Origin of the sequence: Faecalibacterium sp. 7 (assembly GCF_049562865.1) — a bacterium.
Classification (GTDB): Bacteria; Bacillota; Clostridia; order Oscillospirales; family Ruminococcaceae; genus Faecalibacterium; species Faecalibacterium wellingii.
On sequence record NZ_CP186911.1, the window covers coordinates 909,408 to 967,078 of the forward strand.

The window sequence follows — 57,671 nt, forward strand, 5'->3', positions numbered from 1 at the left end:
AAGCAAAAATGGCAATTCACTGCATTTCACGCTGCGCACCTTGCACTTCACCCCGCCCGGAAAGGTGAGGGTAAGAATCGGTGCGCCCCACCGCCGCCGCCCAGGGGGAGCGCAGGGCCGTCAGGGCCGGTGCAGGGCACAGCGCGCAGATCTCGTGCAGGTGAAAGCCGCGCTGCCGGCGCAGGGTCAGATGCCCGTCCTGCAGCCAGATGCCCTCCCTGCGGTAGCCGACAGCCGCACCTGCAAGCAGGGCCGCAAACACGGCGGTGACCACCAGCAGCGGCACCGTGAGGGCAGGCAGGGTGTAGCGGGATACCGCCGTCAGCAGCAGACACAGCCCGCAGGGGATGCCGGCAGGCAGAAAATACGCCGGGATGCTGCGGCCTGCTGTGTCCACCGGCGCTTTGGGCGGCAGGGCAAAGCCGGGCAGCAGCTCCTGCAGAAAGGGACTGCCCTCCCGCCAGACCAGAAGCGGGATCTCGGGCCGGCAGCTGCCGGCCGTGACGAACACCGGGCAGCAGCCCAGCGCCCGGGTGGCAGGCGAGCGGCGCAGGTCTGCATAGCTCAGGTGCTCCAGCGCAAGGCGCATCTCGTACCGGTGCACAAAGCCGCCCCGGCTGCCAAGATGGCTCTCGGTGCGCCACACGGTGTAGTGGGCTGCATGGGCCGCGCTGCGCGCAAGGCTTGCGCAGAACAGCACGCCGCCCAGCACCAGCAGCCATGCCGTGCCCATGGGCAGCCAGCGTGCCGCCCACGCTGCCAGCTGGTTCAGGTGGGCAAAGGCCGCCGTCTGTGCGTCCGGCACATAGGGCCTGCTCTGCCTGATGGCCAGCGCCAGAAGGGCAAGGGTGGAAAGACCGTTTGCACCCAGCACCGCAAAGGCCAGCTTTTCGCCGCCGCGCGGGGTGTGGGCCACGGCGTCCCGGCGCGGCATCATGCAGTCGGCCAGAAGCTGTGCGTCCTGTGCGTTCAAAAGCAGGGTCAGGGTGCGCTTTTGCCCGGCAGGGTACAGCACCACCCGGCTTGCACCGGCCAGCCGGTAGAGCAGGGGCCGCTCGATGGTGAGCGCCGCCAGCTGCCCGGCCTTCAGGCAGCGGTCCAGCCGCACGCCCAGCCGCCAGCACACCCGCAGGGTCCCGTGCTCATCCACCTGCCAGCGGCTTGTATGGAGCACGGCAGCGCTCACGGCAGCGATCACCGCCAGCAGCACCGCGCCCTGCACCAGAGCCGTGCGCAGTGCCGCCCAGTTGCGGGCAAACAGCACCTGCAAAAGCGGCAGCAGATAGAGCAGGATGGTCTTGCGCAGAAAGTGCAGCACCGCAAACGGGTGAAAGCCGCGTTCGGTCATGGCGTGTCCTCCATCAGCACAGCGGCAAGAGCCTGCGCCTGCAGGGCGTCCACGCCCGGCAGGAACAGCTGTACGCCCGGGCCGCGCACCACCAGCACGCTGCACCCCGCCAGCCACAGAAGCGGCGTGCGCAGGGCCCACACGCCGGTCACAGCCCGGCGGGGCAGCTGCCGCGTGACGGCAAAGGCGATGCCTGCCTGCACAGCCAGATCCTGTGCCGTGAGCAGTGCTGCAAAGCTGCAGGCCCGTGCCCACACAGCGAAGACCAGGCCCGCCCACAGGGCGCAGAAGATGCATCCGGCAAAGCGGCTCTGCCAGAACACGAAGGGCGCGCAGAACACACCGGGCACACTGGCCCAGCTGCACACAACGGCCCGGCCCTTGGGCGGGATGATCAGCGCGGTGCGCAGCAGATCCCCCTCGGTCATTTGCCGGAAAGGCCCCATGCGTCCATCAGCAGGTGCAGGGTGTCATCCTGCGTCAGGCAGAGGATGCGGTCCCATGGCAGCAGGGTGGTGTTGCCGTGGGGGATGATGAACTCCGCATCGCGGGTGATGCACACCAGAATGACGTCGCCCGGCATGGGGATGTCCTTGACCGCCTGCCCTGCAAACTGGAAGTTCTCCGGCAGCAGGATCTCGTTCAGGCTGGCCGTGCCGCCGCCCAGTGAGAGCAGCTGACGGATGGTGTCGGTCTCGATCTCGCGCTCGAGGATGTGGCTCAGGTTGTCGGTGCCGCACACCACGGTATCCACGCCCAGCGTGTGCAGCAGCTCCCGGTTCTTGGGGTTGGAGGCCCGGGCCACGGTGCGGTTCACGCCAAATTCCCGCTTTGCGATCTGGCAGGCAACAAGGTTGTTCTCGTCCGCACCGGTCACGGCCACAAAGGCGTCGCAGCTGGCCACATCGGCCGTGCGCATGGTGTCAAAGCTGATGGCATCGCCGCAGATCACCGGGATATCCAGCGAATCCGCCAGCGTGCGGCAGAGCATCTCCTGCGGCTCGATGATGGTCACTTTGTGGTGGTGGGCCAGCAGGCTCTGGGCCAGATACATGCCCACCTTGCCGCCGCCTGCAATACAAACTTTCATATGCTTCCCTCGCTTTTACTTTGCCAGTGCGCGGAACACCGATTGCTCGGTGAGCACGGTGGGGCAGATGGTGTCGATCTCGTAGGCCTTGTGATACAGCACCTGCAGATGCGGGTCGGACACGCGGCAGATGACCTTTTCCCGGCGGAAGATGCTTTTTGCGATCTGTGCCGCCATCAGGTTCACCGAGTCGTCCTCGCTCACAGCGGCCACGGCGTCGCAGTTGTCGATGCCGCCCTGCCGCAGGGTATCCGGGTCGGTAGGGTCGCCCACCAGTGCCGTGCCGCGGAAGCGGTAGTCGTCGAAAGCATCCAGCCGTTTGAGCTGCTCGGGGTCTTTTTCGATCAGGGAGATATCGTGTCCGATGTGCTCCAGATCACGGACCAGAGAAGCGCCCACCTGATCGCAGCCGATCACCAGAATGTTCATGCAGTTCACCTCATTGTAAAATAACCTGATAAAAATACGAGCAGTGTTTGCTTTCTGCTCGGATCTGCGGATAAAACCGGAGACAAAGGGTCTTTGCATCAGTATATCACATTTTGGGGCGCAGTTACAGCCCGCAGAGCGGCAGAGAGCCTTCCGGTAAAATTTTCGCATTCGGCGTGCGCAGAAAGGCATAGTATGGTATACTGGTACAAAATAAGCGCTGTGCTTTGGCACAAGGAGGGGTTTCTTACGTTTTTTGAGATCATCAAAGCGATCCTGATGGGCATTGTGGAGGGCATTACCGAATGGCTCCCCATCTCGTCCACCGGTCATATGATCCTGCTGGAGCAGGTCATCAAATTCAATGCAAGTGAAGAGTTCATGTCCATGTTCCGGGTGGTCATCCAGCTGGGTGCCATCATGGCGGTGGTGGTGCTGTTCTGGGGCAAGCTGTGGCCCTTTGGCATGAAGCGGGGCCGCGTCATTTCCAAGCCCAGCGTCTGGAGCCTGTGGTTCAAGGTGGTGGCCGCCACCCTGCCGGTGCTTGTCATCAGCCCGCTGGACAACTGGATGGAAGATCACTTTTACAATTACATCACCGTTGCGGCCATGCTGATCCTGTACGGCATCCTGTTCTTCGTGGTGGAGAACCGCCGCATCACGCCCCATGTGACAAAGTTGGAACAGATCACCTACCGCGATGCCCTCATCATCGGCCTGTGGCAGTGTCTGGCCATTATCCCGGGCACCTCCCGCTCCGGTGCCACCATCGTGGGCGGCCTGCTGCTGGGCCTGTCCCGCGCCTGCGTGGCAGAGTTCACCTTCTATCTGGCCATCCCGGTCATGGCGGGCGCATCCCTGCTCAAGGTGGTCAAGTTCGCCGTCAGCGGCTCCGTGATGACCGGCACCGAGGTGGCCGTGCTGGCAGTGGGCTGTGTGGTGGCCTTTGGCGTCAGCCTTGCCGCCATCCGCTTCCTGATGGACTATGTGAAGCGCCACGATTTCAAATTCTTTGGCGTCTACCGCATCGTGCTGGGCATCATCGTGCTGGCAGTGGCGGCTGTGACGGCCATCTTCTGATTTGGAATGCTTCCCGCACAGAGCGTAGTCGCGTGTTTAAGGTTTCATGCCTTTTGCAAGATGCCGCTGCCCGCTACGACTCTTTCCCGTGAAAATTGAAAGCCGGAAATCCGCAGATTTCCGGCTTTCATTCCTTATGAAATAATAGTTCCGCTAAATATGGCCAGAGCGATCAGCGGAGGCCATTCTGATCGTGGGACACAGAGGGGTGCCCGCCGCCTTTATCCCGCTCTTTTTCTTTGAAAAACTTTGTGTTATACTGAAAAGCAAGAGAGTATGCGGCAGCGTGCCGTACAAAGCAAAATGGAGGGAATTGCTATGGAAGCATCCAAGGTCTATTATACAGATTTCCGCTGTCCCGTGGGCACCAGCCTGCTGGACAAGCTGCGCCGCGTGTGCATTGCTGCCGGCATCAAGGACATTGATATGGATGGCAAATTCGTTGCCATCAAGATGCATTTCGGTGAGCTGGGCAATCTGGCATTCCTGCGCCCCAACTATGCCAAGGTGGTGGCCGATCTGTGCAAGGAGCAGGGCGGTCTGCCGTTTCTGACCGACTGCAACACCCTGTATCCGGGCAGCCGCAAGAACGCACTGGAGCACCTCACCTGTGCCCAGCTGAACGGCTTCTGGCCCATGACCACCGGCTGTCAGGTCATCATTGCGGACGGCCTGCGCGGCACCGATGAGGCAGAGGTGCCGGTGCCGAACGGCGAATACTGCAAGACGGCAAAGATCGGCCGCGCCATCATGGATGCGGATATCTTTATCAGCCTGACCCATTTCAAGGGCCACGAATCCACCGGCTTCGGCGGTACTCTCAAGAACATCGGCATGGGCTGCGGCTCCCGCGCGGGCAAGATGATACAGCACGCCGCCGGACACCCGGAGGTGCAGCAGAGCCTGTGCCGCGGCTGCCACCGCTGCGCCAAGGAGTGCGGCTCCGATGCCATCACCTACGATGCAAACAACAAGGCCGTCATTGACCAGACCAAGTGCAAGGGCTGCGGCCGCTGCATCGGTGCCTGCAACTTTGACGCCATCTATTCCCAGTGCGACAGCGCCAATGAGATGCTGGACCGCAAGATGGCCGAGTATGCGGCTGCCGTGTGCGCCGGTCGTCCCTGCTTCCATATTTCTCTGGTGCAGGACATCAGCCCCAACTGCGACTGCCACTGCGAGAACGATGCTCCCATCCTGCCGGATATCGGCATCTTTGCGTCCTTTGACCCGGTGGCGCTGGATCAGGCCTGCGCGGACGCCTGCCTGAATGCACAGCCGCTGCCGAACAGCCAGCTGGGCCAGAACCTTGCAAAGCCCGGCTGGAACTGCCACCATGACAACTTCAAAGATTCCAACCCCAACATCGAGTGGAAGGCCACGCTGGATCAGGCCGAAAAGATCGGCATGGGCACCCGCCAGTATGTGCTGAAGAAGGTTTGATGCCGCAGGCGGCCCCGGCCTTTTCGCAAAAACAAAAAGAAGCTGACCAGTCCGGTCAGCTTCTTTTTATGTTGGGTTTCACTGGCCCACTGCGGGCACGCAGTCGTCCAGCACGGTCTGCAGGGCCTGCCAGTTCTTCAGGGTGCAGCCGGGCAAAGCGTCCGGGTCAAGGCCGGCGTCCTCGATGCGGCCGGTCATGCTCTCCTTGTCGCTCAGCAGACTCAGCGCGTCCGGCTCGATCATCGTCCAGGCCTCGGCAAAGCTCTCCTGCTCGTCGGCGTCCAGGGTGTCGTACCAGTTGTAGAAGGCTTCCTGCACAGCATCCGGCGTGCGGGAGGCAAGACGGGCGTCTTCCGCCCACTGCAGCAGGGATGCCGCTGCGATCACCGATTTCAGCGAGCAGCCGGATACGCCCGGGCCCCAGCCGAGGCAGGGCTCGAAGGCGGCAGAGGTGCCGGTGATGGAGAAGATGGAGTTCTCGTCAAAATCACCGGGGTTCAGCCCGGAGGTGTCGGCCCGGGTGGTGGAATCGGGCAGCACTTCGCTGGAAGCAGCGGAGCTTGCAGAACTGCTGGCAGAGCTGGGCGCTTCGGAGCTGCTGGCAGCAGTGCTGCAGCCGACCAGAATGCTGCAGGCCAGTGCGGCGCACAGCAGAACAGAGAGGATGCGGGTATATCTTGATTTCATAGCAGTGTCCTCCATGAGCAGTGCCTTGGCGCAGAAGCCGCAGCACCTCAAAACGATACACCCTAAGTATACGTTCTGCGGCAGCGGTTGTCAATCGGACGGGGCAGAACGAATTTCAAGCGGGGAATCGGCACCCTGCACAAAGAACGGCGGCATTTTTAGGAGCTTTGCATTCTTGACATTTTCCGCAAAAATCGGTTGACTACAGATAGGACTTTGCCGCATCGGCGGCCGGAAAGGAAGGAAACGCCATGAAACACCGGTTCACGGCCGCACTGGAGCGGTTCTCCCGCGCGATGCTGGCCCCGCTGACCTATCTTTCGGCGGCGGGCCTGCTGCTGGCAGCAGGGGCCCTGCTCACCAGCACCGCGCTGTCCGGGGCGCTGCCGCTGCTGCAGTGGGGGCCGGTGCGGCTGATGGGCAGGATCCTTTACAAATGCCTGTCGGCGGTCATCTCCAACCTCAGTGTGCTGTTCTGCACCGGGCTTGCGGCGTCGCTGGCAAAGCAGGAAAAGCATCAGGCGGCGTTCATTGCGCTGATGAGCTACTTCATCTATCTCACCGCCGGCAATGTCACCCTTGCCGAGCTGGGCCTGCTGGCGCAGCCGGACGGCCTGACCGGCCTGTACGGTGCAGGCCAGACCAGCGTGCTGGGCATCCAGACCGTGGATACCGGCGTATTCGGCGGCGTGCTGCTGGGCCTGCTGACGGCCCATGTGTATGACCGCACCTGTAAAAAAGCCCACAGGGGGTCCTGGGCGGCGTGTTTTCCGGGGAGCGGTGGTCCTTTACCTGCATGGCAGCGCTGGCGGCGGTGCTGGGCTTTGGGGCCTGTTTTGTCTGGCCTCCGGTGCAAAAGGCCATTGCTGCCCTTACCGGCTTCCTTGCGGCGTCCGGCAATATCGGCCTGTTCCTGTACGGCTTTCTGGAGCGGCTGCTCATCCCCACGGGCCTGCACCATCTGGTGTATATGCCCTTCCAGTTCTCGCAGCTGGGTGGTCAGCTCACGGTGGGCAGCGTCACCTATACCGGTGCCTATGTGGTCATGATGACCGAGTACAATCTGAACCTGCCCTTCTCCGATGGCATCGTGTGGATGTACACCGGCTTTACCAAGACGTTCGGCTACTTTGGCATTGCGGCGGCATTCATCTTCTGTGCCCGGCGCGGCAGCCGCCGCAAAACGGCGGCTCAGCTGCTGCCGCTGGCCTTCACGGCGTCACTGGCCTCGGTCACCGAGCCGATGGATTTTCTGTTCTGCTTCTCGGCACCGGTGCTGTGGCTGGCCCATGCGGCCATTTCCGGCGCGTTCATCGTGCTGCTGCACCTGTGCCATGTGACCGCCTTTACCTCCAACCTTCTGGGTTCGCTGGCAATGAACCTCTCTGCCGGTGTAGCCCGCACCCATTATCCGGTGCTCTACCTGCTGGGCCTTGTCCAGATCGCGGTGTACTTTGTGGTCTTCACGGCGCTCATCAAAGCGCTGGACCTGCCCACGCCGGGCCGACGCCCGGAGGAGCCTGTCCGGCCGGAAGCGGCACCGCTGGACGATGCCGGGGTGGAAAAGCTCATCGCAGCCCTCGGCGGGCGGGAGAACATCTGCACGGTGGACAACTGCTTTACCCGCCTGCGGGTCACGGTGCAGGATGCGGCCTTTGTCCGGGAGCAGGCGCTGAGGGCGCTGCCCTGCAGCGGGGTGGTGCAAAACGGCTGCAATGTACAGATCGTTTTCGGCATCCGTGCGCCGCAGGTCCGGCAGGCGGTGGAGCAGCGGCTGGACAGGGTGGTCTGTTGACCTTTGGCGGACGGGCAACTATAATAGGGAAAAAGCGGCTTCCCGCACAGAGCGAAAGGATTTTTTGTGTTCCGCCGGTTTTAAGTCGCTGCGCGACGAAACGTAAGGGCAACAGCATGTTTTCATGCTGACGCGAATGCTCCCGCAGGGAGCCAGCGTCAGCATATGCCGTTTACCGTTACGACCCTTCCCGTGAAAATGCGTTTGGAGCGCTCCGCAGAGCGCGACAAACGCGAATATAATAATATTTCCGCTGATATTGCCAAAGCGAACGCGTCGGCAATTTTAAATCGTCCGGCGGCTGAAAGGATACACATGCAAGAACAAGCAGTTTTTACGCAAAAAACAGAGCCTGTACCGCCAACCGGCCGCTTTGCCCCCAGCCCCAGCGGTCGGCTGCATCTGGGCAATCTGGCCTGCAGCCTGCTGGCGTGGCTCAGCGCCAGAAGCCGGGGTGGACGCATCGTGCTGCGCATTGAGCTACTGGACGCCGAGCGCTGCCCGCGGCTCTACGCCGACCTGCTGGAGCAGGACCTCGACTGGCTGGGCCTTGTCTGGGACGAGGGCGGCAGCACCGGCGGGCCGAACGGCCCCTATTACCAGAGCGAGTGCGCGGAGGTTACGCCTCCAGCTTCCGGAAGCTGGAGGACAGGGGTCTGGTGTACCCGTGCTTTTGCTCCCGCGCCCAGCTGCACGCGGCCAGTGCGCCCCATACCTCAGACGGCAATGTCATTTACCCCGGCACCTGCCGGGGCCTGACCGCCGCCGAAATTGCAGAAAAACGCAAAAAGAAAGCCCCGGCCTACCGCCTGATGGTGCCGGATGAAGAGATCACATTCGTAGATGGCTGCATGGGCCCGCACACCGAGAACCTGCTGCGGGACTGCGGCGATTTCTACCTGCGCCGGGCAGACGGTGTGTTCGCCTATCAGTTGGCCGTGGTGGTGGACGATGCCCGCATGGGCGTCACCGAAGTGGTGCGCGGGTCAGACCTGCTGTCCTCCACGGCACGGCAGCTGTACCTGTACCGCCTGCTGGGCCTGCAGGCACCGGGGTTTGCCCACTGCCCGCTGCTGCTGGCCCCGGATGGGCGGCGGCTGTCCAAGCGGGACGGCGACCAGAGTCTGGAAAATCTGCGCACAAAATACACCGCGCAGGAGATCGTGGGCAAGCTTGCCTACGCCTACGGCCTGCAGCCGGAGCCTGCGCCCCGCACGCCGGAAAGCCTGATCGGGGAGTTTTCCTGGGCAAAGGTGCCAAAGCAGGATGTCTGCCTGCCGGAAGGGCTGTTTTAAAGCAAAAAGAGAGCGCCGTCGTTGGACAGCGCTCTCTTTTTGCGTATCAATTCCACCGCATCTGCGGCACTTCGCTGCGCTCCTCGGAGCGGGTGAACAGGGCATCCAGTGCCAGTGCCAGCAAGGCGCCCAGCGCCACATCGATGCAGCTGTGCTGCTTGAGCAGCACGGTGGAGCACACGATGGAAGTGCACAGCACAGCAGCGGCCGGACGCATCCAGCGGCGGCGCGGCTGCTCAAAAATACGGCAGCGGTAGTACGCCAGCAGCAGTGTCACCGAGTTGAACACATGGATGGACGGGCACACGTTGGTGGGGGTATCGGTGCGGTACAGCGTCCGCACGGTGCGGGCAAAAAAGTCGTTGCCCGGCACGTAATAGGGCCGCAGGGCAAGGCCGGTGGGAAGGATGACATAGCAGGCCAGTGCGATGGTCATGCCGGCAAACAGCGGCAGGCACAGCCGCCAGAAGTCCTCCCGCGGGGCACGCCACAGCAGATAGAACAGTGTGAACGGGATCCACACGAACCATGCAAAATAGGGAATGACGGCATATTTGCAGAAGGGGATCAGGTCGTCCAGCCGGCAGTGCACCAGCACCAGATGGGGCATGGAGATCCGCGTCTCCAGAAAATTGAATGCGGAAAGATAAAACAACAGATAAAGCGCCATGAAACAGATGGGATGGCGCGAAAACCAACTGTGCTTCATTGAAAAAGCCTCCTTTTTGCAGAAGCAAAATCTCTTAGCATTGAGAAATTATACGCCGGGAATGTGACAAAAACAAGAAGGAAAGCGGACAACATTACTGAAAAACAAATGAATTATTTGTGCGTATTGCGTAAAAATTGGGGTGAATCCGCAGCGCAGCTTTGGTTACGGGAATATAAAAGGGACTGCCGCACGAAATCATGTGCAGCAGTCCCTTTGTACAGTTTCAGATAAAAAGCCTATACCCAAAGCAGAAGGCATCCCGATCACCGGGTCCTCAGATCACATTCTGTTCCAGCCACTTGCCGCGCACGAAGCGCACAAAGAAGCACAGGGAGCGGAACGCCCAGTCCAGATACATGCCCATCCAGATGGCCAGCAGGCCGCCGTGGAAGGCCAGCACACACAGGTAGCAGAAGCCCACCCGGAAGGCCCACATGGACACGATGCTCACGGTCATGGTAAAGCGGGCGTCGCCTGCCGCACGCAGGATGTTGGGCATGGTAAAGCTGGAAGGCCAGATGAACAGCGAAACGATGTTGAACCACACCATCACTTCCAGCGCCATGGCGTAGGCCTCGGGCGAGAGGTTGAACAGGCCCAGTGCAAATTTGTTGGCAAACAGGAAGGCCGAAAGGTTCATGACCCATGCGCCGCAGTAGGCAAACAGCATCAGGCGGCGGGAGTAATACACGGCCTGATCCTTTTCGCCTGCGCCAAGGCACTGGCCCACCACGGTCAGTGCGGCCATGCCCACGGCGTTGGCCGGGATGTTCAAAAAGGTGGTGGTGGTGTTTGCCACGGCGTTGGCTGCAATGGCGGCGGTGCCAAGGGTGGAGGTCAGGCTGGAAACGGACAGCTTGCCGATCTGGAACATGCCGTTCTCGATGCCGGCCGGGATGCCCACCCGCAGGATCTGCCGGATGAGCCGTGCTTTGGGGGCCAGTGCACGCAGGCCGTCCACACGCAGCGGGCAGTCGGGCTTCTGCAGCAGGTACAGCACGGCAAAGCAGGCAATGGCGCGGGACACAAGGCTTGCCAGCGCTGCGCCCATGACGCCCATTTTGAAGCCGTAGATCAGCACGGCGTTGCCGCCGATGTTCACCACGTTCATCACCAGACTGGACAGCATGCTGATCTTGCTGTTGCCCTGCGCCCGGAACAGGGCCGCACCGGCGTTGTACAGGCCGATGAAGGGGTAGCTCAGGGCCGAGAGCAGGAAGTAGGTCTCGGCATAGTGCATCACGTCCGCGTCGATGGAGCCAAAGATGCCCTGCAGGATGGCATGGCGGCCCACCACCACAACGGCGGCCACCAGCAGGCTGAAGCTGGACAGGATGAACAGGATCTGCGCGGCGGCGTTCCGGGCGTCACGGGGTTCCTGCCGGCCGATGTACTGGCTGGTGACCACCGCGCCGCCGGTGGCCAGCGCGCTCATGATCTGGATCATCAGGGTGTTGAAGCTGTCCACAAGGCTCACGCCCGACACGGCGGCTTCTCCCACCGAGGACACCATCAGGGTGTCCGCCAGACCGATGGTCACGCTGAGCGCCTGCTCTGCGATCAGCGGCAGCAGCAGGGCAATGAGCTGCTGCCGGGTGAACAGCGGCGGCTTATGGAACGCGGGCGTTTTGGTTGCTGTCATAGGTTCCTCCGTAACGGTGACAAGATGCGCTTGGATACATGACCTATATCATACAGCAGAACGCGCAGAATTACAAGAGATGGATACAACAAAACACGGAAATCAATTTTGGAAGCTTGATCTGGAGCTAAAGCCTTCACCCCTTGGGGACAGATTTCCCCCGCACCGGGGGAAAATGTCGCATAGCGACAAAAGGGGGAGCAGGTGGCGCGTAGCGCCGGATGAGGGGTACTTAGGGTGAAATGCTGCTGTCCTGCGCCCTCATCAGTCACCTGCGGTGACAGCTTCCCCCGACCGGGGGAAGCCTTCATGCGGAAAATGGAGTTCCATGCACCAGCGTTTGTTCCGCTTTACCCGTGCAGGCAATTGTGCTAAAATAAATCTGAGGTGCACCGCGCTGTGCAGGAGCGGGGAGTGCACCATGGTAAATGAGATCAACATAGAAGGTAAACCAGGACCCAAAGGGGGAACAATATGCCCAAAACAGCCCATAAAGTCGTTGTCATCGGACATCGCAATCCGGACACCGACTCCATCTGCTCGGCCATCGCCTATGCAGAGCTGAAAAACAAGACCAGTGATCTGGTCTGCGAACCCCGCCGTGCAGGCAAAATGAATCAGGAGACCGAGTTCGTGCTCAAAAAATTCGGGGTCAGGCCCCCGCGCATGTGCACGGACGTCAACCCCAAGATCCGGGATGTGGACTACCGCGAAATGCCCGGCATCCCCGGCTCCACCAGCCTGCGCAAGGCGTGGGAGATGATGCGCGACCGCAAGATCGACACCCTGCCGGTGACGGCAGCGGACAACGAGCTGGAAGGTCTGATCACGGTGAAGGACATCGCCACCGCCAACATGGACCTGTTCGATACCGGCATCCTTGCCAAGAGCCGCACCAGCTACAAGAACATTCTGGAAACACTGGGGGCCACCATGGCGGTGGGCAGCGAGGACGCGGTGTGCACCACCGGGCACATCCGCATTGGCACCGCCACCCCGGAAATGCTGGAAAACAGCATGGAAAAGGGCGATATCGTCATCCTGACCAACCGCTACGAGAGCCAGCTGTGCGCCATCGAGAAGGAAGCCTCCCTGCTCATCCTGTGCAACAACGCCAAGGTGGGCCGCACCATCCAGCGCATTGCCGAGGAGACCGGCGTTGCCATCATGACCACCCCGGTGGATACCTATGCCGCCGGCAAGCTCATCAGCCAGTGTGCGCCCATCTCCTACTATATGACCCGCAGCGACATCATGAAGTTCACCCTCGTCACGCCGGTGGCCGATGTTACCCGCGTGATGGCCAAGGTGCGCCACCGCTATTTCCCCATTCTGGATGAGGATGGCAAATACTGCGGCATGGTCAGCCGCCGCAACATCATCAATCTGCGCAAGCGCCGCATCATTCTGGTGGACCACAACGAGGCAACGCAGGCGGTGGAGGGCTTCGATCAGGCCGAGATCCTGGAGATCATCGACCACCACCGCATCGGCAGTCTGGAGACCAGCGGCCCGGTGTACTTCCGCAACCAGCCGGTGGGCTGCACCGCCACCATCGTCACCCAGATGTACGACGAGAGCGGGGTGGAGATCCCCAAAAGACCGCCGGTCTGCTGCTGGCGGCTATCCTGTCGGACACGCTGGTGTTCCGCAGCCCCACCTGCACCCCCATGGATGTGGGTGCCGCCAACCGTCTGGCAAAGATCGCCGGGGTGGACATCAACGAGTTTGCCAATGAGATGTTCGAAGCCGGCGAAAAGCTGGACGGCAAGACCGCCGAGGAGGTGTTCCTGCAGGACTTCAAGGTGTTCATGTGCGGTGATATCCGCTTTGGCGTGGCACAGGGCAGCTACATGACCCGCAAAAACCTGCAGGCCGCCGAAGCACTGCTGCAGCCCTATCTGGAAGAGGCCCGCAACAAGCAGAACGTGGAGGATATCTACATGCTGCTCACCGACGTGCCCAAGGAAGAAAGCGTGGTCATCAGCGATGGCCGCTATGCCTCCGAGGTGCTGGCCGACGGCTTTGAGACCCAGCCCGCCGAGGACGGCAGCTTTACGCTGCCCGGTGTGGTGAGCCGCAAAAAGCAGTTCATCCCGGCCCTCATGACCGCGTATCAGGAGCTGTAAAAATGTTTGATTTTCTCAAGCAAAAAGACCGCACGCCGCCTGCTCTGCCGCAGGGAACGGTGCGCCGCCGCTATTCCATCGAAGGGCAGGTGCAGGGGGTGGGCTTCCGCTACCGTGCCCGCTATGCGGCCCAGACACTGGAGCTGACCGGCTGGGTGGAGAACGAGGATGATGGCAGCGTGACGCTGGAAGTGCAGGGCGACCCGGATCAATTCATGCGGCTGTTCGCCATGATCCAGAAAAGCGATTACATCCGGATCACCGGCATCCGCCAGAAGGATCTGCCGCCCGACCCGTGGGAGCGCGGCTTCTCGGTAAGAGGATATTGATGCGAGACCCTCTCAGTCAAAGCCTGTCGAGCAAAGCGAGACTGAGAGGGTTCGGAAAAGAAAGCGAGACCGAGAGGGCCTGCACAAACAAAAAAGCTGACGCAGAAGCGCCAGCTTTTTTGCTTTTCTAATTTTGTCAGCCTGCTGTTTTCAGCGGAGAATTGTCAGTCCAGATGGTGTCGTCCAGCAGCCGGGTCACAGCCAGTGTGCCGTTTGCCGAGACGCGTGCCGGGTCCAGCGCGTAGAAATCGCTTTCCTTCAGGTCTGCAGGGTCTGCATCCGCACGGATGCCCACCACGCAGACCCAGTGGCCATACGCAGCGCTGGTGGCGATATGGGGGTAGTTCACCTCGTTCCAGCCGGAGCCGGTCAGGTGGTATTCATAAGTAGAAGTGCGGTTCGTGTGCCGTTTTACGCCGCTCACCGCAGTGTTTTTCAGATGTACGATCACCGGACGCCCGGCGGAAAGCTCGGTGTAGAGCTTCTGCAGGCACTCGGACAGGCTGCCGGAGTAACCATAGTACCCGCCTGCCGACCAGACCGCCCCGTTCGACCACATGCCGCTGCCGGAGCAGGTTTTTCCGTCCAGAATGGTGCGGGCGTAGCGCAGTGCGTACCAGCTGCATTTGCCGGAGGTCTGGTTGCCGATGGAGAGGATGTGGCTGGTGCTGAACTCCAGCATCCGGATACCGTGTGTCTCCTGCAGGGCAGCTGCATGGGCATGGGGAATGGCCAGAGCCAGCACAAGGCACAGCGCCAGAACTGCCGCCGCCAGCCGCTGTGCCGCGCGGGCGGGACAGTGTTGCATGTGTTCCACATCCTTTTCCTTTTTACGACCTCATTTTACCACGCAAAAATGTTAAAAATGTGTAAACAGGCAAAGTTTTTGGGCGTAATTTTGTAAAATCGAGGGCAGTTGATAAAATTTTGTTGACACAGGCCCCCGGGTATGCTAAAATCAACACGATTTTGGAGAGATGAAGAGCTATCAGGGTCTTTCCAGGAGCATTACACTCGAACCACTCCGTCAGGGAGTCAAGGCCATACGGACAGCCGGGTTCACTGCCGACCGGCGGCGCAAGCTGCCATTATTGATTGAGTTCAAAGCTCAAATTTTATAAGTTGGTTTCTTACAAACCGAACAGCGCCCGCTGCGCTGACTTGTGAAACGGTCAATAAGAGTAGTAAAAGTAGTAAGTGCTATATAGACTCTGACAAAACTTCATCTCGATGTCCTGCCGCAATAGCCTGCTTCTGTTTCCCGCGCAATGCGCCGGGAAATTTGGCGCGCTTTGGGCAGGGGAACATTGGGAACTGCCTTCACGGGTCAGCAGAACGGTCTTTGTGCTGTTCAGCCGGCCCGTGTTTTTTTGTGTGCCGGGTCGTAAAAAAGAGGTGGAATGGATGAACAAAAAACAAAAGCTCAACCAGAACCGCGCCCCCATTTACGAGGCGCTGGAGCGGTTCCGGAAGATGCGGGTGGTGCCCTTTGATGTGCCCGGACACAAGCGGGGCCGCGGCAACCCGGAGCTGACGGCCTTTCTGGGCCAGCAGTGCGTGGGCGTGGACGTGAACAGCATGAAGCCGCTGGATAATCTCTGCCACCCGGTATCGGTCATCCGGGAAGCAGAGGAGCTGGCCGCAGACGCCTTTGGCGCTGCCCACGCGTTCCTCATGGTGGGCGGTACCACCAGCAGCGTGCAGAGCATGGTGCTCACCGCCTGCAAGCGGGGCGATGAGATCATCCTGCCCCGCAACGTGCACCGCAGCGTGCTGAACGCGCTGGTGCTGTGCGGCGCGGTACCGGTGTACGTGAACCCCGAGGTGGACAAGCGCCTTGGCATTTCGCTGGGCATGAAGCGGGAACAGGTGGAAAAGGCCATCCGGGAGCATCCCAATGCGGTGGCCGTGCTGGTGAACAACCCCACCTACTACGGCATCTGCTCTGACCTGCGTGCCATCGTCAAGATGGCCCACGACGCCGGGATGCTCTGCCTTGCGGACGAAGCCCACGGCACCCACTTCTACTTCGGCGGCGGCCTGCCGGTGTCTGCCATGGCGGCGGGCGCGGATATGGCTTCCGTTTCCATGCACAAGAGCGGCGGCAGCCTGACCCAGTCCAGCCTGCTGCTCATCGGCCCCAACGTGCACCCGGGCTATGTGCGCCAGATCATCAACCTGACCCAGACCACCTCCGGCAGCTACCTGCTCATGTCCAGTCTGGATATTTCCCGCCGCAACCTTGCTTTGCGGGGCCGGCAGGTGTTCCACCAGGTGGCAGACATGGCCGAGTATGCCCGGGAGGAGATCAACGCCGTGGGCGGCTACTACGCCTTTGGCAAGGAGCTGTGCAACGGCAACTCCGTCTTTGACTTTGACACCACCAAGCTCAGCGTCCACACGCTGGACATCGGCCTTGCGGGCATCGAGGTCTACGACATCCTGCGGGACGAGTACGACATCCAGATCGAGTTCGGCGATATCGGCAACATCCTTGCCTATCTTTCCATCGGCGACCGCCCGCAGGAGGTGGAGCGTCTGGTCAGCGCACTGGCCGAGATCAAGCGCCGCTACCAGACCGATGGCTCCGGCCTGCTGAGTCAGGAATACATCGACCCCGTTGTGGCCGCCAGCCCGCAGGAGGCTTTCTACGCCCCCAAAAAGAGCCTGCCCCTCCGGGAGACCGAGGGCATGGTGTGCAGCGAGTTCGTCATGTGTTACCCGCCGGGCATCCCCATTCTGGCCCCCGGCGAGCGCATCACAAAGGAGATCCTGAACTACATCGAGTACGCCAAGGCCAAGGGCTGCAGCATGACTGGTCCCGAGGACCCGGACATCGAGCGGCTGAACGTTCTGGCATAAGGAGGGAACGCAGATGGAATTTTGGTTTTCGGAGTTTCACACCCCGGACGTAAAGCACAGCATCCGGGTGAACAAACAGCTCTATTCCCGGCAGAGCGATTACCAGCGCATCGACATCTTTGAGACCCCGGAGTTTGGCCGGGTGCTCACGCTGGACGGCAACGTGATGCTGACCGAGCGGGACGAGTTCATCTACGATGAAATGATCGTGCACGTGCCCATGGCGGTGCACCGGGAGGCCAAGGATATCCTTGTCATCGGTGCCGGCGACGGCGGCGTGGTGCGGGAGCTGACCCGCTACGACCGGGTGGAGCGCATCGACCTTGTGGAGATGGACCCGCAGGTGGTGGAAGCCTGCCGCGCCTACCTGCCCGGCAATGCCTGCCGCATGGATGACCGCCGGGTGCACATCTACTTTGAGAACGCCCTCAAGTACATCCGCCGCTGCGAGGAGGAGTACGACCTCATCATCGTGGACTCCTCCGACCCCTTCGGCCCCTCCGAGGGTCTGTTCACCCGCGAGTTCTACGGCAGCTGCTTCAACGCCCTGAAAGAGGATGGCATCATGGTCAACCAGCAGGGCAGCCCCTTCTACGCCGAGGACGCCAGCGCCATGCAGCGCAGCCACAAGCGCATTGCCAGCACCTTCCCCATCAGCCGGGTGTATCAGGCCCACATCCCCACCTTTGCTGCGGGCTACTGGCTGTTCGGCTTTGCAAGCAAGAAGTATCATCCCATCGATGATCTGGATGCGGCGGCATGGAAGGCCCTGAACATGCGCACCCGCTACTACACCACCAAGCTGCATGTGGGTGCATTTTACCTGCCGGCATTTCTGGAACAGATGCTGGAAGAAGTGGAGTAAGAACCTTTCAGATTCAAAGCGATCCCGATAAAAAATATCGTTCAATAGAAGAATACTTCTCCCTCAAAAAGTAAAAGCTCCCCCCTTTCGGGGGAGCTGGCATCGCGCAGCGATGACGGAGAGGGTCCAAACCAGTAAAGGAGATATCACAATGAGCAAAGTTCTGATCATCGGCTGCGGCGGCGTGGCCTCCGTTGCCATCCACAAGTGCTGTCAGGTGCCCGAGGTGTTCACCGAGATCTGCATCGCCAGCCGTACCAAGTCCAAGTGCGACAAGCTGGCTGCAGAGCTGGCTCCCAAGACCGCCACCAAGATCACCACCGCACAGGTGGACGCCGACAAGGTGGAAGAGGTCATTGCCCTCATCAAGGCGTATCAGCCCGACCTCGTAATGAACATCGCCCTGCCTTATCAGGACCTGACCATCATGGACGCTTGCCTTGCCTGCGGCGTCAACTACATGGATACCGCCAACTACGAGCCGGAGAACACCGACGACCCCCAGTGGCGCGCCATCTACGAGAAGCGCTGCAAGGAAGCCGGTTTCTCTGCCTACTTTGATTACAGCTGGCAGTGGGCCTACGCCAAGAAGTTCGAGGAAGCCGGCCTGACCGCCCTGCTGGGCAGCGGCTTTGACCCGGGCGTGACCCAGGCTTACTGCGCCTACGCCAAGAAGCACGAGTTCGATACCATCGACACCATCGACATTCTGGACTGCAACGGCGGCGACCACGGCTATGCCTTTGCCACCAACTTCAACCCCGAGATCAACCTGCGCGAGGTGTCTGCTCCCGGCAGCTACTGGGAGAACGGCCACTGGGTGGAGATCCCGGCCATGAGCATCAAGCGGGAGTACAACTTCGATCAGGTGGGCGACAAGGATATGTACCTGCTGCACCATGAGGAGATCGAGTCCCTTGCCAAGAACATCCCGGAGGCAAAGCGCATCCGCTTCTTCATGACCTTCGGCCAGAGCTACCTCGACCACATGCGCTGTCTGGAGGATGTGGGCATGCTGTCCACCACCCCGGTCAACTTCAATGGTCAGGAGATCGTGCCCATCCAGTTCCTGAAAGCGCTCCTGCCGGACCCCGCCAGCCTCGGCCCCCGCACCAAGGGCAAGACCAACATCGGCTGCATCTTCACCGGCAAAAAGGACGGCAAGGAAAAGACCTACTACATCTACAACGTCTGTGACCATCAGGAGTGCTACAAGGAGGTGGGCAGTCAGGCCATCAGCTACACCACCGGCGTGCCTGCCATGTGCGGCGCACTGATGCTGCTTACCGGCAAGTGGACCACCAAGGGCGTGCACACCGTGGAAGAGTTTGATCCGGACCCGTATCTGGACGCTCTGGACAAGTACGGCCTGCCCCGCTCCGAGAGCCACAACCCGGCGCTGGTGGACTGATGCAGGTGCACGACAGCCGCCCGCCCTTTGCGGGCCTTGCAAACCTGACAGACAAAGCACTGGCCTCTCTGCCCACGCCCTGCTATCTGCTGGACGAAGCACAGCTGCGCTGCAACGGCGAAATTCTGCTGGGGGTGCAGCAGCGCACCGGCTGCCGCATCCTGCTGGCGCAGAAAGCCTTTTCCAACTTTGATCTCTACCCGGTGCTGGCGCCCTATCTGGCAGGCACCGAAGCCAGCGGCCTGTACGAGAGCCGCCTTGGCCGGGAAGAACTGCCGGAAAAGGAGAACCATGTGTTCTGCGCGGCCTACCGGGCGGACGAGTTCCCGGAGCTGCTGCAGTACGCCGACCACATCGTGTTCAACTCGCCCAGCCAGCTGGCAAAGTTCGGCCCGGCGGCAAAGGCGGCGGGCAAAAGCGTGGGCCTGCGCATCAATCCGCAGCGCTCCACGCAGGACGGCCATGAGATCTACGACCCCTGCGCCCCGGGCAGCCGCCTTGGCACCACCCGCGCCCAGTGGGACGCCGCCCTGCAGCAGCATCCGGAGCTGCCCGCCCTGCTGGACGGCCTGCACTTCCACACCCTGTGCGAGCAGAACGCCGATGCGCTGGCCGAGACGCTCCCGGCGGTGGAAGCCGCCTTCGGCGACCTTCTGCCCCGCATGAAATGGCTCAATTTCGGCGGCGGGCACCACATCACCCGCCCGGATTACGACCTGTCCCTGCTGGAAAAATGCATCACCGGGATGCAGGCAAAATACGGCGTTCAGGTGTATCTGGAACCGGGCGAGGCATGGGCGCTGAACGCGGGCTATCTCGTCACCACGGTGCTGGACACTTTGCAAAACGGTGACACCAGCCTTGCCATTCTGGATCTGTCTGCCGCCTGCCACACGCCGGACGTCATCGAGATGCCCTACCGCCCGCCGCTGCTGGACGCGGGCGAACCGGGGGAGAAGCCCTGCACCGTCCGTCTGGGCGGGCCCACCTGCCTTGCCGGAGATGTGATCGGCGATTACAGCTTTGCCGCCCCCCTCACCGAGGGGCAGCGGCTCATCTTCGGCGATATGGCTATCTATTCCACCTGCAAGAACAACACCTTCAACGGGATGCCCCTGCCGGACATCTGGCAGCTGTGCGCGGACGGGACGCTCCGGCGTCTGGCGCACTTTGGCTACGGGGATTTCAAGTACCGTCTGGGGAGCCGCGGCGGCAGCGCCCAGCCCACAACATCCGTCCAAATTTAAGCGGGCGGTCTCTGCCGCAAAAACAGGGTGACCTCTCCGGCGTCTGGCAGGAAATGTCAGACGGCAAAGATTCTTTGCGAAGTCCGGTATAACAATTACAATACCGCAACAAATAGCACCTGTTTTCGTGCCTTTTTCACGAAGAAGCCTTCCTGTTTTTGGGAAACTTCCCCATTGACAATTCCGACTCCAGTTGGATATAATCAAGGCAAGAGGAGCACCCCGAAAGGGGAACTGCCTTCTGAACTGCGAAACATATCCACAAAATCATCAGACTGGAGGGATACCCTATGAAGAAGCTTTCCAAGATCGTTGCCCTGCTTCTGGCAGGTGCGCTGACCATGCTCCTGTTCACCGCCTGCAGCGGCGGTGGCGGCGGCTCCACAGATGAACAGAAAGAGGCGGCAATGCTGACGGCGCTCACGAGCAGTCCTCAGTGCAGCGAAACCGCTAAAACCAATGATCCGGAGCTTCGCAATATGCTGCTGACGGATCTGAATGCGCAACTTAAAACTGGCAGATTCAAGAGCGACGTTAAGGTGAAGGGTATTAGACCCGACCCAGAAGAGAACATTACAATCACGGTAATGACGGAATACCGGTACGGTGAGCGCTTGCAGGACCTGATCGAGAAGATTACCAACCACATTGGTAGCACATATCCCGGTACGAATGTCGATGTAAATGCGAATGGCTGCTGGACCAAGGTTGCCGTTGTTGTTCAGAGCAATGAGAAGGGCACCTATTTGGCCGTGGCAATCCAGCTCAAGAACCTTGCATACCCCCAAAACTAAAACTCCTCACCTTTTTCCCCCGGAGCGTGGCTGCAAGGCCGCCCTCCGGGGCTTTCTGCGTCCAAGGAACGGACTTATCTGCCCGAAAATAACTGAAAAATATAGGCAGTCTGCACATTGACACGGGGGGGTGTGTTGTAAAATAAACATAGGCCGTCCGGGCGTTTGGGACGCGGAAAAGGCCTGTAGTTTATTTTATTATGGAGGAATCTAACATGAAAAAGATGAAACGTCTTGTGGCTGTTCTTCTGGCCGGCGTGATGGTTCTGGCAATGCTCACCGCGTGCGGCGGTACCGGCAACGATGCAGCCACCGCGAAGTTTGAAGGCAAGGTCGAGCAGGCCTATATGACAAAACTGAATGAGAAGTTTGGTGAGAACTTCGAAAACGATGCCGCCATTAAGAAGTTGGCTGTCGAGTATATTGAAAAAATGGCCAACAAAGAAACTCTGACCAAGGATGAACTTTGGACGAAAGAAGAACCGACTGAAAAGACCCAGAATTGGGTAATGATTTGTTACGATGTCCAGAACACCGGCAAATATGTGATGTCCTCCTATGAGGCGGCTCAGGCAGAAACGATCACGCCGAAGAACATTGATACCTTTTGGAGCTTTGCTCAGATGAAGAGAGCGAATGTTGGTCAGAAAGCCAAGTTTACCGCGCTGGGCGTTGGCGCAAAGACCATCAACGGCAAGACCTATGTTGCTATCGGCTTTAGAGTGGAAGGTTGATCTGCACAGTAATTGAATCACATCCCGCCCCGGAGAGCACCCGCCCTCCGGGGCTTTTTTTCGCCTTTTTGTGACAAACCCCGCCTGCTGTGGTACAATAAAAAGGTATCGAACCAAGACAGAAAGGACGTTTCCATGCAGCTGTTTGAACTGGTGTCCCCGCGGCTGTTCCGCCCGCTGGCGGGGCCGAACCGGGCGTTTTATGCCGAGCTGCTGCTTCTGCTCTGGGAGGAATGCCGCCATACGGCGGACTACAGCATCTCCCGGGCCGAGGCGGTGAGCCGTGCCGAAGATTACTTTGCCGCGCTGGCAAAGCCCCTTGCGCTGGACGCGGACGGTGCAGGCGATGAGGACGAGCAGCCCACCCGCGACCCTCACACGCTGGCGGTGGGCTTTTTGCTGCGGCTGCGCCGCACCGGCTGGCTGGAAGAGACCCCCGGCAGCTACGAGGGCGAAGCGTCCCTTGCCTTTGTGCCGGAGGTGGCCCCGCTGCTGGAAGCGCTGGAAGAGAGTCCTGAACCCCCGCGTAGTCACCTACACCGGCAAGCTGTACAAGGCGTGGCAGCTGCTGGGCGGCATCGGGCAGGAAAAAAGCCCCTACGAGAACGTTCTGCGGGAGGTGGATTCCGACCTTGACGCCCTGAACCGCTCTCTCCGGGCGCTCAACGCCTCCATCGGCCACTACATCGACCGTCTCACCCGCAACCGCACCCCGCAGGAGGTGCTGGAACTGTTCGACCAGTACGAGGAAAAGGTGGTGGCGGCGGCCTACCACCGCTTCAAGACCAGCGACAACCTGTTCAACTACCGCGCCTATCTGGAAGAAGAGCTGGACGACTGCGAGGAAAACCAGCTGCCCCGGCTGGCGCTGGACTACGCCCGGGTGGAGCGCTGCGCCCCGAACGAGGCTGCGCCCCGGGTAAAGGCCCTGCTGCAGAAGCAGCGGGACGCGCTGGAAGAGATGAGTCTGCTCATGCGCCAGATCGATGCCAGCCACATCCGCTACCGCAAGCGGGCCGTGCAGCGGGCACAGTTCCTGCTGCTGAGCGACCGCTCGTCGCAGGGCAGCGTCACCGCCCTGCTGCGCCGCTACGCCGAGGACATCCGCACCCCGGAGCAGCTGTTTGAGCCGGACGACGGCCCGGTGGCAAAGCGACTGCACCTGTACCCGGCGGCAGTGTTCGGGGAAAAATTCCTCTACCCGCCCGCCGCCCAGCGCACCGCCGAGCCGCTGGCCCCCGTGCGTACCGAAGCCTTTGACCCGGAACAGCTGCGCAGAGAACAGCAGCTGCTGCTGGACTACGCCCGCCTTGCCGTCACCGAGGAGAACGTGGCCCTGCTGGCCCGGCAGGCCCTTGCCGCCCGCCCGCAGGTGAACGCATCGGCGCTGGCAGAGGAGTACCCGGGCGATTTTGCCCGCATCATCGGCCTGCACACCTACTCGCAGTCGCCGCACCGGGATTATGACATTCAGCTCACCGGCAATTGGGTGGAGCGCGGCGGCTTCCGCTTTGAGGACTTTGTCCTCACCCGCCGCAGGGAGGAAGAAAATGGCAACCATTAACATGCTGGAAGAAACCGCAAACTACCTGCTGAACCACTGCTTTCTGCTGGGCAGCGTGGAGGATCAGCGGGCAAAATATCTCTATGTGCAGGACCATCTGGATGAAGTCCGTGCCGTGTTCGCGCCGCTGGGCTATTCGGTGCTGCTGTACCCGGCACCCCTGCAGGCGGCGGCGCTGGTCAACGGCCACGAGGGCAGTCAGGCACGGCTGCTGAAATACGAGAGCATCCTGCTGCTGGTGCTGCGGCTTTTGTACCTGCAAAAGCGCGAGAGCCTTGCCGTCAATGCAGACGAGGTGCTGGTGACGGTGGAAGAGGTGCAGACCGAGCTGCAGAAGATGAACCTGCCCCGCCGTCTGGACCAGAAAACGCTGGAAAACCTGATGCGCACCCTGCGCCGGTACAATCTGGCGCGGCCTGTGGGGCGGCTTTCCGGGCTGGACAGCCGCATTGAAGTATTTCCCACTGTGCTGCTGGCCCTGCCGGACGCCGACCTTGCGGACGCCGCCGCCGAGAGCGGCCGCACCCGCACAGAGCTTGGCTTATACGAACGTGCAGACGAAGCAGGGGAGGGTGAAGAATGATCGAACTCAAGCGGCTGAAACTCATCAACTGGCACAATTTTGAAAACGTCACCTTTGACTGCGCCCGCCTGACCTATATGATCGGCGTCAACGCCGTGGGCAAGACCACCATTCTGGACGCCATCCGCTACTGCCTGACCACCAACCGCAATTTCAATGCACTGGGCAATAAAAAGAGCGGACGCACCCTGCAGGGCTCTGTCCACGCCAAGCAGCGCGGCGAGAACGCCTACCGCCGCCCGGGGCACACCGTGGCCTATATCGGGGCCGAGTTCTGGGACAGCGTCAAGCGTACCCCCTTCGTCATCGCGGTGCGGGTGGAGTCCGAAGGCCCCATGCAGGAGCTGCACCCCGGCGACCAGACCTGGTACCTCTCCGAGGACGGCATCACGCTGGAACAGCTGCCCTTCATCGACCCGCGCACCGGCGCACCCAGCGCCAAGGAGGACTTCAAGCCTGAAACAGGCCGCCTTTCCTACACCCGCAGCCCCAGCGAAGCGCGGGACCGCATCTGCCGGGCGCTGGGCATCGGGCGGGCGTCCAGCCCGCTGGGCAAAAAGTTCAACGAGGTGTTCCAGATGGGCACCAGCATGGACGAGATCCCCAACTTCCGGGAGTTTTTGTACCAGTACATCCTGCCCCAGCCGGAGCTGGATCTGGACGCGCTGCAGGGCGACCGGCTGGAGCTGGAAAATCTGCACGCCGTGCTGGCCGAGGCCCAGACCCGCGCCAACGCGCTGGAAGAGATCGTGAATTTTGGCCGCGAAGCTGCCGAAAAGCAGACCCAGACCCTTGTGAACCGGGGCGCGGCGCTGCTGGCCCGCGCCGCTGCCGACGGCAGCGAACAGACGGTCTGGCAGGAGCATCTGGATGCGGGACGCCGCCAGCTGGAACAGCTGAACGCCCGCTATGCGGACGCCAAAAATGCCGAAGCGGAAGCACGCCGGGCCTATCTTTCCGCCCACGGTGCCGCCAGCGCCAGCGGCGAGGGCCGGGCACTGGACGCCCTGACCGAGGAGCTTTCCCGCCGCAAAACGGCGCTGGACGCCGCTGCACGCAAAGCCGAAAAGGCAGAGAGCGCCCTTACCCGCACCCAGAGCCTGCTGGCTGTGCTGCGCCGCAGCGGCTTTGCATCCGGCATCCGGGCCGAAACGCTCACCGCCGAGGAGCTGCCGCAGCTGACGGCGTGGCTCTCCGCGCAGGAAAAGCCGCTGGAAGAAGCCTATTTTGCCGCCCGCCAGAACACCGCCGCCCTGCACCGGGAGCAGACCGGCAAGCGTGCGGAGCTGGACGCCGTGTCCGGCGGCAAGTGGGTCTACCCCCACGACGATGCCGCCACCCGGGTGCGGGATGCGGTCAACACCGAACTGAAGAGCCGGGGCATGCAGCCGGACGCGAAAATTTTCTGCGAGCTGCTGAACGTGGAGGACGAGAGCTGGCAGGACTGCGTGGAAGCCTGCCTTGGGGACCGCCGCTTTGATATCCTTGTGCCGCCCGCTCACTACGAAGCCGCCAAGAGCGCCTTTGTGGCCCTGAAGGACAAGGTGGGGCCTATCAGCCTGCTGGACACCCCGGGCATCCGCAAGGCCAACCGCCGCGCCGACAAATACGGCCCGGACAGCCTTGCCGCGCAGGTGAGCAGCGAAAACCCGCTGGCTGCACAGTATGCCCAGACCATTCTGGGCCGCATCGTCTGCTGCGACACCCCCGATACGCTGGAACAGCATCCCGACAGCGCCACCCGCGACCTTCTGCGCCACCACCCCTTCCGGCTGGAACGGCTGCGCACCCCCCAGCGGTATATCGGTCTGGACGCCCGCCGCGCCCGCGCCGGGGCACTGGCGGCCGAGCTGGAAGCTCTGGGAGAAAGCGCCCGTGCTGCCGCCCAGACAGAACAGAACCTGAAAGCCGCCTATAACCAGTACCAGACCCTGCTGCGGGGCACGGCGCTGGATGAGCTGGCTGCTTTGTGGGACGCCCGTGCCGCCCTGACTGCTGCACAGAATGCTGTGGCCGAGCAGGAAGCAAAGCTCACCGAGTGCCGCGAGAACCCGCTGCTGCAGCAGCTTTACAAGGAGGAAGAAGCCCGCGAAGCCGCGTGGGAGACTGCCCGCGCCGCCGTGGAGCAGGCGGGCGGCGACATCCGCGTGTGCGAAAAGCAGATCGCCTCCTGCGAAGCGGAGCAGAAAAAGGCAGGGGAAACGGCACAGCAGAGCGCCGATGCCGCCCGGAGCTTCTTTGCGGCGCATCCGCTGGTGGAGCCGCTGGCCCGCACCCGGATGCTGGCGCTGGCCCCGGCAGATAAGCCCCGCGCCGCCGCACAGGCTGCGGAAAAGGCGCAGGCCAAGCTGGACGATGCGCTGGCCGTCTATCTGACCGGCACGCTGGAACCGGCCCAGAAGGCCTACAACGAGCACTATGTGTGCGATTATCCGCTGGGCCTTGCAGGGCTGGACCAGTACCGCGCCCAGCACGAGAGCCTTGTGCGCATCGATCTGGAACGCTACGCCGCCCGTCTGGAACAGGCCCAGCGGGACTGCAAGGACCGCTTCCGCAAGGATATCCTGTTCCGCATGAAGGACGATATCTTCAACGCCCGGCGGCAGTTCCGGGAGCTGAACAAGGTGATGGAACAGCTGACCTACGGCGAGGAGGTCTACCGCTTTGAGCTGGAGCCCAGCCGCGACCCGCAGCTGGCGGCCTTCTATCAGGTCATCGTGGACAAGGGCAACCAGCAGATGACCGAGGGCGACTCGCTGGACAACCTTGCCGCCACCGCCGACCCGGCCTACGAGCGTCAGGTGGACGAGCTGATGGAAAAGATCATGGCGGACGTGGACGAGAACACCCGCGCCCGGCAGGAGGGCCGCACCGGCGGCGCCACCCTCTCGGACTATGTGGACTACCGCACCTATCTGGACTACGACATCAAGGTGACCAACCGCGTCACCGGCCAGCAGGCGTACCTGTCCCGGGTCAGCCGCGACTCCTCCGGCGGCGAGAATCAGGCCCCCTTCTATGTGGCCATCTGCGCCAGCCTGCTGCAAATTTATGAGAAGAGCGAGAACAGCATCCGCCTTGTGCTGCTGGACGAAGCCTTCAGCAAGATGACCAGCGACCGCATCCGCCCCATGATGGAGCTGTTCCGCCGCCTGCAGCTGCAGGTGCTGCTCATCTCCACCGTGGAAAAGAGCACCGCCATCCAGCCCTACTGCGACATCACCTACTCCATCGTCCGCCACGGCGATGCGAATGCTATTGCACCGTTTATTCGGATTGAAAAGGATAGAGAGGAGGAAAATGCAGAATGAAGCCAATGCTTTCGACCAAAGAGCTGATTGAGCACATGAAAGAAAAAGGCATCACATTCCGGGAGACTTCTGAAAAAGAAGCAATGGATTTTCTGGAGAATAATAATTATTACATGAAGCTTGCAGCCTACCGCGCAAACTACGAAAAATGCGCAGAAGGCAAGCGGAAGGGAATGTACCAGAATCTGGATTTTGCATATTTGCAGGAGTTGTCTCGACTGGATATGCACTTGCGGCATTTGGTGCTGGAAATGTGTCTGGACATTGAACATGCAATCAAAGTTCGGCTTGTGGACCTTGCAACAAAGGACCCGCAGGAAGATGGATATGATATCGTCCGCCGCTTTCTTGCAGAAGAAGGCGGGATGAGAGTGCTGGAAGGGATACGCAGGCATAAGGCTGGAGAGTACTGCAAGGACCTGATTGCAAAGTATTACCCGTATTTCCCCATCTGGGTGTTTGTGGAGCTGATTTCATTTGGAGACCTGCTGTATTTCTGCTATTTCTGCGAGAAACGATATAACGTAAAAATCGTGAATAGAACATTGATGAACACCGTACGGGATGTCCGCAATGCATCGGCACACAGCAACTGCCTGCTGAATAAGATGACAGAGAGAATCGATGCAACAAAGCAGGTGAACAGCGAAATTTCAAACTTTATTGGAGCTATGCCGGAAATCTCTAAAACATCGCGCGTCAACAATATGAACTGCAAATTTACAAACAGCTTTATTACGCTGTTGTATGTATACGACTGTCTGATGCCGGTCAATTCCAGAAAAAAGCGTTATGAGGAGCTCCAGGAATTTTTGGAAGGAAGAGCTGTACGGCATAAAGAATATTTTAGGACAAATACAAAAATCGTAGGCGTTTATAAATTTCAGGAAAAAGTTATAAAAAACCTATTGACAAACACCTAAACTTCTGATAAAATACCTTCTACAATTGAAAAGCAAAAGCTTTTGTAGAGAGTGGCATATCTTGAAAAAGGTGTTCCACTCTTGATTTTTTTATCCACAGGAAAGGCCCCCTATTACGTAGTAATAGGGGGCCTTTCCTGTGGGAGAATCTGTCCATTATCTCAGCGGCAGCACATCTTCATCTTCGTTGATCTCTTCCATCATCCCGTCCGCAAAGTACCAGCCTTTGCCGTACAGCGCCTCGCTGCCGTCGGCGCACAGGATATACGAGCCGTCCGGCAAAGCGAGAAAATGCCGCTTTTTGCTGTCGGCAAGGGCGATATCCTCCACCTTCTGTCCGTCCAGCACATGATCCCGGATGAACTGGTAGTGGGGCAGGATGCGGGTCTCGGTCAGGCCAAGGCCGTTCATCCAGCGGGAGTAATGGGGGTCGGCGGCTTCGCCCGGTTCCTCGGGTGCGGCGTACACGATGTGGGCGGCGTTCATGCTGCCGGCACTCACGCCCATCACGATGCCGTGGTAGCCGTGGAAAAGCCCCGGCAGGCCCAGCTGAGCAAAAAAGTGGTTCTGGGTGGGCACATGCCCGCCGCACAGCATCACAAAGCCGCTCTGGGACAGAAGAGAACCGATCTCCTCGGCGTTGCGGGCGTCGCAGGGAATGAGCGCCGTCAGGGGCAGGTGGGCATTCGCAAAGCTCTGGGCAAACACCCGGCACATCTCGTCGTTCTGCTCATAGGCTGCGGGGTCTGCCGCAATGGCAAGGCCCAGCACGGCGTGGTCCGGCCAGACGGCCCGCAGGTTTGCCACAAAGTGGTTGCGGGTGTCCAGCACCGGAATATCCGGCCCCGGCTCAAAGGGGCAGCCGCTGGGGCTGCTGGTCAAAAACAATGTCATAATGATCCCTCGTAAAACAGTGAATAAAAAGCTGTGTCCATTCTAACACGATTTGCCCTGCAGCGGCAGAGCCAGAATCACCAAAAAAATCCCCTGCTTTTCGCCGTTTCGCAGAAAGCAGGGGATTTTTAGAAGAAATTAAAGTTCAGTAAACATAGCCTTTGGCGGTATAATCGCTCAGATTGACACGGAAAACTGTCCAGCCATCCGCATTGCGATACATACCGGGTGCAATCTCGGTGTAAGAAGGATCTCTGCCGTTTGCAATCAAAGCCATTTTATTATATTCACTTGCATTGCCGATAACAGTAATAGAGCCAAGTACAGAGTAGGCTTTCTTAACACGAACCTGTTTCAAGTTGAGATTTACGGTAGTGTAGTCCAGCCAGTACTGAATCTTACTGTCATCAGTATAGCTGATAGAAGCAAGTTCATCATCTGTATAGATGCCCTTTACGCAAACGATAACTTCGTTTGTCTGAGTATTGGAATCAAATGTCATTAAAAGTTTTTCAAGGTTGGCGTAGTAGCGCTCAGGTGTTTCCACAATAGAAGCCACTTTTGCCGCACGGGCAGCGTTGACCTGTGTTTTAGTAGTGGAGTACCCTTTGGCGGCATAATCAGAAAGGTCAATGCGGACTTTGTAATTGAGAGAGTCTTTGATAAAGCCGTTTCCTAAAATGCTGATGCCGGAACCACCCGAAAAGTTTTTAACAGCAGCTGTATAGTTGAGTTTGGCAAGACCTTCATTGAAATGTCCGCCAACGGGTAGCAAATCATAGGAATAGCCGGTTTTACTGTGGCCGTTCTGGTCGGTCACAACATACTCGATATAAAGACAAGGACCATATGTAGTACCCTGAGCAACTCTTGCATCAAACTCGCTTTGAACCCAGTAATCTGTGTCACAAAAACCAATGGCACCGGTCAAGGTAACTTCGGCGGCATTGCCGTTATCATTTGCAACATTGCTGAAAAACTGGTTTAGAGAAGAATAATACAGCTGTCCACGTGCAAGAACTTCCGCATCGGTAAATGCATAGGTGGGCTCTTCAGCGAATACGTGTAACGGAAGCATAAGCAGTGCCAGCAGTAACGAGACCAGAAATTTTCTGCGTTTCATATAAAACCTCCTTGCGAACAAAGCCCAAAAACATTATCTTGATTAAGTATAATATGGTCTTATGCGGGCTTCAATGGAGATGATAGACAAAAATAACCGCAGAAATTCGTTTATTTGTCGAATTTCTGCGGTTACGTTTAATGGAAAGAATATAGATGAACTGCTTACACCTTTCGGTAATGGAACACCTTGTCCTTGGTGAGGAGCATGGCGGCGCTCACGGCCAGAGCCGCCAGCTCGGCGGCGGTGACGGCCAGCCAGATGCCGTCGATGCCCAGCAGCATCGGCAGCAGGAGAATGGCGATCACCTGAAACGCCAGCGTGCGCAAAAAGGAGATCAGTGCGCTGGTCACGCCGTCGCCCAGCGCCGTGAAGAAGGAGGACGCATACACGTTGAAGCCCATGATGAGGAAGCTCAGCGCATACAGCCGGAAGGCCCGGCTGGTCAGGGCCAGAAGCTCCGCGTCGTAGCCCACGAAAACGCGCGCTACACAGGGGATGATGAACATGGAAGCCAGCGTCAGGGTCACAGCCACCACGGCGATGAGCCGCAGGCTCTTGCGGTAGAGGTTGTGCACCTCGGCATGGTTGCGGGCACCGTAGTGGAAGCTGACGATGGGCGCACTGCCCACGGCATAGCCCACGAACACCGCCACGAACAGGAAGGCCGCGTACATGATGACGCCGTAGGCGGCCACGCCGTTCTCACCGGCCAGACGCAGCAGCTGGAAGTTATACAGGATATTGACCAGCGACATGGAAAGGTTGGTCATCAGCTCGGAAGAGCCGTTGATGCAGGCGTCCCGCAGCACGCCGCCATAAACTTTCGTCTGGCACAGGTGCAGGCGGCTGGTGTTGCTGCGGTCGATGAAGTAGAACACCGGCAGCACGCCGCCCACCAGCTGGCTGATAAAGGTGGCAATGGCAGCGCCCTCCACGCCCCAGCCCCAGACGCCTACCATCAGCACATCCAGCACCATGTTGGTGCAGCCTGCGCCCACGGTGAACCAGAAGCCGAGGTGCGGCTTTTCGGCGGTGACAAAAAAGCTCTGGAACATATTCTGCAGCGCAAAGGTGGGCAGGGACACCATCAGGATGCGTCCATAGCGCACCGCGTAGTCCAAAAGCTCCCCCTTTGCGCCCAGCAGCACGGCAATGGGCCGCAGGAACACAATGCCCAGCACCGCCAGCACACTGACCGAGACCAGAGCCGCCAGCAGGAACAGGGTGAAATAGCGGTCGGCCTTTTTCTGGTCGCCCTCGCCCAGCGTGATGCCCACGATGGCGCTGCCGCCGGTGCCCAGCATAAAGCCGATGGTGCCCAGCAGCATGGGCAGCGGCATGATGAGGTTGACCGCCGCAAAGGCCGTTTTGCCCACAAAGTTGGAGACACACAGGCCGTCCACGATGCCGTAGATGGAGGTGAACAGCATGGTGCCGATACAGGGCAGCACGAACCGCAAAAGGCGGGAATAGGTAAAGTGATCGGAAAGCTGGATCCGCTGCTTGGACATGGCGTCCTCCTTTCTGCACAAGGTGCAAAAACGGGCCGGATAAATGTCCGCGAGTGCACGCCCTGCCTCGATCTGCTTCGTCACTACGGCAACGAAACCTCCGGCGGGGCGCTGTCTGCACGGCATCTTATCCGGCCCGTTTCAAATTACGTTGAAAACGGTCCTCCGATGAACCAAAAAAGAGCATATCAGAATTTATTTTTGTTGTCAAGGCAGAAAAATCAAAAAAATCGGCATTCGGGGCCAAAATTCATAAACTGTCTCTTCCCAACGTTTATCAAACCTGTTAGAATGATAAAAGTTTTTTTATGGATCCGGAAAGGAGAACTCCTGTTTTGATGAAACGTTTTTATACCGCCATCGTGCGCCGCCGCAGGCTGGTGCTGGCGGTGTTTGCACTGGCGGCTGTGCTGAGCATGGCTGCCACAAGCCGGGTGCAGGTGGATTATGATATCAACGACTATCTGCCGCCGGAATCCCCCTCCACCACCGCCATCGAGGTGATGAACGGTGCTTTCACCGGCGGCATCCCCAACATGCGGGTCATGGTGCGGGATGTGACGGTGCCCCAGGCGCTGGAGTACAAGGAAAAGCTTGCCGCCATCGATGGAGTGTCCTCCGTTGCATGGCTGGACGACAGTCTGGATGTGACGGTGCCTTTGCAGATGCAGGACACCGCCACGGTGGAGAGCTATTATAAGGATGGCTGCGCCCTGTTCACCGTGACGGTGGAGGACGAGAAGCGTCTGGAAGCCGTGGCTGCCGTGCGGGAGCTGATCGGGGAGGGCAACGCGCTGGAGGGCGCGGCGGTCTCCACTGCCGTTGCCACCAACTCCACCGTGACCGAGGTGGCAAAGATCGCCGCCATCGCGGTGGTGTATGTGCTGTTCATCCTGATCCTGACCACCGATTCCTGGGCGGAGCCGCTGCTGGTGCTGACGGGTCTGGGGGCGGCCATCCTGCTCAACAACGGCACGAACCTCATCTTCGGCACCATCTCCTTTGTCACCAATGCGGCGGGCAGCATCCTGCAGCTGGCGGTGTCGCTGGACTACTCGGTGTTCCTGATCCACCGCTTTGCGGAGTGCCGGGCCGAAACCCCCGGCGCCAGCCCGGAGGAGTGCATGGTGGACGCCCTGTGCAGATCCACCGGCTCCATCCTGTCCAGCGGCCTGACCACCGTCATCGGCTTTCTGGCACTGGTGCTCATGCAGTTCCAGATCGGCCCGGACCTGGGCCTTTCGCTGGCAAAGGGCGTGGTGCTGAGCCTTGTCACCGTGTTCACCTTTATGCCCGCGCTCACGCTGGCAGCGTATCAGTGGATGGATAAGACCCACCACAGGCCCCTGCTGCCCAGCTTTGACAAGTTCGGCCGCTTTGTGGCCCGCATCATGCTGCCCATGGCACTGGTGCTGGTCGTCCTGATGGTGCCCAGCTATCTGGCCTCCAACTCGAACCAGTATTACTACGGTGCCGCCCACATGTTTGGCGAGAACACCCGTCTGGGTGCGGACACCGCCGCCATCGAGGAGACCTTTGGCCGCAGCGACACCTACGTTGTACTGGTGCCGGAGGGCGACACCGCCACGCAGCAAAAGCTTTCGGATGCACTGCACGACATCCCGGAGGTGACCGGCATCCTTTCCTATGTGGACAACGCAGGCGCGTCCATCCCGCCGGAGTTTGTGCCCGGGGATACGCTGGGGCTGCTGGTCTCCGGCGGCTACACCCGCATGGTGCTGACCGTGGACGCCGACACCGAGGGCGATGGGGCCTTTGCGCTGGTGGAGCGGGTGCGCGCCACGGTGCAGCAATATTACCCGGACAATTATTATCTGGCCGGTCAGGGCGTGAGCACCTATGACCTGATGGACACCATCACGGCCGACATGGTCAAGGTGAACCTGCTGGCCATCGGCGCGGTGTTCCTGATCCTGCTCCTCATGAAGCGCCAGCTGCTTTTGCCCATCATTCTGGTGCTCAGCATCGAGACCGCCATCTGGATCAATCTGGCCATCCCGTACTTCCGGGGCCAGTATGTGTTCTACATTGCCTACCTCATCATCAGCTCGGTGCAGCTGGGCGCTACGGTGGATTACGCCATCCTCTTCTCCGACCGCTATCAGGAGTTCCGGGAGACGCTGGGCCGCAAAGAAGCCGTTGCGGCCACGGTGTCCGCCGTGACCACCTCGGTCAGCACCACCGGCAGCGCCATGGCGGTGGTGGGCTTTTTGATGGGAGCCATTTCCACAAACCAGCTGCTGGGCCAGCTGGGCAATTTTCTGGGCGTGGGCAGTCTGGTGTCGCTGGCCATCGTGCTTTCGGCACTGCCGGGCTTTTTGTATCTGGCCGACCCGCTCATTATAAAAAAGAAAAAACAGCCGAAGGAGGCTTGACCGAGATGAAACATCGATTTGTGCGCCGGGTGTCGGCGCTGGCGCTGGCAGGCTGCCTGCTGGCGGGCAGCAGTCTGCCGGCTTTTGCAGCAGCCTCCGCTGCCAAGGAAGAGGTCATTTATGCAAACCTTACGGCCTCCGGTGCTGTGACCGGCGTGTACGCCGTGAACAGCTTTTCCGTGCAGGCGGGGGACACCGTTGCGGACCACGGCAGCTACACTGCCGTGCGCAACATGACCACGAGCGATGCCGTGGAGCAGAGCGGTGATACGGTCACGGTGCATGTGACGGAGGACGGCAAACTCTATTATGAGGGCACCATGGACGCCGCCACGGCCCTGCCGTGGGTGGTAAAGCTGACCTATACGCTGGACGGGGCAGAGATCAGCCCCGACGAGCTGGGCGGCAAAAGCGGTGCGCTTTCCATCCGGCTGCAGGTGAGCCGCAACCCGGACTGCACCGGCAGCTTTTTTGACGACTACGCGCTGCAGGTGACCATGAGTCTGGACACCGGCCTTGCCCGGAACATCAGCGCGCCGGGCGCTACGGTGGCGAACGTGGGCAGCAAAAAGCAGCTCTCCTACATCCTGCTGCCGGGCGCGGACAGCGACGTGACCGTCACCGCCGATGTGACGGATTTTGCCATGGACGCCGTTTCCCTGAACGGCGTGCGGCTGAACCTGAACCTCGACCTCGGGGATATGGACCTGACCGGGATGCTGGAACAGCTGCAGAGCGGTTCCGTGCAGCTGGACGATGGTGCCAACGCGCTGGCAGACGGCATTGCGCAGGTGCAGGCGGGCATCGACACCCTGAACGGCAATTCTGCCGCTCTGACCGGCGGCTCAGCCCGGGTGCGTGGGGCCCTTACCCAGATGCAGACCGCGCTGAACGGCATCTCGGCCTCCACCGACGAGCTGAACACCCTGCTGGATGCCTCCACCCAGATCCGGGACGGCATTGCCCGGCTGGATGAGGGCGCGGCACAGCTGGAGCAGCAGGTGAGCTTTGAAGCCTACAAGGCCATCCTCAAAGAAAACGGCCTTGATCTGGATGTGGTGAAGGAGGGCAACGCCAAGGCCATCCAGCAGCTGCAGGGCATGGTGTGGATGATGCCCCAGCTCAAGGATGTGATCCTGCTTTTGCAGGGCTCCACCGCCAACATCGACGCCATGCAGACCTATCTGGACACGGTGAACGGCGGCATCGCCCAGCTGCACGAGGGCAGCAGCACCCTGAACGGCAGCTACGGCGAGTTTGACGCCGGTGTGCGTCAGCTGGCCGGTGTGCTGACCGGGATGCTGGGCAATCTCTCGGTGCTCACCGACGGCGTGAACCAGCTGGCGTCCCAGTATGTCCAGCTGGACAACGGCCTGAACGCCTACACCGACGGCGTAGCCCAGCTGAAAGCGGGCGTTGCGCAGCTGGCTGAGGGGGCGTCTCAGCTGACCGGCGGCACCGGCGAGCTGCGCAGCAGCGTTTCCGGCATCGACATGGGTGCCCAGCTGGACAGCCTGCTGAACAGTCTTTCCGGCGGCGGGGAGGTGCAGAGCTTCACCTCGGCAGAGAACACCGAGGTGAGCGCGGTGCAGTTTGCGCTGCAGACCACTGCCATCACAGCCCCGGCCCCGGCAGCCCAGCCGGAACCGGCGGCTGTGACCCTGACCTTCTGGCAGAAGCTGCTCAAGCTGTTTGGGCTGTATAAAGGATAAGACATAAAAAGAAAGAATCTGCAATTGTGATGCCCGAAGTTCAGGCTGACAGTTGCAGATTCTTTTTTGTTAACGGGCTCGCCCTCTCAGTCTCACATTTGTTCGACAGCTCTCCCAAAGGGAGAGCCCTTGGCAGAACCAGAAAGTTGACCGTAATGCCAAAGCCTCTCACTTTGGGAGAGGTGGCACGCCGCAAGGCGTGACGGAGAGGGCGAGCCCGTGCAAGATTTTGAAGAAACTTTATTCAAAATGATATTCCACCAGTTCGCAGTTTTTGATGCCCGCGGCTGCGTATTCCTCGTTGGTCATGTCGTAGAAATAGGACTGCACTACCCGGGCGATGCCGTTGTGGGCCACCAGCAGATAGGTCTTGCCGGTGTCAGCCTTCAGCTCGTCCAGCAGGTTGTAGATGCGCTGCGCCAGCTGCAACATACTCTCGCCGCCGTCGTAGCGGTCAGCAAAATAAGTCTTGGAGAGGTGAAATTTTGCGCCGTTGCGGGGCGTGCCCTCGTATTTGCCGAAGCACTGCTCCCGCAGGCGCGGCTCACACCGGGCGGGCAGGCCGGTGGCCTCGGCAATGGCCATGGCGGTGTCGGCGGCGCGGGACAGGGGAGAGTACAGGATCTCATCGATGTGCACCCCGCTGGCCTTGACGGCTTCGCCCAGCTCCTGGGCCTGCTGGCGGCCCCGCTCGGTGAGGGGGCTGTCGGTCATGCCGCAGATCTTGTTTTCAACGTTCCACACGGTCTCGCCGTGGCGGGTAAAATACAGCTTGTGCATGGCAGCTCCTTACTCGGACTCTTCGTCGGTGCGCAGTTCGTCCCGGATCGTATCGCAGAGGTCCGTGATGTCACTTGTCAGATGGTCAGTGGTCAGCCGGTCCAGAAAGTCGTAAACGCGCTCGTCACCAAAAGCATGTCGCTCGTGGTTTTCGTTGAGAATATCGCCCCAGTCGCTGCCCAGAACGGTGCGGAATGTTTCCAGAGGGGAACAATGGACCAAAAGGAACACGTTCCGCATGGCAAGGTGGAATACAAAGCTGGCGCTCAGACCGGTGCCGAGCAGCTTTTTTGCGCAGCCGGATGGGAGACACTCCATGGCTTCGTCTGCAAAAGCCCGCTCCAGAAGGGCGGGGTCATAGGCGTTGGCCTCTTCCAGAAGAGCGGGGATCTCATCTTCCGGAAAGCCAAGAAAACGCAGAGCGTGATTCAGGTCCATAAAGTCCTCCTTACTTGCAGTAGCCCGCTTCGATCTCGCGGATGCGGGTGTAGAAAAAGTCGTTGGCAGGGGTAGGCATCCCGTACTTCTTGGCCCGCTGGCGCACCACACCGGCAAACTCCTCCACCTCGGTGGGGCGCTTTGCCAGCACATCCTGCCGCATGCTGGGCATGCCTTCGGGGTTGAAGGTGGGCATCATGGCGTCGATGAACCTCACATCGTTGTCCGGCGGCAGGGGCACGCCCTCAAGGTTCGCCAGCCGGATGACCTCCTGCATGGCCGCGCGCATCATGTCCTGTGCCTCGCCGGGCTGGCGCAGGCCGCCGTAGGGCTGGTCAAAGGCGGCTGCGGCCTGATTCAGGCCGTCATTCACCATCAGCTTGTTCCACTGCTTGTAAAGGATATCCCCACAGGGCTCGTTGGCAATGCCGCACTCGTCCAGATAGTCGGCCACGGCCTGCACGCGGTCGGTCATTTCGCCGCTGCGCTCACCGAACTGGATCTTGCCCGCCTGATTGAACACCAGCGTGCGCCCGGTGCGGGTGGCGTCCATGCCGATGGCAACGCTCCACAGGGTGTGGCCGGGATAGGCTGCGTCAATGTGCTCCTCGCTGGTGATGCCGTTCAGCACGCTGAGGATGACGGTGTCCGGCCCTACGAACTTTGCAATGTCCTGAATGGCCTGCTCCAGCACCGTGGCCTTGACGGCCACCAGAAGCAGGTCTACCGGCCTGCCCTCGGCGGGGGTGACGTAAGAGAACTTGCATTCTTCGCCGTTACAGACGACCGGTTCGGCAGAGTAGCGGGCAATGCGGTCCTCGTCGGCAATGATCTGCACGCCGGGCATTTTGCGGCCGAACAGGATGCCCAGTGCGCCCAGACCGATCAGGGCAGAGGTTTTGATCTTTTTCATGTGTTCCTCCTGTGTTTATGCCTTTTTCAGCGTTCCGTCTGCGGTCAGGACGACCGTGCTGCCCTCGTCGATGCCAAGGCGGGTGAGCTCTTTGTCCGGGTAGGGCAGGGTGCGCCGCTCCCCGGCGGGATCGGCCAGCGTGACATCGCACAGCACCGGCTGACCGGCGGGCAGCTCCTCACAGCCGTACAGCTGTTCGTCAATGCGCAGAACGCGGTAGGTAGTCTCCATAGCAGCTAAACTCCTTTTTGTAAATACAGCATTTTTATTATAAAGCTCTGCGCGGGGCGCGTCAACCGCATTTGGCTTGACAGCCGGCCGCCCGGCTTGATAAAATAGGAATGATTTTTGGAACAGGGGGCAGTCACATGAATATTACGGAACTGCGTTATCTGGTGGCCATCCGCAAGTGGGGCTCGGTGAGCGCGGCGGCAAAGCAGCTGTATGCGGCCCAGCCCAATGTGAGCAAGGCGCTCAAGAATCTGGAAGAGGAATACGGCATCCGCATCTTTGAGCGCTCGTCCACCGGCATGATCCCCACCGAACAGGGACGGCATTTTATCCGGCAGGCAGAGCGGGTGCTGGACGAGGTGGACCGGCTGGATCTGGACGCCCGCAGCCGACAGAGCAGCTGTGCGGAGCTGCGGGTGGTGCTGCCCCACGCCACCTACGCTTCCTACGCGACGGTGGATTTTTTGCAGCAGATGGCAGAAAGCCAGCAGCTGCGGGTGCATATCCGGGAATCCGGCTCCATGGAAGCACTGGATCATGTGCTGCGGCGGGGCTATCATCTGGCCCTGCTGCGCTACGCGGAGGAGGATGAGGATTATTACCGCCGCTACTGCGACCGTCACGGCCTGCACCGGGAGCCGGTGATGGAGTTTGAATACCGGCTGCTGACCAACCGCGAAGGCCCGCTGGCAAAGTGCGAGGTGACCGATATCACCCAGCTGAACAGCTATATGGAAGTCCTGCACGGTGATTTCCAGCTGCCCGGCGGCGAGGACAGCGGCCTGCGCTGGCATACGAACCCGAACCGCCGCATCCATGTGTACGAGCGGTGCAGCCAGTTCTCCATCCTGCAGAACCTGCCCAATGCCTATATGTGGGCGTCGCCCATGCCAAAGCGGGCGCTGGAACAATACCATCTGGTGCTCAGGAAGTGTCCGGCCCAGCGCCAGCGCATGAAGGATGTTCTGGTCTATCCGGACAGGGGGACCCTGCGCCCGGAGGAGCAGACCTTTGTGCAGCTGCTGCACAAGCAGGCGGCGCTGACCGTGAAATGACCGCCGAAACCGGTTAAGAATTGGTAAAACATCAGAATGCAGAAAAACCGGAAAGCAAAGGAATTTGGCCGACAGCCGCGGCGCTTTATGCGCTGCGGCTGTCTTTTTGTTGATGAACCGCACGAAAAAGAAACGAAGCATCAGCTAAAAATCTTTGCTGGTATATGGCCTTTGATATGCCCCTATACCAGAAGCATATTATCACTTTTATGAAAAATATGTTAACATAGACCCAGAAAGCTGGCCGGGATGGATGGAAAATGTGGAAAATGTTTCCATCCTTCCGGCACAAAGAAAAAGGAGGTTTCTGGTATGATCAGTTTCTTACTCTGTCTGGCGATCCTGATCGTGGGCTACTTTGTCTATGGTAAGATCGTGGACAACACCTTCGGCCCGGACGACCGTGAAACGCCTGCTGTGCGCATCAATGACGGTGTGGACTACGTTGTGATGCCCCAGTGGAAGCTGTTCCTCGTTCAGCTGCTGAACATCGCCGGTCTTGGCCCCATTTTTGGTGCCATGCAGGGCGCATTGTGGGGCCCGGTGGTCTTTTTGTGGATCACCTTCGGCACCATCTTTGCAGGCGGTGTGCACGACTACTTCTCCGGCATGATGAGTGAGCGCAACGACGGCGCTTCCATCGCTGAGATCACCGGCAAATACTTAGGCCCTGTGATGCAGAACGTCATGCGCGTGTTCTCGGTGGTGCTGCTCATCATGGTGGGCACCGTGTTCGCGGTGGGCCCCGCCGGCCTGATCGTGGAGCTGTGCAGCCAGAGCGGTGCTTCCGGCGTGCTCACCTCGCTGCTGTTCTGGCTCATCATCATTCTGGTGTACTACTTTATCGCGACCTTTATCTCCATCGACGCGGTCATCGGCAAGATCTACCCCATCTTCGGCATCTGCCTGATCATCATGGCCATCGGCGTCATCTTCGGCATCTTCACCAACCCTGCCTACACCATCCCGGAGATCTGGGATCACTTCGGCAGCATGCATCCGTCGGGCACCCCCATCTGGAGCTTCATGTTCATCACGGTGGCCTGCGGTGCGATCTCCGGCTTCCACTCCACCCAGTCGCCTCTGATGGCCCGCTGCATGAAGAGTGAGAAGCAGGGCCACTTCGTGTTCTACGGCGCAATGGTCTGCGAGGGCGTCATCGCTCTGATCTGGGCCGCTGCAGGCTGCAGTCTGTACGAAGTTACCGGCGGATTGAACACCGGTCTGGCACAGGCGCTGGCCATGGGCCAGTCCAAGGCCATTTATGATGTCTGCTCCAAGACCATGGGCGGTGTGGGCATCGCGCTGGCAATGGTCGGCGTTGTGGTGTGCCCCATCACCTCCGGCGATACCGCATTCCGCTCCGCACGTCTGACTCTGGCCGACTGGTTCAAGATCGATCAGGACAGCTACGCAAACCGCCTGAAGCTCTGCATCCCGGTTCTGGGCGTGGGCGCTTTCCTGGGCATCGGCAACGCACTGGGCTTCATCAACTACACTGTGATCTGGCGCTACTTCAGCTGGACCAACCAGACGCTGGCCATGATCGTTCTGTGGGCTGCATCCATGTACCTCTTTAAGGAAAAGAAGAACTACTGGATCACCGCTGTGCCTGCCACCTTCATGAGCGCGGTCTCTTCCACCTACTTCATTCTGGCTCCCGAATGCCTGGGCAGCCTGCTGAACAGCAAGACCGCAGAGGGCGCCACCATTTACAACACCGCAGTGGCATACCCCATCGGTGTCATCTTTGCCATTGCAATGCTGGCGGTCTTCCTCCACGCAACGAAGAAGGCAGCCCAGAAGGCATGACGCGATATATACAAACATATATACAAATGATCTGCTGAATAAGGCACCCTCAGCTGAAACGGCTCGGCGGAGGGTGCCTTGTATTTTACGGCGATTCAGGCAGAAAAATCACGATTTGCGGAAAAAATCGAAAACGATTGAGCAACTTGCACAAAAACAGGCCGGAAAGTTTGGCAGCAGCGGCTTTGACCGGTTCCGGGAAAAGGTCTTTGCCGGGGAGTTAAGAAAATTTGCCGTAAATGCGATAAAAATTCTTTGCAGGTATTCCGCGGAAGCATCTTGCTATATACTTTTTGATATGGGAACCATACCAGAAAAATATTAACTGCTTTATGAAAAAAGTGTTAACATGAAGCCAGAGATTGGTCAGAGCCGCGGCTGGGCACGCAAAATGCTGGCTGCGGTTTGAATCAAAAAGGAGGTTTCTGGTATGATTAGTTTCTTACTCTGTCTGGCGCTCTTGATCATCGGCTACTTTGTCTATGGCAAGATCGTTGACAACACGTTCGGACCGGACGACCGCGAAACTCCTGCTGTGCGCATCAACGACGGCGTTGACTACGTTGTGATGCCCCAGTGGAAGCTGTTCCTCGTCCAGCTGCTGAACATTGCAGGTCTGGGCCCCATCTTTGGTGCACTGCAGGGTGCTCTGTGGGGTCCCGTGGTGTTCCTGTGGATCACCTTCGGCACCATCTTTGCAGGTGGTGTGCATGACTACTTCTCCGGTATGATGAGCGAGCGCAACGATGGCGCATCCATCGCTGAGGTCACCGGCAGATACCTTGGACCTGTCATGCAGAACATCATGCGTGTGTTCTCTGTTGTGCTGCTGATCATGGTCGGTACCGTGTTCGCAGTGGGCCCCGCCGGCCTGATCGTTACCCTGTGCAAGAACAGCGGCATGTCCGGTCTGCTGACCACCACCCTGTTCTGGCTGATCATCATTCTGGTGTATTACTTCATCGCCACCTTTATCTCCATCGATGCCATCATCGGTAAGATCTACCCCGTGTTCGGCATCTGCCTGATCATCATGGCTGTGGGCGTTATCTTCGGCATCTTTACCAACCCCGCCTACACCATCCCCGAGATCTGGGCAAACTTCAACAACATGCATCCGTCGGGCACTCCCATCTGGAGCTTCATGTTCATCACCGTTGCCTGCGGCGCTATCTCCGGCTTCCACTCCACCCAGTCGCCTTTGATGGCTCGCTGCATGAAGAGTGAGAAGCAGGGCCACTTCGTGTTCTACGGCGCAATGGTCTGCGAGGGCGTCATCGCTCTGATCTGGGCCGCTGCCGGCTGCGCACTGTACACCATCACCGACGGTAAGATGGCTGGTCTGGCCGAGGCTCTGGCTGCTGGTCAGTCTGCTGCCATCTACGATGTGTGTGCAAAGACCATGGGCGGCGTTGGCATTGCTCTGGCAATGATCGGCGTTGTCATCTGCCCCATCACCTCTGGTGATACCGCGTTCCGTTCCGCTCGTCTGACTCTGGCCGACTGGCTCAAGATCGATCAGGACAGCTACGCAAACCGCCTGAAGCTCTGTGTCCCCGTTCTGGGCGTTGGTGCTTTCCTGGGCATCGGCAACGCACTGGGCTTCATCAACTACACTGTGATCTGGCGCTACTTCAGCTGGACCAACCAGACGCTGGCTATGATCGTTCTGTGGGCTGCATCCATGTACCTGTTCAAGGAAAAGAAGAACTACTGGATCACCGCTGTGCCCGCTACCTTCATGAGCGCTGTGTCCTGCACCTACTTCGTGCTGGCACCTGAGTGCCTGGGCAAGATGATCAATACTTATGCAGACGGCAAGCTGGTCGCTTACAACACCGCCGTTGCATACCCCATCGGCATCATCTTTGCAATCGCAATGCTGGCACTCTTCATCCATGCCACCAAGAAGCACACCGCTTCCCAGAAGGCATAAGGACGTCTGCCGCATCGCATAAGCCTTAAATTCTAACACCCCCGCCGCTGTGCCTGCAGTGACGGGGGTGTTTTGACATAACAGACAAACCTTTTGTGCAAATCTTAGCAGCCGGAGGGGTTGCATTTTAAGGGCTGCGGTGCGAAAATAGAACCGGTGATCTTATTTGGAATGGCTGCAGCATCTGCGGCCGGACCGGAAACTAACAGTAAAGAAGGGAACTTCCATGATCTTCAAACCTGCACAGCTGGGTATGGCAAAGCTTGATCAACAGGAGCTGGTGGAGGACAAAAAGTCCTGCAAAAAGATCGGCCCCTGCGGCGTTGGCAAAAAGGCGCTGTACCTCAACAGCTTTTACATCGACCGCCGCTATTATCTGCCCTACGGCAGCATCAGCCGCGTGTTCAAGCGGGTGGCTATGAGCTCCGGCGGCTTTACCGGCAAGGGCATGTTTGCCTCCATGGCCTACCTTGTGGTGGAGTACGACGGCGGCAAGCAGAAGCAGTGCAACTTCAAGGATGAGCGCGACGTGGACAAGCTGCTGGAGGTGCTGGCCAAAGAGCAGCCGCAGATCCATCTGCTCAGCGCAGCCGGTGAGCAGATGCTGCAGAAGAAGGAAGCCGAAAAGGCCTCCCGCAAGCTGCCGGAAAGCGAACTGACCGACGAAGCCCGCCACAGCATCACGGTGCTGCGCAGGGCAAAGGAATATCTGGAAGCAAAGCCTGCCCTCTCCGATGAGCTCAGCGCAGCCGAGCGCCGCAAGCGTGCCCAGCTGCAGAGCAAGCCAGTGTACCGCTATGTGGCGCTGGCCATCTTTATCATGGGCATCGTCTCTGCAGCCTATGGCCTGTATGCCGTCACCACCCATACCGGCGGCTATGGCATCTACTTTGCGCTGTTCGGCTTTGCAGCCATCTTCCTGTTCTCCAGCTACAACATGCTGCCCACCGCCCACAACAACCACAGCGCTATCATGAAGCGGGCCGAGAAGGCCGAAGCTGCCATGGCAGAGTACGTGAAGCACTACCCCAGCGGTGCGTTCCCGGTGCCCAGCCGGTATGCCCATCCCATCGTGCTCAAGCAGATGAGCGATGCCATTGAAGAGGGCCGCGCCGTCACGGTGCCGGAAGCCCTTGCTGCTGTGGAAAGCCGCCTGAAATCCCTGAACGCAGATGTGCAGGTGGAACAGGAGGAGTACGACGAGGTGGTGGTCATCAAGGCCATGTTCCTCAACCATGATTATCAGTAAAGATCCTCATAAAACAACAAGAACCGGCAGCCCGCAGGCTGCCGATTCTTGTGTTACAGAGCATCTGGAAGCTGCTCCGCTTTGGGGTGATGGAAGATCTTCATGGCTTCCCGGTAGCAGTGCGCGTAGTACACGATCTCTGCGGCGGCGGTCAGCGCCCAGCTGCAGGGGTACAGCGCATACAGCGAGGGAATGGTGTGGAAATGGGCAAAGATGGTGTAGACCCAGATGACCCGGAACACGCAGGAGCCCATCACTACGATGATGGTAGGCACGATCGTCTTGCCCAGTCCGCGGGACGCGGCAATGGTGCAGTCCATAAAGGCGGAGATGCAGTAGGCAAGGCCCATCACGCGCACACGCTTCATGCCTGCGTCAATGACGGCGCTCTCGGTGGTGAACAGGGCAAGGAAGCTGCGTCCGAAGAAGAACAGGCTCCCGCCCAGGATCAGGCCGACACCAAAGGAGTAAGCCAGACTGATGAAGAAGCTTTTTTTCACGCGGTCCGGCTTGCCGGCACCGTAGTTCTGGCTCATAAAGCTTGCACAGGCCATGTAGAACGCGGCCATGCAGTCGTAGATCATGGCGTCCGCATTGGCGGCGGCGCTGTTGCCCTTGACCATGAGGGAGTCGAAGGAATTGACGCCTGCCTGAATGAACAGGTTCGCAATGGCAAAGATGGCGTTCTGGAACCCAGCAGGCAGGCCAAGCCCCAGAATGCTCCGGGTCAGGTCAGGGTCAAGGTGCAGCTTGTGGGTGTCCAGCACGTAGCAGTCCTGCACCCGGGTCAGGGCGCGCAGGATGAGCCCGGCCGAAACACACTGGGAGATGGCACTGGCCAGCGCCACGCCCACCACGCTCAGCTGGCACACGATGACGAAAAACAGGTTCAGCAGGATGTTCAGCGCGCCTGCAATGGAAAGGTAAATCAGCGGCTTTTTGGTATCGCCGATGGCACTGAACACGGCGTTGCCAAAGTTGTACAGGGCCAGAGCAGGCATGCCCAGAAAGTACACCCGCAGATACAGAATGGCACCGGGAAGCAGGTCCTCTTTGGTGTTCAGCAGCCGCAGCATGAAGGGGGAGCCCAGCAGGCCCACGAACAGCAGCACCACACCCGCGATCAGGCTGACGATGGCTGCTGAGTGCACCGTCTTTTCCACATCGCCGGCATGGCGTGCGCCGTAAAAACGGGCCACCAGCACGTTGATGCCGCCGCTCAGGCCGATTAGGAAGCCGGTGAACAAGCTGACAAGGATGCTGGTGGAACCCACGGCACCCAGCGCTGTAGAACCTGCAAACCGGCCTACCACGGCCACGTCCGACATGTTGAACAGCACCTGCAGCAGGTTGGAGAATGCCAGCGGCAGGCTGACCAGAAGGATCTGCTTTGCCAGAGGCCCTTCGGTCAGCGTTTTGGTATTCGAACTCATACTCTCTTTTTTTCCTTTATCCTAAACAAAACCGTGCCCGCGCACACCGGGGCACATCTCTATTATATGGACCGGTGCATCTTTTGCAAGATGGCTTCGACATTTCAGGTTTGATTTTTTTGTGCGGCTGTGCTATACTACATTACACCGACAGGTCAATGTATGCGATCGTAGCTCAGCTGGATAGAGCGTTCGGCTCCGACCCGGAAGGCCAGAGGTTCGAATCCTCCCGGTCGCACCAAGAAAAACCAGAACACATCCGTGTTCTGGTTTTTCTTTTTTGGTGCGCCGGAGAGGATTCGAACAGGGCGGCGGCGCGCAGTGCCGCAAGCAAAGCCACAGTGCGGCTTTGCTTAGCCCGCGGTTCCCAACCCGTAGGAATGTCTAACAACAGGCTGCGATTTACAGTGCGCCGGGAGGATTCGAACAGCAACGACGACGACCGCAGCCAGCGGCTGAAACAGGGAGGAGTTGTTGGGGCCGCGTTCTGGTTTTTCAAAGCCCTGCCAAGGAGCTGCAGAAAAATCAGCAAACGCAACCCGTCAGGCCCTGCGCAGCAGGGCAAGCAAAGCCACAGTGCGGCTTTGCTTAGCCCGCGGTTCCCAACCCGTAGGAATGTCTAACAACAGGCTGCGATTTACAGTGCGCCGGGAGGATTCGAACAGCAACGACGACGACCGCAGCCAGCGGCTGAAACAGGGAGGAGTTGTTGGGGCCGCGTTCTGGTTTTTCAAAGCCCTGCCAAGGAGCTGCAGAAAAATCAGCAAACGCAACCCGTCAGGCCCTGCGTAGCAGGGCAAGCAATCAGCCCAGCGGGCGGTTGCTTAGCCCGCGGTTCCTAACCCGTAGGAATGTCTAACAAGAGGCCTGCCGTTCATCCGGGCGAAATGGAGCTATCCCTTTTTGTTTTTTATCCAGATGCGGTACAATCCGTCTGTGATAAGGGTCTCCCGGTATAGAATGGGGGTGCGGCAGGCTTCCCGGATGGCGGCGGGCAGGCTGCCGGTGGCGTAGAAGGCGGTCTGCGGGCCAAGCTCAGCACAGAAACGCTCAGCCAGACCATCCAGCAGGCTGGCGGTGCCCAGCACAAAGCCGTTCTGCAGGCAGGAAGAGGTGCTCTTGCCCAGAATGGACGCAGGAGCCTTTGCGGCAAGGTCGATCTGCGGCAGCTGGGCGGTGTTCTTTACCAGTGCGCTCAGTGAAAGCTGCGGCCCGGGCAGGATCACTCCACCCACAAGCTCCTGCTTTGCATTGACAGCCATCATGGAAATGGCAGTATCGGCAGAGATTACTACCAGCGGCCCGGAACACTCTGACAGCGCGGCAACGGCACCGCACAAAAGTTCGGCACCCAGCTGGGCGGGATTGTCCAGCCGCAGTTTGATGCCGCTTTTCAGGCCCGGCCCTACTGTCAGGATGCGGGCTTTGCACAGGATATGCAGCGCCGAAAGCACCCGCCCGCTCAGCACCGGGACAACGCTGCCCAGAATGCCGCCCTCGATCTGGTCGGGGGTGGCACCATGCAGTGAGAGAAGATTCACCAGACGAATGGCGTATTCATCCACCGTTGCATCCATATCAGAATGCAGCCGCCCACAGAATCGGAGCGTGTCCTGTTCATAGCCGCCCACAGTGATATGGGTGTTGCCGATGTTAACGGTGAGTATCATAAACAAAGCCCTCCTCCACGGCACAATATAATGTATTATAATATATAATAGCGCACCCGCCGCCGATACGCAAGTGTGTGCAGCGATGACAGAGAAGGGGCGTTCCGATTGAGGGACTTTCTCTCCTCCAAAAGAAATCGCAAAGAAATTGGAAAAAATCTGTCAAAAAGTGTTGACAAGGAGGCGGGGGTGTGGTATTATACTTGAGCGCCAAGCGCTGAGGCAAAAGAATGACTTCCGGAGCCACAGCAGGAAGCCCTTGAAAAGAACCAATAGACGCTGAAAAAGTTCCAGTTTGTTCTGAGAAACTTCTTGAGTGCCCAAGTTCAGAAAGTTCAAAAGCTTCTAAAAAATAAGGCTTGACAAAAAACCACTTCGGTGGTACAATAAGCAGGTCGTCAGCCGCAAGGCTGAGGCGCTACAGGACCTTGAAAATTGAACAATATCGAAAAACTTGTAAGGAACCTTTATGTGTTTGGAAAAACACTTAAAACAATTCCAAAAGTAATTCACACAGGACGCAAGCGATTGCGTGCTGAGCGAACAAGATTTAACACTTTTAAGTGATAAATATCATTTATAAAGAGTTTGATCCTGGCTCAGGACGAACGCTGGCGGCGCGCCTAACACATGCAAGTCGAACGAGCGAGAGAGAGCTTGCTTTCTCGAGCGAGTGGCGAACGGGTGAGTAACGCGTGAGGAATCTGCCTCAAAGAGGGGGACAACAGTTGGAAACGACTGCTAATACCGCATAAGCCCACGGCTCGGCATCGAGCAGAGGGAAAAGGAGCAATCCGCTTTGAGATGGCCTCGCGTCCGATTAGCTAGTTGGTGAGGTAACGGCCCACCAAGGCGACGATCGGTAGCCGGACTGAGAGGTTGAACGGCCACATTGGGACTGAGACACGGCCCAGACTCCTACGGGAGGCAGCAGTGGGGAATATTGCACAATGGGGGAAACCCTGATGCAGCGACGCCGCGTGGAGGAAGAAGGTCTTCGGATTGTAAACTCCTGTTGTTGGGGAAGATAATGACGGTACCCAACAAGGAAGTGACGGCTAACTACGTGCCAGCAGCCGCGGTAAAACGTAGGTCACAAGCGTTGTCCGGAATTACTGGGTGTAAAGGGAGCGCAGGCGGGAAGACAAGTTGGAAGTGAAATCTATGGGCTCAACCCATAAACTGCTTTCAAAACTGTTTTTCTTGAGTAGTGCAGAGGTAGGCGGAATTCCCGGTGTAGCGGTGGAATGCGTAGATATCGGGAGGAACACCAGTGGCGAAGGCGGCCTACTGGGCACCAACTGACGCTGAGGCTCGAAAGTGTGGGTAGCAAACAGGATTAGATACCCTGGTAGTCCACACCGTAAACGATGATTACTAGGTGTTGGAGGATTGACCCCTTCAGTGCCGCAGTTAACACAATAAGTAATCCACCTGGGGAGTACGACCGCAAGGTTGAAACTCAAAGGAATTGACGGGGGCCCGCACAAGCAGTGGAGTATGTGGTTTAATTCGACGCAACGCGAAGAACCTTACCAAGTCTTGACATCCCTTGACAGGCATAGAAATATGTTTTCTCTTCGGAGCAAGGAGACAGGTGGTGCATGGTTGTCGTCAGCTCGTGTCGTGAGATGTTGGGTTAAGTCCCGCAACGAGCGCAACCCTTATGGTCAGTTACTACGCAAGAGGACTCTGGCCAGACTGCCGTTGACAAAACGGAGGAAGGTGGGGATGACGTCAAATCATCATGCCCTTTATGACTTGGGCTACACACGTACTACAATGGCGTTAAACAAAGAGAAGCAAGACCGCGAGGTGGAGCAAAACTCAGAAACAACGTCCCAGTTCGGACTGCAGGCTGCAACTCGCCTGCACGAAGTCGGAATTGCTAGTAATCGTGATCAGCATGCCACGGTGAATACGTTCCCGGGCCTTGTACACACCGCCCGTCACACCATGAGAGCCGGGGGGACCCGAAGTCGGTAGTCTAACCGCAAGGAGGACGCCGCCGAAGGTAAAACTGGTGATTGGGGTGAAGTCGTAACAAGGTAGCCGTAGGAGAACCTGCGGCTGGATCACCTCCTTTCTAAGGAGTCAGGCAAGGACAGGACATCAAAAGATGGACAGTCCTTGGACAGGTTTAAACGAGTAGAGTAGATATTGTTCGATTTTGAGGGCCCTGAAGAGCGAAAGCTCGAAAGAACCTTCAAAGACGTACCTTGAAAACTGAATAATAACTGCGAAACAAAGATTATAGTAAGTTCTTTTTAAGAAATATTACAATTTCAAAAGGAAGGGTAACAATAATCTTCGTTGGCAAGAGAGAATCAAGAGGATACCAAATGTTCCAAGAGAACGTTTGAAAGGTCAAGCGAACAAGGGCGCAGGGCGAATGCCTTGGCACTGGGAGCCGATGAAAGACGTGATAAGCTGCGATAAGCTTCGGGGAGCTGCAAATAAGCATTGATCCGGAGATTTCTGAATGAGGAAACTCACCTGGGTTCATACTCAGGTACGTTATACTGAACTTTAAAATAGGTATATCGAGGGAACCGCCTGAACTGAAACATCTAAGTAGGGCGAGGAAGAGACATCAAACGAGATTCCGTAAGTAGTGGCGAGCGAACGCGGAAGAGGGCAAACCGAGAGTAGAAATACTTTCGGGGTACGGAGCGCATTTAGGACTTAAGTTGTTAACCGAACGGCATGGGAAGGCCGGTCAGAGAGTGTGAGAACCACGTAGGTGAAAACGACAAGAGCCGAGCGAATTCCAGAGTACGGCCAGACACGTGAAACCTGGTCGGAATACGGGGGGACCACCCTCCAACCCTAAATACTACCCAGTGACCGATAGCGTATAGTACTGTGAAGGAAAGGTGAAAAGCACCCCGGGAGGGGAGTGAAAGAGAACCTGAAACCCTGTGCCTACAAGCACCTAGAGCGCGTCAATGCGTGATAGGGTACTTTTTGTAGAACGGTCCGGCGAGCGATTGTATGCAGCAAGGTTAAGGACTTAAGGTCTGGAGCCGAAGCGAAAGCGAGTTTGAAAAGGGCGTTAAGTTGCATATAATGGGCCCGAAACCGGGTGACCTACCCATGGTCAGGTTGAAGTGGAAGTAAAATTCCATGGAGGACCGAACCGACCTCCGTTGAAAAGGCGGCGGATGAACTGTGGGTAGCGGAGAAATTCCAATCGAACCCGGAGATAGCTGGTTCTCCCCGAAATAGTTTTAGGACTAGCCTCAAGTTAGATACCTGGAGGTAAAGCACTGAATAGCCTAGCGGCCGAGAGGTTAGCGAAGCTTATCAAACTCAGAATGCCAGAGTATTGATGCTTGGGAGTCAGACAGTGTCAGATAAATGTCATTGTCAAAAGGGAAACAGCCCAGATCTACAGCTAAGGTCCCAAAGTCAGGTTAAGTGGAAAACGATGTGAAGATACGCAGACAACCAGGATGTTGGCTCAGAAGCAGCCACTCATTCAAAGAGTGCGTAATAGCTCACTGGTCGAGCGTCTTTGCGCGGAGAATTTAACGGGGCTAAACCTGACACCGAAGCTTAGGCAATACAGCAATGTATTGGGTAGGGGAGCGTTGTATACGCGGTGAAACAGTAGCGTAAGCGGCTGTGGAGTGTATAGAAGTGAGAATGCCGGAATGAGTAGCGCGAATGCAGTGAGAATCTGCATGGCCGAAAGCCTCAGGTTTCTGGAGGAAGGTTCGTCCGCTCCAGGTCAGTCGGGAGCTAAGGTGAGGCCTAACGGCGTAGCCGATGCACAGACGGTAGAGATTCCGTCACCACCAAAAGAGTTAAACACAGGGACACATATGAAGTCTCGGAGCCGGGTGTTGGTTCCGGTAGCGATCGAGGGAAGTTAGTACCGAAGTCCGAGATGGAAGATGGCGAGAAAAGCTGTGTGTATTTCTGCGGTGCCCGTACCGCAAACCGACACAGGTAGGTAGGAAGAAGATTCTAAGGCCAACGGGAGAAGGGTTGTTAAGGAACTCGGCAAATTGACCCCGTAACTTCGGGAGAAGGGGTGCTGCAGCAATGCAGCCGCAGAGAATCGGCCCAAGCAACTGTTTACCAAAAACACAGGTTTGTGCTAAATCGAAAGATGACGTATACGAGCTGACGCCTGCCCGGTGCTGGAAGGTTAAGAGGAGATGTGCAAGCATTGAATCGAAGCCCCAGTGAACGGCGGCCGTAACTATAACGGTCCTAAGGTAGCGAAATTCCTTGTCAGGTAAGTTCTGACCCGCATGAAAGGCGTAATGATTTGGGCACTGTCTCAACAGCCCGCCCGGCGAAATTGTAGTACCGGTGAAGATGCCGGTTACCCGCGACAAGACGGAAAGACCCCATGGAGCTTTACTGTAGCCTAATATTGGGTTTCGATGTTGCATGCACAGGATAGATGGGACTCTGGGAAGCAGGTGCTTTGGCGCTTGTGGAGAGGCCGTTGGGATACCATCCTTGCGATATTGGAATTCTAACCTGCGCCTTTGAATCAAGGCGGGGGACATTGTTAGGTGGGCAGTTTGACTGGGGCGGTCGCCTCCTAAAGAGTAACGGAGGCGTTCAAAGGTTCGCTCAGCTTGAACGGAAATCAAGCAAAAGAGTGCAAACGCAGAAGCGAGCCTAACTGCGAGACTGACGGGTCGAGCAGTAACGAAAGTTGGAGTTAGTGATCCGGTGGTATGTGAGTGGAAATGCCATCGCTCAACGGATAAAAGTTACCCTGGGGATAACAGGCTGATCTCCCCCAAGAGTCCACATCGACGGGGAGGTTTGGCACCTCGATGTCGGCTCATCGCATCCTGGGGCTGTATTCGGTCCCAAGGGTTTGGCTGTTCGCCAATTAAAGCGGTACGCGAGCTGGGTTCAGAACGTCGTGAGACAGTTCGGTCCCTATCTGTCGTGGGCGCAGGATATTTGATGGGAGCTGTTCCTAGTACGAGAGGACCGGAGCGGACGTACCTGGCGCACCAGTTGTTCTGCCAAGAGCATAGCTGGGCAACTATGTACGGATCGGATAAACGCTGAAAGCATCTAAGCGTGAAGCCGACCCAAAGATAAGATATCCCATTGTTTCAAACAAGTAAGACCCCTTGAAGACTACAAGGTTGATAGGCACGATGTGTAAGTGGAGCGATCCATTCAGCAAGCGTGTACTAATAGGTCGAGGGCTTGACCACAATTCGCTTGAGACTCTCAAGAGTCAACGAAAAAATGTAAGCAGTGATTATTCAGTTTTGAAGGCACGTCCTTCTAAGAAACACTGGACAAAGTAGACCAGTTATGGTATACTAGGCCAGTCAGATCGGTCGGTGTCAATGACGGTGAGGTTCCACCTGTTCCCATTCCGAACACAGAAGTTAAGCTCACTTGTGCCGAAGATAGTTCGCTGGAAACGGCGCGTGAAAATAGGTAGTCGCCGACTTGAGTTATCAGAATGAAGAAACCGCATTCTGATAATATGCACCTCTAGCTCAGTTGGTAGAGCAACTGACTCTTAATCAGTGGGCCCAGGGTTCGAGTCCCTGGAGGTGCACCACATCAACAAAATCCGAACTTTTTTCCAATAGGAGAAGGGTTCGGATTTTTTGTATTCTTCGGAAAACAGAACGAATCCCTTGCTTCCATCGAAAAACGTCCTAGACCTTATCACAAAAAAAGCGCGACAGACCACGGTAAGAGTGCCGTAAGGTAGAAAGGACACGAGTATGAAGTACGATGAAAGAACCTGCAAATTCAACATGGACACCGGCTGCGTGGAGCTGCTGCTCCGGGATGGGAGAATGATCTCCATTGACTGCACTGGGGTCGAGGATGAATTGGACGTGACCATGGCGCAGAGGACGGAACTGGACTACCTCATCTACAATGACCCGCTTGGCTATGCTGATTTGATTCTGAATGGCGATCCGGAAGAATATTTGAAGAATGTGGCCGGGAGCCATGGGTTAGAAGATTAAGGGCAAAACAAAAAACAGGGTGCGCCCTGCGGACGCACCCTGCCAAAGACCACATACGATAGCGATATGTACAACAGGGCGTTCCCCGTCGGGAACGCTCTGTTTCTCTTTGCTGGTAGTGTGATGAGCCTGTTCCGCCTGCCATGCGGCAAACTCCCGCTGGCCTTCCTCGCTGTTCCAGCAGGCAAGGATGGCCGGGTAGAACGCCCGTGCTAGACGGTCAATGACTTCATCGGGGTAGGGGGAAGTGTTTGTGGACTTTTTCTTTTTGTTCAAACGCACGCTCCTTTGATCGTCCCACCGTGGCAAAGTCGGGCGAGAAAATCAAAGTTCCAATTTTTATCAGGCGCAAGGGCGCGGAAGTTTTCCACCCTGCACTTGCGGCTGGTGGCTCATTGATGGCTTACAAGTGCCTGTCGTTATGCGGTCTTTTCAGTTTCTTCAAGGGTTTCAGCGAGAATCTGTTCCATGCAGGCTTCCAGCTCATTCAGATAGAGGGCAGGACGCTGCATCGCAAAACGGAGAACTTTCTGCTTTTCCGGGTCGGAGAGATAGCTCTGATTGTTCTTGAGCACTCGCTTCCATGTGTTCTTCATCATTTCAGTGGCTGTGCTCAAGGTTTTGTAGACCCGCATGAACTCGTCCGGGACTTGATAAGTCTTGAACTGTTCCGGGTCGGCTGTGGGCATCGGAACCGGAGTGTCGGCGTTGGGTTCTGCGTCAGCAGCTTCCATCGCTTTCGTGATCTCCGGGTGCATGATCTCGGCGAACACGTCCTGCCGCTTGTCGGGACTGCTCTGCACAAGTTTGGACATTTCATCGTTGGTGAACTTCACCTCACCGGAAAAGACTTTCTGCTTGATGCCGGGAGAGAGATTATCTGCGATGTCGATGCCTCGTGTATAGTGGCTGGCACGAAGAACGGAGGCACGGCTGACACCGTTTTCCTCTGCAATCCGGTCGCAGGTTTTCTTGCCGGAGTGGTGGGTATCATCGTGAGACCCACCACTTTTCTTTGCTAAAGTGTACTGATTGCCGTGAAAGATTTTCTCGGCTTTCTTTTCAGATTCGTACTGCTTCCCCAGCAGGTAACGCTTTTGTTCGGGGGAAAGATTGCGCCGCCCCAGCTGATTCTTGCAAATCCAGGCGAGTGCTTCCTCACGATTTGCAAAGCGGAGCGGCATGGTAGAAAAGCAGATTTCGGGGTGCTTCTGAAGAATCGCATAACGGTTGTGTCCATCAACAAGGGTGTTGTTCCACACGATCAAAGGAGAGAGCAGCTTGCCCTCTTTGAGGATATTTTCTTCAAGCTGCTTGAATTCATCATCGGTCAGAGGGGGAATCTGGGACTGGAACTCCGGGTCGATTTTCAGATTGATCATACGCACACTCCTTTATCTCTCCTGCTGCGCCGGTTTTTCCTCCCGGAAAAAGGACGCAACATTCTGCTTTGCGGTTTTCAGTTTGAGCAGTTCTTCCTTAGCTTCCTTGTACTGCTCGTAGAACTTTGCCTTTTCGGATGCCAGCTGCGCATACTCGGCTTCCAACTCTTTCGGGCTGGGCAGCTTGGTGATGTTGCTTGCCTTGAAATAGGCTGCTGCCACCCGGTATGCTGTCAGCTCTGCACGGTGCTGCTCCTCAAAGGCTGCGGGTCGTTTGGCGGTCTTTAGCTGCTGTGCGACGCTCTTAGTGCTGGCGTAGGCTGCGACCTGATAGCGCAGCTCATTGTTGGCTTTCATGCGACCTTCAAGGTCTTTCACCACCGCCAGTGCGTCGTGATACTTGGTTTCCAGTTCAGCGATGCGCTGGTTTAGAGCGTCCTCGTCGGTCAAGCCCTTTTCCTGCAGAAGATTTACGGTCTGTGCCATAACTTTGAGATTGTGTTTCGTGAGCCAACGCTTATAGCCGGTGCCTTTGCCATCGGTCATCCTCGACTGGATGTCGATCAGTTTCCCGATGGTATCCTGCTTGAACTGCGCCTTGGGTTTGCGCTCGGTGTTTGCCTGCAACGTGGCAAGCACTGCTGCCTTATCGAACTTGTCACCGAGATGTCTTGCCCGGATGAACTTTGTTCTGCCAGCAGGCAGATAGCTAAGCTGTCCACGGCTTTCCTTGACCGTGATGCCGTACTGCTGCATGAGCTTCGCCGAAAAATCTTCAAAGCTCATTGCGGTGTCCAGCACATCCGAGATCTGTCTCCGCAAGGTTTTCTTTGAGGTTTCAAACTTCGTTTGTGTTGTCTGCTGTCCGGCTGCGGTAAGGGCTGCGTTTTCACGGTCAAGTTTCAACTGGCCACGCCTGCGCGCCCAATATTCGGCCTCGCTGACACGCTCCTTCGAGCCGTTGAGCAGGTCAATCTGGTACAGTCCGGCACCCTCGCACAGCTCCATGACCTCGACACGCAAGTGCCGCATGGTCTGGGCTGTGCTGGAGTGCTTCATACCCTCGCGCCAGTCGCGGGGCTTCTGCATATAGGGCTTGCGTTCCACCTCGCGCATTCGGACGCTGCCGATCACGATGTGGACATGGATGTTTCCCGAATGGTTGTGCCCATCCGGGTGGGTGCAGACGATGGCGGGATGACCGGGGAAGTTTTCTTCGCAGAATTTCAGGCCAAGTGCCTGTGCCTTTTCCATGGTCAAGCCGTTGTCGGCTGCATCGCGTGGGTCAAAGCTGATGATATACTGGTGGCTTTTGATATCACCATGCTGGGTGTTCTTGCAATACTTGCGGTTTGCCAGCAGACAGGCCATTGCAAATGAGAAATCGCCGCACTCAAGGGTATCGAGGATGTACGATTCTCGCAGCTTCGGTCTGCCTTGTTCATCCAGAAGTTGCTTTCCAGTGAACGCATCGTGCTGGTAAACGAGGTACGCTTCGATGGCGGTGTAGTCCGAGTTTTTAGAGGCGATATGCTTGAGCGTTGCCATACTAAAAATGAAAAAAGACAATATTCAAAGTGTTTTATGCCATGTGGAGACACCGGAATAAATGTCTTCCGGAATGATAACGTCGGGCTCGTCGGCACTGGCGGTCTGGATCCGGGCGATATGCGCACGGCACACCTCCTCAGCGATGTTGCGGGTCGTCCGGGCATTGGAGAATTGCGGAATCTTAGTGATACCGGCGAGAAGCTCCCGAGCTGCGTCCAGACAGCTCTCTGCGAGGGGAATGTTTTTCTGTTTCAGTTGCAGCAGGAGGATCTGTGCACATTCTTCATCGCTGAAACTGCGGAAATGCACCTTCGTGAAGCGGTCGTGCAGGCCGACGTTGCTTTCCATGAACCGGTTCATGTCAGCATCATACCCGGCCAGAATCATCACTGTATCCTTGCGGCTTTCCTCAGCAAATGTCAGCAAGTACTCTACGGCCTCTTTTTTGTAAGAATCGCCGGGGCTGTTAGCATCATAGGCAAGGGCGTAGGCTTCGTCGATGAAGATGACGCCGCCGCGCCCGCGGGCCAATGCATCCTTTGTTTTGAGCGCAGTCTGCCCTATAAAGCCGGCGATGAGATTGTTGGCCTTATAGCTGCAGAAACGGGAGCTGGGGACAAGCCCTAGGGCGTAAAATGCCTTACCTAAAATCTTGGCAGCAGATGTTTTGCCAGTTCCGGGTGCACCCACAAAAACAGGATGTTCTAGTAAGAAGGAAAAGTCCGGATTGCGTTCTTTTTTATATTGGACGGAGCGATAAATAGCTTTGATCCAGTTGCGGATCTCGCTCATGCCGTACAAGTTGTCGAATTCCTGCATGGCTTCCTCAAAGGTGATTTGATGGCTCTGGGAGGCAATCAGCTGGGAGTAAGCTTCCGGGATATCTTGCGGCTCGAGCCAATGGACACTTTCTTGGGTGAACTGCTCTTCACAACAGCGGCCATAATAAGCGTTTTCCATTTCGGTACAAAGCCGCACCACTGCGCGGGCGTTGGAAAAGTCCGGTGTGGACTCTCTGGTATCGTACCAGTTCTTGAAGAGGATACGCAATGCAGCTTCGGTGTTGCTTTTGCAGACATAACTGGCTGCGTCTGCCTTGCTCTTGAAAATAGCCATCATCTGGTCGGTGGTATAATCCGGCAGATAATGGACGATACAACGCTCTTTCAGGCTGGAATCCATTTTCCAAAAGTTTTCCTCTTGACTGCGCTGGACGGCAAACACGCAGGTGAGCCGATGATCTTCGGTCATGGGATTGAGCAGGGCAGCAATGCTCTGCGCGCTGCACCGGTGGGCTTCGTCGATGAACAGAAGAGTGTTCTGCCGGACGG

The 57,671-nt window shown here is 58.1% G+C and carries 43 protein-coding genes, 2 tRNA genes, 3 rRNA genes and 3 pseudogenes (1 of these 51 only partly in view); 30 read left to right on the top strand and 21 right to left on the bottom strand.

Annotation, left to right across the window (positions count from 1 at the left end; all coding sequences use genetic code 11):
* Positions 1-16: 16 nt before the first annotated feature.
* The 4 genes from ACKXF7_RS04555 to ACKXF7_RS04570 are packed head-to-tail and all read right to left on the bottom strand — an operon-like array spanning position 17 to position 2,867.
* Positions 17-1,348, bottom strand: coding sequence for a PH domain-containing protein (locus tag ACKXF7_RS04555; RefSeq protein ID WP_423742262.1), 1,332 nt, complete (start codon positions 1,346-1,348; stop codon positions 17-19).
* The gene (locus ACKXF7_RS04560) at positions 1,345-1,776 is read right to left on the bottom strand and encodes a hypothetical protein (RefSeq protein WP_423742263.1); all 432 of its coding nucleotides are present in this window, start codon (positions 1,774-1,776) and stop codon (positions 1,345-1,347) included. The genes ACKXF7_RS04555 and ACKXF7_RS04560 overlap by 4 nt, the downstream gene beginning before the upstream one ends.
* Positions 1,773-2,438 (bottom strand): potassium channel family protein, encoded by a 666-nt coding sequence (locus ACKXF7_RS04565; RefSeq protein WP_249237622.1) that lies wholly within the window; start codon positions 2,436-2,438, stop codon positions 1,773-1,775. The genes ACKXF7_RS04560 and ACKXF7_RS04565 overlap by 4 nt, the downstream gene beginning before the upstream one ends.
* Positions 2,439-2,453: 15 nt before the next feature.
* Complete coding sequence (locus ACKXF7_RS04570; protein WP_249237621.1) at positions 2,454-2,867, bottom strand: potassium channel family protein; 414 nt, start codon at positions 2,865-2,867, stop codon at positions 2,454-2,456.
* A gap of 195 nt (positions 2,868-3,062) precedes the next feature.
* On the opposite strand from ACKXF7_RS04570, the gene ACKXF7_RS04575 reads away from it, so the two are divergent.
* Entirely contained in the window at positions 3,063-3,947 is an 885-nt protein-coding gene (locus tag ACKXF7_RS04575; protein WP_423742264.1) for an undecaprenyl-diphosphate phosphatase, read from the top strand.
* Positions 3,948-4,265: 318 nt separating this feature from the next.
* Positions 4,266-5,390, top strand: a complete 1,125-nt coding sequence (locus ACKXF7_RS04580) for a DUF362 domain-containing protein (RefSeq protein WP_044953149.1) — start codon at positions 4,266-4,268, stop codon at positions 5,388-5,390.
* A gap of 78 nt (positions 5,391-5,468) precedes the next feature.
* Here the strand turns inward: ACKXF7_RS04580 and ACKXF7_RS04585 are convergent, their stop codons facing one another.
* Positions 5,469-6,077, bottom strand: coding sequence for a hypothetical protein (locus ACKXF7_RS04585; protein WP_423742265.1), 609 nt, complete (start codon positions 6,075-6,077; stop codon positions 5,469-5,471).
* Between the two features lie 296 nt (positions 6,078-6,373).
* On the opposite strand from ACKXF7_RS04585, the pseudogene ACKXF7_RS04590 reads away from it, so the two are divergent.
* From ACKXF7_RS04590 to gluQRS, 3 genes and pseudogenes are all read left to right on the top strand, one after another.
* Positions 6,374-6,754: pseudogene (locus ACKXF7_RS04590) on the top strand (PTS transporter subunit EIIC); the annotation flags it as partial.
* 119 nt (positions 6,755-6,873) lie between these two features.
* Complete coding sequence (locus ACKXF7_RS04595) at positions 6,874-7,872, top strand: PTS transporter subunit EIIC (RefSeq protein WP_423742266.1); 999 nt, start codon at positions 6,874-6,876, stop codon at positions 7,870-7,872.
* 315 nt (positions 7,873-8,187) lie between these two features.
* Positions 8,188-9,167: pseudogene (gluQRS, locus tag ACKXF7_RS04600) on the top strand (tRNA glutamyl-Q(34) synthetase GluQRS).
* 46 nt (positions 9,168-9,213) lie between these two features.
* On the opposite strand, the gene ACKXF7_RS04605 reads toward gluQRS, so the two are convergent.
* Positions 9,214-9,876, bottom strand: coding sequence for a phosphatase PAP2 family protein (locus ACKXF7_RS04605; RefSeq protein ID WP_339394421.1), 663 nt, complete (start codon positions 9,874-9,876; stop codon positions 9,214-9,216).
* 277 nt (positions 9,877-10,153) lie between these two features.
* Positions 10,154-11,521, bottom strand: coding sequence for an MATE family efflux transporter (locus ACKXF7_RS04610; RefSeq protein ID WP_423742267.1), 1,368 nt, complete (start codon positions 11,519-11,521; stop codon positions 10,154-10,156).
* A 474-nt stretch (positions 11,522-11,995) separates the two neighbouring features.
* Here ACKXF7_RS04610 and ACKXF7_RS04615 point away from each other — a divergent pair.
* Together ACKXF7_RS04615 and ACKXF7_RS04620 are read left to right on the top strand one after the other, a co-directional pair.
* Positions 11,996-13,650, top strand: a pseudogene (locus tag ACKXF7_RS04615) (putative manganese-dependent inorganic diphosphatase).
* Positions 13,651-13,652: 2 nt separating this feature from the next.
* Positions 13,653-13,979: an acylphosphatase gene (locus ACKXF7_RS04620; RefSeq protein ID WP_339394418.1), complete on the top strand. Its 327-nt coding sequence runs from the start codon at positions 13,653-13,655 to the stop codon at positions 13,977-13,979.
* 136 nt (positions 13,980-14,115) lie between these two features.
* On the opposite strand, the gene ACKXF7_RS04625 is transcribed toward ACKXF7_RS04620, so the two are convergent.
* Positions 14,116-14,787 (bottom strand): hypothetical protein, encoded by a 672-nt coding sequence (locus ACKXF7_RS04625; RefSeq protein ID WP_423742268.1) that lies wholly within the window; start codon positions 14,785-14,787, stop codon positions 14,116-14,118.
* 596 nt (positions 14,788-15,383) lie between these two features.
* On the opposite strand from ACKXF7_RS04625, the gene ACKXF7_RS04630 reads away from it, so the two are divergent.
* From ACKXF7_RS04630 to ACKXF7_RS04680, 11 genes are all read left to right on the top strand, one after another.
* Positions 15,384-16,841, top strand: coding sequence for an aminotransferase class I/II-fold pyridoxal phosphate-dependent enzyme (locus tag ACKXF7_RS04630; RefSeq protein ID WP_249237610.1), 1,458 nt, complete (start codon positions 15,384-15,386; stop codon positions 16,839-16,841).
* A gap of 13 nt (positions 16,842-16,854) precedes the next feature.
* On the top strand, positions 16,855-17,706 hold the full coding sequence (gene speE / locus ACKXF7_RS04635) for a polyamine aminopropyltransferase (RefSeq protein ID WP_423742269.1): 852 nt from the start codon (positions 16,855-16,857) through the stop codon (positions 17,704-17,706).
* A gap of 151 nt (positions 17,707-17,857) precedes the next feature.
* Positions 17,858-19,117, top strand: a complete 1,260-nt coding sequence (locus ACKXF7_RS04640; RefSeq protein ID WP_423742270.1) for a saccharopine dehydrogenase C-terminal domain-containing protein — start codon at positions 17,858-17,860, stop codon at positions 19,115-19,117.
* Positions 19,117-20,364, top strand: a complete 1,248-nt coding sequence (locus ACKXF7_RS04645) for a carboxynorspermidine decarboxylase (protein WP_423742271.1) — start codon at positions 19,117-19,119, stop codon at positions 20,362-20,364. Before ACKXF7_RS04640 ends, ACKXF7_RS04645 begins: the two co-directional genes overlap by 1 nt.
* 290 nt (positions 20,365-20,654) lie before the next feature.
* Positions 20,655-21,158: a hypothetical protein gene (locus ACKXF7_RS04650; RefSeq protein WP_423742272.1), complete on the top strand. Its 504-nt coding sequence runs from the start codon at positions 20,655-20,657 to the stop codon at positions 21,156-21,158.
* Positions 21,159-21,373: 215 nt separating this feature from the next.
* Positions 21,374-21,892 (top strand): hypothetical protein, encoded by a 519-nt coding sequence (locus tag ACKXF7_RS04655; RefSeq protein ID WP_423742273.1) that lies wholly within the window; start codon positions 21,374-21,376, stop codon positions 21,890-21,892.
* Positions 21,893-22,027: 135 nt separating this feature from the next.
* Entirely contained in the window at positions 22,028-22,528 is a 501-nt protein-coding gene (locus ACKXF7_RS04660; RefSeq protein WP_423742274.1) for a Wadjet anti-phage system protein JetA family protein, read from the top strand.
* On the top strand, positions 22,470-23,456 hold the full coding sequence (locus ACKXF7_RS04665; protein ID WP_423742612.1) for a Wadjet anti-phage system protein JetA family protein: 987 nt from the start codon (positions 22,470-22,472) through the stop codon (positions 23,454-23,456). Before ACKXF7_RS04660 ends, ACKXF7_RS04665 begins: the two co-directional genes overlap by 59 nt.
* Positions 23,443-24,039, top strand: coding sequence for a DUF4194 domain-containing protein (locus ACKXF7_RS04670; protein WP_339394409.1), 597 nt, complete (start codon positions 23,443-23,445; stop codon positions 24,037-24,039). The genes ACKXF7_RS04665 and ACKXF7_RS04670 overlap by 14 nt, the downstream gene beginning before the upstream one ends.
* On the top strand, positions 24,036-27,350 hold the full coding sequence (locus tag ACKXF7_RS04675; RefSeq protein ID WP_423742275.1) for an ATP-binding protein: 3,315 nt from the start codon (positions 24,036-24,038) through the stop codon (positions 27,348-27,350). The genes ACKXF7_RS04670 and ACKXF7_RS04675 overlap by 4 nt, the downstream gene beginning before the upstream one ends.
* The gene (locus ACKXF7_RS04680) at positions 27,347-28,273 is read left to right on the top strand and encodes an Abi family protein (protein WP_423742276.1); all 927 of its coding nucleotides are present in this window, start codon (positions 27,347-27,349) and stop codon (positions 28,271-28,273) included. The genes ACKXF7_RS04675 and ACKXF7_RS04680 overlap by 4 nt, the downstream gene beginning before the upstream one ends.
* A gap of 156 nt (positions 28,274-28,429) precedes the next feature.
* Here ACKXF7_RS04680 and ACKXF7_RS04685 read toward each other — a convergent pair whose 3' ends face one another.
* From ACKXF7_RS04685 to ACKXF7_RS04695, 3 genes are all read right to left on the bottom strand, one after another.
* Positions 28,430-29,167 (bottom strand): Type 1 glutamine amidotransferase-like domain-containing protein, encoded by a 738-nt coding sequence (locus ACKXF7_RS04685; RefSeq protein WP_339394407.1) that lies wholly within the window; start codon positions 29,165-29,167, stop codon positions 28,430-28,432.
* 145 nt (positions 29,168-29,312) lie between these two features.
* Positions 29,313-30,290, bottom strand: coding sequence for a hypothetical protein (locus ACKXF7_RS04690; RefSeq protein WP_423742277.1), 978 nt, complete (start codon positions 30,288-30,290; stop codon positions 29,313-29,315).
* Between the two features lie 164 nt (positions 30,291-30,454).
* Positions 30,455-31,804, bottom strand: coding sequence for an MATE family efflux transporter (locus tag ACKXF7_RS04695; protein ID WP_423742278.1), 1,350 nt, complete (start codon positions 31,802-31,804; stop codon positions 30,455-30,457).
* A 338-nt stretch (positions 31,805-32,142) separates the two neighbouring features.
* Here ACKXF7_RS04695 and ACKXF7_RS04700 point away from each other — a divergent pair, with 338 nt between their 5' ends.
* Positions 32,143-34,200 (top strand): efflux RND transporter permease subunit, encoded by a 2,058-nt coding sequence (locus ACKXF7_RS04700; protein ID WP_423742279.1) that lies wholly within the window; start codon positions 32,143-32,145, stop codon positions 34,198-34,200.
* A gap of 5 nt (positions 34,201-34,205) precedes the next feature.
* Entirely contained in the window at positions 34,206-35,912 is a 1,707-nt protein-coding gene (locus ACKXF7_RS04705; RefSeq protein WP_423742280.1) for a hypothetical protein, read from the top strand.
* A 240-nt stretch (positions 35,913-36,152) separates the two neighbouring features.
* Here the strand turns inward: ACKXF7_RS04705 and ACKXF7_RS04710 are convergent, their stop codons facing one another.
* From ACKXF7_RS04710 to ACKXF7_RS04725, 4 genes are read right to left on the bottom strand one after another with little or no spacing between them, the layout of a single operon-like run.
* Positions 36,153-36,692 (bottom strand): histidine phosphatase family protein, encoded by a 540-nt coding sequence (locus tag ACKXF7_RS04710; protein WP_423742281.1) that lies wholly within the window; start codon positions 36,690-36,692, stop codon positions 36,153-36,155.
* A 9-nt stretch (positions 36,693-36,701) separates the two neighbouring features.
* On the bottom strand, positions 36,702-37,130 hold the full coding sequence (locus tag ACKXF7_RS04715; RefSeq protein ID WP_423742282.1) for a hypothetical protein: 429 nt from the start codon (positions 37,128-37,130) through the stop codon (positions 36,702-36,704).
* 10 nt (positions 37,131-37,140) lie between these two features.
* A complete protein-coding gene (locus tag ACKXF7_RS04720; RefSeq protein ID WP_423742283.1) occupies positions 37,141-38,043 on the bottom strand; it encodes a ketopantoate reductase family protein in 903 nt (300 codons plus the stop codon).
* Positions 38,044-38,058: 15 nt separating this feature from the next.
* Positions 38,059-38,274: a hypothetical protein gene (locus tag ACKXF7_RS04725; RefSeq protein ID WP_423742284.1), complete on the bottom strand. Its 216-nt coding sequence runs from the start codon at positions 38,272-38,274 to the stop codon at positions 38,059-38,061.
* Positions 38,275-38,411: 137 nt separating this feature from the next.
* Here ACKXF7_RS04725 and ACKXF7_RS04730 point away from each other — a divergent pair, with 137 nt between their 5' ends.
* The 4 genes from ACKXF7_RS04730 (at position 38,412) to ACKXF7_RS04745 (ending at position 44,326) form a co-directional block, all read left to right on the top strand.
* Entirely contained in the window at positions 38,412-39,329 is a 918-nt protein-coding gene (locus ACKXF7_RS04730) for a LysR family transcriptional regulator (RefSeq protein ID WP_249237591.1), read from the top strand.
* A 312-nt stretch (positions 39,330-39,641) separates the two neighbouring features.
* Entirely contained in the window at positions 39,642-41,141 is a 1,500-nt protein-coding gene (locus ACKXF7_RS04735; RefSeq protein WP_423742285.1) for a carbon starvation CstA family protein, read from the top strand.
* Positions 41,142-41,571: 430 nt separating this feature from the next.
* Entirely contained in the window at positions 41,572-43,077 is a 1,506-nt protein-coding gene (locus ACKXF7_RS04740) for a carbon starvation CstA family protein (RefSeq protein ID WP_348584073.1), read from the top strand.
* A 226-nt stretch (positions 43,078-43,303) separates the two neighbouring features.
* Positions 43,304-44,326, top strand: coding sequence for an ATPase P (locus ACKXF7_RS04745; protein WP_348584072.1), 1,023 nt, complete (start codon positions 43,304-43,306; stop codon positions 44,324-44,326).
* 53 nt (positions 44,327-44,379) lie between these two features.
* Here ACKXF7_RS04745 and ACKXF7_RS04750 read toward each other — a convergent pair whose 3' ends face one another.
* Positions 44,380-45,759, bottom strand: coding sequence for an MATE family efflux transporter (locus ACKXF7_RS04750; protein WP_423742286.1), 1,380 nt, complete (start codon positions 45,757-45,759; stop codon positions 44,380-44,382).
* 164 nt (positions 45,760-45,923) lie between these two features.
* On the opposite strand from ACKXF7_RS04750, the gene ACKXF7_RS04755 reads away from it, so the two are divergent.
* Positions 45,924-46,000: transfer RNA gene (locus ACKXF7_RS04755), tRNA-Arg, on the top strand.
* 652 nt (positions 46,001-46,652) lie between these two features.
* On the opposite strand, the gene ACKXF7_RS04760 is transcribed toward ACKXF7_RS04755, so the two are convergent.
* Positions 46,653-47,429 carry a type III pantothenate kinase gene (locus ACKXF7_RS04760; protein WP_423742287.1) on the bottom strand — a complete coding sequence of 259 codons (777 nt, stop codon included), beginning with the start codon at positions 47,427-47,429 and terminating at the stop codon, positions 46,653-46,655.
* Positions 47,430-48,005: 576 nt separating this feature from the next.
* Here ACKXF7_RS04760 and ACKXF7_RS04765 point away from each other — a divergent pair.
* From ACKXF7_RS04765 to ACKXF7_RS04785, 5 genes are all read left to right on the top strand, one after another.
* Positions 48,006-49,515 (top strand): 16S ribosomal RNA (locus tag ACKXF7_RS04765).
* A 279-nt stretch (positions 49,516-49,794) separates the two neighbouring features.
* Positions 49,795-52,627, top strand: a 23S ribosomal RNA gene (locus ACKXF7_RS04770).
* Between the two features lie 128 nt (positions 52,628-52,755).
* Positions 52,756-52,872, top strand: a 5S ribosomal RNA gene (gene rrf / locus ACKXF7_RS04775).
* Together the 16S, 23S and 5S rRNA genes with 1 tRNA gene alongside form the textbook arrangement of a ribosomal RNA operon.
* Positions 52,873-52,910: 38 nt before the next feature.
* A tRNA-Lys gene (locus ACKXF7_RS04780) sits at positions 52,911-52,986 on the top strand.
* A 169-nt stretch (positions 52,987-53,155) separates the two neighbouring features.
* Positions 53,156-53,407 carry a DUF6061 family protein gene (locus ACKXF7_RS04785; RefSeq protein WP_423742288.1) on the top strand — a complete coding sequence of 84 codons (252 nt, stop codon included), beginning with the start codon at positions 53,156-53,158 and terminating at the stop codon, positions 53,405-53,407.
* Here ACKXF7_RS04785 and ACKXF7_RS04790 read toward each other — a convergent pair.
* From ACKXF7_RS04790 to ACKXF7_RS04805, 4 genes are all read right to left on the bottom strand, one after another.
* On the bottom strand, positions 53,396-53,689 hold the full coding sequence (locus ACKXF7_RS04790; protein ID WP_418265150.1) for a transposase: 294 nt from the start codon (positions 53,687-53,689) through the stop codon (positions 53,396-53,398). The two genes, ACKXF7_RS04785 and ACKXF7_RS04790, sit on opposite strands and share 12 nt — an antisense overlap.
* 137 nt (positions 53,690-53,826) lie before the next feature.
* On the bottom strand, positions 53,827-54,789 hold the full coding sequence (locus ACKXF7_RS04795; RefSeq protein WP_423742289.1) for a hypothetical protein: 963 nt from the start codon (positions 54,787-54,789) through the stop codon (positions 53,827-53,829).
* Positions 54,790-54,801: 12 nt separating this feature from the next.
* The gene (locus tag ACKXF7_RS04800; RefSeq protein ID WP_423742290.1) at positions 54,802-56,337 is read right to left on the bottom strand and encodes a relaxase/mobilization nuclease domain-containing protein; all 1,536 of its coding nucleotides are present in this window, start codon (positions 56,335-56,337) and stop codon (positions 54,802-54,804) included.
* Between the two features lie 24 nt (positions 56,338-56,361).
* A protein-coding gene (locus ACKXF7_RS04805) for an AAA family ATPase (RefSeq protein ID WP_423742291.1) crosses the window boundary here: on the bottom strand, positions 56,362-57,671 show its end. It continues 2,143 nt past the right edge of the window; the window shows 1,310 of its 3,453 coding nt (coding positions 2,144-3,453); its start codon lies off the right edge, out of view — the gene reads right to left on this strand; it ends in the stop codon at positions 56,362-56,364.

Coding starts and splice junctions, on each gene's coding strand:
- ACKXF7_RS04555 (WP_423742262.1), bottom strand. CDS start 1,348: ATGACCGAACGCGGCTTTCACCCGTTTGCGGTGCTGCACTTTCTGCGC.
- ACKXF7_RS04560 (WP_423742263.1), bottom strand. CDS start 1,776: ATGACCGAGGGGGATCTGCTGCGCACCGCGCTGATCATCCCGCCCAAG.
- ACKXF7_RS04565 (WP_249237622.1), bottom strand. CDS start 2,438: ATGAAAGTTTGTATTGCAGGCGGCGGCAAGGTGGGCATGTATCTGGCC.
- ACKXF7_RS04570 (WP_249237621.1), bottom strand. CDS start 2,867: ATGAACATTCTGGTGATCGGCTGCGATCAGGTGGGCGCTTCTCTGGTC.
- ACKXF7_RS04575 (WP_423742264.1), top strand. CDS start 3,063: ATGGTATACTGGTACAAAATAAGCGCTGTGCTTTGGCACAAGGAGGGG.
- ACKXF7_RS04580 (WP_044953149.1), top strand. CDS start 4,266: ATGGAAGCATCCAAGGTCTATTATACAGATTTCCGCTGTCCCGTGGGC.
- ACKXF7_RS04585 (WP_423742265.1), bottom strand. CDS start 6,077: ATGAAATCAAGATATACCCGCATCCTCTCTGTTCTGCTGTGCGCCGCA.
- ACKXF7_RS04595 (WP_423742266.1), top strand. CDS start 6,874: ATGGCAGCGCTGGCGGCGGTGCTGGGCTTTGGGGCCTGTTTTGTCTGG.
- ACKXF7_RS04605 (WP_339394421.1), bottom strand. CDS start 9,876: ATGAAGCACAGTTGGTTTTCGCGCCATCCCATCTGTTTCATGGCGCTT.
- ACKXF7_RS04610 (WP_423742267.1), bottom strand. CDS start 11,521: ATGACAGCAACCAAAACGCCCGCGTTCCATAAGCCGCCGCTGTTCACC.
- ACKXF7_RS04620 (WP_339394418.1), top strand. CDS start 13,653: ATGTTTGATTTTCTCAAGCAAAAAGACCGCACGCCGCCTGCTCTGCCG.
- ACKXF7_RS04625 (WP_423742268.1), bottom strand. CDS start 14,787: ATGCAACACTGTCCCGCCCGCGCGGCACAGCGGCTGGCGGCGGCAGTT.
- ACKXF7_RS04630 (WP_249237610.1), top strand. CDS start 15,384: ATGAACAAAAAACAAAAGCTCAACCAGAACCGCGCCCCCATTTACGAG.
- speE (WP_423742269.1), top strand. CDS start 16,855: ATGGAATTTTGGTTTTCGGAGTTTCACACCCCGGACGTAAAGCACAGC.
- ACKXF7_RS04640 (WP_423742270.1), top strand. CDS start 17,858: ATGAGCAAAGTTCTGATCATCGGCTGCGGCGGCGTGGCCTCCGTTGCC.
- ACKXF7_RS04645 (WP_423742271.1), top strand. CDS start 19,117: ATGCAGGTGCACGACAGCCGCCCGCCCTTTGCGGGCCTTGCAAACCTG.
- ACKXF7_RS04650 (WP_423742272.1), top strand. CDS start 20,655: ATGAAGAAGCTTTCCAAGATCGTTGCCCTGCTTCTGGCAGGTGCGCTG.
- ACKXF7_RS04655 (WP_423742273.1), top strand. CDS start 21,374: ATGAAAAAGATGAAACGTCTTGTGGCTGTTCTTCTGGCCGGCGTGATG.
- ACKXF7_RS04660 (WP_423742274.1), top strand. CDS start 22,028: ATGCAGCTGTTTGAACTGGTGTCCCCGCGGCTGTTCCGCCCGCTGGCG.
- ACKXF7_RS04670 (WP_339394409.1), top strand. CDS start 23,443: ATGGCAACCATTAACATGCTGGAAGAAACCGCAAACTACCTGCTGAAC.
- ACKXF7_RS04675 (WP_423742275.1), top strand. CDS start 24,036: ATGATCGAACTCAAGCGGCTGAAACTCATCAACTGGCACAATTTTGAA.
- ACKXF7_RS04680 (WP_423742276.1), top strand. CDS start 27,347: ATGAAGCCAATGCTTTCGACCAAAGAGCTGATTGAGCACATGAAAGAA.
- ACKXF7_RS04685 (WP_339394407.1), bottom strand. CDS start 29,167: ATGACATTGTTTTTGACCAGCAGCCCCAGCGGCTGCCCCTTTGAGCCG.
- ACKXF7_RS04690 (WP_423742277.1), bottom strand. CDS start 30,290: ATGAAACGCAGAAAATTTCTGGTCTCGTTACTGCTGGCACTGCTTATG.
- ACKXF7_RS04695 (WP_423742278.1), bottom strand. CDS start 31,804: ATGTCCAAGCAGCGGATCCAGCTTTCCGATCACTTTACCTATTCCCGC.
- ACKXF7_RS04700 (WP_423742279.1), top strand. CDS start 32,143: ATGAAACGTTTTTATACCGCCATCGTGCGCCGCCGCAGGCTGGTGCTG.
- ACKXF7_RS04705 (WP_423742280.1), top strand. CDS start 34,206: ATGAAACATCGATTTGTGCGCCGGGTGTCGGCGCTGGCGCTGGCAGGC.
- ACKXF7_RS04710 (WP_423742281.1), bottom strand. CDS start 36,692: ATGCACAAGCTGTATTTTACCCGCCACGGCGAGACCGTGTGGAACGTT.
- ACKXF7_RS04715 (WP_423742282.1), bottom strand. CDS start 37,130: ATGGACCTGAATCACGCTCTGCGTTTTCTTGGCTTTCCGGAAGATGAG.
- ACKXF7_RS04720 (WP_423742283.1), bottom strand. CDS start 38,043: ATGAAAAAGATCAAAACCTCTGCCCTGATCGGTCTGGGCGCACTGGGC.
- ACKXF7_RS04725 (WP_423742284.1), bottom strand. CDS start 38,274: ATGGAGACTACCTACCGCGTTCTGCGCATTGACGAACAGCTGTACGGC.
- ACKXF7_RS04730 (WP_249237591.1), top strand. CDS start 38,412: ATGAATATTACGGAACTGCGTTATCTGGTGGCCATCCGCAAGTGGGGC.
- ACKXF7_RS04735 (WP_423742285.1), top strand. CDS start 39,642: ATGATCAGTTTCTTACTCTGTCTGGCGATCCTGATCGTGGGCTACTTT.
- ACKXF7_RS04740 (WP_348584073.1), top strand. CDS start 41,572: ATGATTAGTTTCTTACTCTGTCTGGCGCTCTTGATCATCGGCTACTTT.
- ACKXF7_RS04745 (WP_348584072.1), top strand. CDS start 43,304: ATGATCTTCAAACCTGCACAGCTGGGTATGGCAAAGCTTGATCAACAG.
- ACKXF7_RS04750 (WP_423742286.1), bottom strand. CDS start 45,759: ATGAGTTCGAATACCAAAACGCTGACCGAAGGGCCTCTGGCAAAGCAG.
- ACKXF7_RS04760 (WP_423742287.1), bottom strand. CDS start 47,429: ATGATACTCACCGTTAACATCGGCAACACCCATATCACTGTGGGCGGC.
- ACKXF7_RS04785 (WP_423742288.1), top strand. CDS start 53,156: ATGAAGTACGATGAAAGAACCTGCAAATTCAACATGGACACCGGCTGC.
- ACKXF7_RS04795 (WP_423742289.1), bottom strand. CDS start 54,789: ATGATCAATCTGAAAATCGACCCGGAGTTCCAGTCCCAGATTCCCCCT.
- ACKXF7_RS04800 (WP_423742290.1), bottom strand. CDS start 56,337: ATGGCAACGCTCAAGCATATCGCCTCTAAAAACTCGGACTACACCGCC.